The 56,469-nt window shown below is 57.7% G+C and carries 52 protein-coding genes (2 of these 52 running past the window's edge); 20 read left to right on the top strand and 32 right to left on the bottom strand.

The window, feature by feature from the left end; genetic code table 11:
* The 3 genes from metH to L991_RS18080 all read left to right on the top strand — a co-directional run.
* Positions 1–2,032, top strand: partial view of a methionine synthase gene (metH, locus tag L991_RS15420; RefSeq protein ID WP_047396889.1) — the 3' portion only. The gene continues 1,703 nt to the left of window position 1, outside the view; the window shows 2,032 of its 3,735 coding nt (coding positions 1,704–3,735); its start codon lies beyond the left edge, outside the window; its stop codon occupies positions 2,030–2,032.
* Positions 2,033–2,040: 8 nt separating this feature from the next.
* Positions 2,041–2,424: a GIY-YIG nuclease family protein gene (locus L991_RS15415; protein ID WP_197053914.1), complete on the top strand. Its 384-nt coding sequence runs from the start codon at positions 2,041–2,043 to the stop codon at positions 2,422–2,424.
* A 64-nt stretch (positions 2,425–2,488) separates the two neighbouring features.
* Positions 2,489–2,575: a vitamin B12 dependent-methionine synthase activation domain-containing protein gene (locus L991_RS18080; RefSeq protein WP_081986723.1), complete on the top strand. Its 87-nt coding sequence runs from the start codon at positions 2,489–2,491 to the stop codon at positions 2,573–2,575.
* 175 nt (positions 2,576–2,750) lie between these two features.
* Here the strand turns inward: L991_RS18080 and L991_RS15410 are convergent, their stop codons facing one another.
* From L991_RS15410 to L991_RS15400, 3 genes are all read right to left on the bottom strand, one after another.
* Positions 2,751–4,061: a hypothetical protein gene (locus L991_RS15410; RefSeq protein ID WP_047396887.1), complete on the bottom strand. Its 1,311-nt coding sequence runs from the start codon at positions 4,059–4,061 to the stop codon at positions 2,751–2,753.
* Between the two features lie 35 nt (positions 4,062–4,096).
* On the bottom strand, positions 4,097–4,642 hold the full coding sequence (locus L991_RS15405; RefSeq protein ID WP_156129106.1) for a hypothetical protein: 546 nt from the start codon (positions 4,640–4,642) through the stop codon (positions 4,097–4,099).
* Between the two features lie 924 nt (positions 4,643–5,566).
* A complete protein-coding gene (locus L991_RS15400) occupies positions 5,567–6,028 on the bottom strand; it encodes a hypothetical protein (RefSeq protein ID WP_156129105.1) in 462 nt (153 codons plus the stop codon).
* Between the two features lie 222 nt (positions 6,029–6,250).
* On the opposite strand from L991_RS15400, the gene L991_RS15395 reads away from it, so the two are divergent.
* The gene (locus tag L991_RS15395; protein WP_081986722.1) at positions 6,251–7,684 is read left to right on the top strand and encodes an erythromycin esterase family protein; all 1,434 of its coding nucleotides are present in this window, start codon (positions 6,251–6,253) and stop codon (positions 7,682–7,684) included.
* Positions 7,685–7,735: 51 nt separating this feature from the next.
* Here L991_RS15395 and L991_RS15390 read toward each other — a convergent pair whose 3' ends face one another.
* Entirely contained in the window at positions 7,736–7,960 is a 225-nt protein-coding gene (locus L991_RS15390) for a hypothetical protein (protein ID WP_047396883.1), read from the bottom strand.
* 17 nt (positions 7,961–7,977) lie between these two features.
* Positions 7,978–8,802 (bottom strand): MipA/OmpV family protein, encoded by an 825-nt coding sequence (locus tag L991_RS15385; protein WP_047396882.1) that lies wholly within the window; start codon positions 8,800–8,802, stop codon positions 7,978–7,980.
* 137 nt (positions 8,803–8,939) lie between these two features.
* On the opposite strand from L991_RS15385, the gene L991_RS15380 reads away from it, so the two are divergent.
* Positions 8,940–9,596 (top strand): response regulator, encoded by a 657-nt coding sequence (locus tag L991_RS15380; RefSeq protein WP_028450567.1) that lies wholly within the window; start codon positions 8,940–8,942, stop codon positions 9,594–9,596.
* Positions 9,593–10,981 (top strand): HAMP domain-containing sensor histidine kinase, encoded by a 1,389-nt coding sequence (locus L991_RS15375; protein WP_052190979.1) that lies wholly within the window; start codon positions 9,593–9,595, stop codon positions 10,979–10,981. The genes L991_RS15380 and L991_RS15375 overlap by 4 nt, the downstream gene beginning before the upstream one ends.
* 105 nt (positions 10,982–11,086) lie before the next feature.
* On the opposite strand, the gene L991_RS15370 is transcribed toward L991_RS15375, so the two are convergent.
* The 3 genes from L991_RS15370 to L991_RS15360 all read right to left on the bottom strand — a co-directional run bounded on the left by L991_RS15370 (position 11,087) and on the right by L991_RS15360 (position 12,782).
* On the bottom strand, positions 11,087–11,650 hold the full coding sequence (locus L991_RS15370; protein ID WP_052190977.1) for a DUF2799 domain-containing protein: 564 nt from the start codon (positions 11,648–11,650) through the stop codon (positions 11,087–11,089).
* A 103-nt stretch (positions 11,651–11,753) separates the two neighbouring features.
* On the bottom strand, positions 11,754–12,452 hold the full coding sequence (locus L991_RS15365; protein WP_052190974.1) for a BPL-N domain-containing protein: 699 nt from the start codon (positions 12,450–12,452) through the stop codon (positions 11,754–11,756).
* Positions 12,453–12,524: 72 nt separating this feature from the next.
* On the bottom strand, positions 12,525–12,782 hold the full coding sequence (locus L991_RS15360; RefSeq protein ID WP_047396881.1) for a hypothetical protein: 258 nt from the start codon (positions 12,780–12,782) through the stop codon (positions 12,525–12,527).
* A gap of 571 nt (positions 12,783–13,353) precedes the next feature.
* On the opposite strand from L991_RS15360, the gene L991_RS15355 reads away from it, so the two are divergent.
* The gene (locus L991_RS15355; RefSeq protein WP_028450564.1) at positions 13,354–14,988 is read left to right on the top strand and encodes a methyl-accepting chemotaxis protein; all 1,635 of its coding nucleotides are present in this window, start codon (positions 13,354–13,356) and stop codon (positions 14,986–14,988) included.
* A 61-nt stretch (positions 14,989–15,049) separates the two neighbouring features.
* On the opposite strand, the gene L991_RS15350 is transcribed toward L991_RS15355, so the two are convergent.
* Positions 15,050–15,892 carry a helix-turn-helix transcriptional regulator gene (locus L991_RS15350; protein WP_051259050.1) on the bottom strand — a complete coding sequence of 281 codons (843 nt, stop codon included), beginning with the start codon at positions 15,890–15,892 and terminating at the stop codon, positions 15,050–15,052.
* Positions 15,893–16,010: 118 nt separating this feature from the next.
* On the opposite strand from L991_RS15350, the gene L991_RS15345 reads away from it, so the two are divergent.
* Together L991_RS15345 and L991_RS15340 are read left to right on the top strand one after the other, a co-directional pair.
* A complete protein-coding gene (locus L991_RS15345; protein WP_081986719.1) occupies positions 16,011–16,637 on the top strand; it encodes an HAD-IA family hydrolase in 627 nt (208 codons plus the stop codon).
* Positions 16,634–16,915 (top strand): SemiSWEET transporter, encoded by a 282-nt coding sequence (locus tag L991_RS15340; RefSeq protein ID WP_047396879.1) that lies wholly within the window; start codon positions 16,634–16,636, stop codon positions 16,913–16,915. Before L991_RS15345 ends, L991_RS15340 begins: the two co-directional genes overlap by 4 nt.
* A gap of 11 nt (positions 16,916–16,926) precedes the next feature.
* Here L991_RS15340 and L991_RS15335 read toward each other — a convergent pair whose 3' ends face one another.
* Positions 16,927–17,295, bottom strand: coding sequence for a cystatin domain-containing protein (locus L991_RS15335; RefSeq protein WP_052190973.1), 369 nt, complete (start codon positions 17,293–17,295; stop codon positions 16,927–16,929).
* A gap of 114 nt (positions 17,296–17,409) precedes the next feature.
* Between L991_RS15335 and L991_RS15330 the strand changes: the two genes are divergently transcribed.
* From L991_RS15330 to L991_RS15320, 3 genes are all read left to right on the top strand, one after another.
* On the top strand, positions 17,410–18,363 hold the full coding sequence (locus L991_RS15330; protein WP_047396878.1) for an RsmB/NOP family class I SAM-dependent RNA methyltransferase: 954 nt from the start codon (positions 17,410–17,412) through the stop codon (positions 18,361–18,363).
* Between the two features lie 250 nt (positions 18,364–18,613).
* Complete coding sequence (locus L991_RS15325; protein ID WP_047396877.1) at positions 18,614–19,339, top strand: hypothetical protein; 726 nt, start codon at positions 18,614–18,616, stop codon at positions 19,337–19,339.
* Positions 19,340–19,500: 161 nt separating this feature from the next.
* The gene (locus L991_RS15320; RefSeq protein ID WP_034619752.1) at positions 19,501–19,818 is read left to right on the top strand and encodes a multidrug efflux SMR transporter; all 318 of its coding nucleotides are present in this window, start codon (positions 19,501–19,503) and stop codon (positions 19,816–19,818) included.
* Between the two features lie 61 nt (positions 19,819–19,879).
* Here L991_RS15320 and L991_RS15315 read toward each other — a convergent pair whose 3' ends face one another.
* From L991_RS15315 to L991_RS15265, 11 genes are all read right to left on the bottom strand, one after another.
* Positions 19,880–20,224 carry a hypothetical protein gene (locus L991_RS15315; protein ID WP_047396876.1) on the bottom strand — a complete coding sequence of 115 codons (345 nt, stop codon included), beginning with the start codon at positions 20,222–20,224 and terminating at the stop codon, positions 19,880–19,882.
* Positions 20,225–20,226: 2 nt separating this feature from the next.
* Positions 20,227–20,967, bottom strand: coding sequence for a sugar isomerase domain-containing protein (locus tag L991_RS15310; protein ID WP_047396875.1), 741 nt, complete (start codon positions 20,965–20,967; stop codon positions 20,227–20,229).
* 191 nt (positions 20,968–21,158) lie between these two features.
* On the bottom strand, positions 21,159–21,533 hold the full coding sequence (locus tag L991_RS15305) for a cupin domain-containing protein (RefSeq protein WP_081986718.1): 375 nt from the start codon (positions 21,531–21,533) through the stop codon (positions 21,159–21,161).
* A 184-nt stretch (positions 21,534–21,717) separates the two neighbouring features.
* Complete coding sequence (locus L991_RS15300) at positions 21,718–23,148, bottom strand: DUF2252 domain-containing protein (protein WP_047396874.1); 1,431 nt, start codon at positions 23,146–23,148, stop codon at positions 21,718–21,720.
* A 133-nt stretch (positions 23,149–23,281) separates the two neighbouring features.
* On the bottom strand, positions 23,282–24,094 hold the full coding sequence (locus tag L991_RS15295) for a helix-turn-helix transcriptional regulator (RefSeq protein ID WP_047396873.1): 813 nt from the start codon (positions 24,092–24,094) through the stop codon (positions 23,282–23,284).
* Between the two features lie 8 nt (positions 24,095–24,102).
* Positions 24,103–24,492 carry a VOC family protein gene (locus L991_RS15290; RefSeq protein WP_047396872.1) on the bottom strand — a complete coding sequence of 130 codons (390 nt, stop codon included), beginning with the start codon at positions 24,490–24,492 and terminating at the stop codon, positions 24,103–24,105.
* Positions 24,489–25,034 carry a YbhB/YbcL family Raf kinase inhibitor-like protein gene (locus tag L991_RS15285; protein ID WP_047396871.1) on the bottom strand — a complete coding sequence of 182 codons (546 nt, stop codon included), beginning with the start codon at positions 25,032–25,034 and terminating at the stop codon, positions 24,489–24,491. Before L991_RS15285 ends, L991_RS15290 begins: the two co-directional genes overlap by 4 nt.
* A 212-nt stretch (positions 25,035–25,246) precedes the next feature.
* Complete coding sequence (locus L991_RS15280; protein WP_047396870.1) at positions 25,247–26,224, bottom strand: patatin-like phospholipase family protein; 978 nt, start codon at positions 26,222–26,224, stop codon at positions 25,247–25,249.
* A 15-nt stretch (positions 26,225–26,239) separates the two neighbouring features.
* Entirely contained in the window at positions 26,240–27,187 is a 948-nt protein-coding gene (locus L991_RS16730; protein ID WP_052190971.1) for a ChbG/HpnK family deacetylase, read from the bottom strand.
* A 102-nt stretch (positions 27,188–27,289) separates the two neighbouring features.
* A complete protein-coding gene (locus L991_RS16725; protein ID WP_197053913.1) occupies positions 27,290–29,857 on the bottom strand; it encodes an ATP-binding protein in 2,568 nt (855 codons plus the stop codon).
* A gap of 104 nt (positions 29,858–29,961) precedes the next feature.
* Positions 29,962–30,738 (bottom strand): ABC transporter substrate-binding protein, encoded by a 777-nt coding sequence (locus L991_RS15265; RefSeq protein WP_052190968.1) that lies wholly within the window; start codon positions 30,736–30,738, stop codon positions 29,962–29,964.
* A 257-nt stretch (positions 30,739–30,995) separates the two neighbouring features.
* Here L991_RS15265 and L991_RS15260 point away from each other — a divergent pair, with 257 nt between their 5' ends.
* On the top strand, positions 30,996–32,477 hold the full coding sequence (locus tag L991_RS15260; RefSeq protein WP_047396869.1) for an amino acid permease: 1,482 nt from the start codon (positions 30,996–30,998) through the stop codon (positions 32,475–32,477).
* 134 nt (positions 32,478–32,611) lie between these two features.
* On the opposite strand, the gene L991_RS15255 is transcribed toward L991_RS15260, so the two are convergent.
* Positions 32,612–35,104, bottom strand: a complete 2,493-nt coding sequence (locus tag L991_RS15255; protein ID WP_052191008.1) for an esterase-like activity of phytase family protein — start codon at positions 35,102–35,104, stop codon at positions 32,612–32,614.
* A 268-nt stretch (positions 35,105–35,372) separates the two neighbouring features.
* Entirely contained in the window at positions 35,373–35,600 is a 228-nt protein-coding gene (locus L991_RS15250; protein ID WP_156129104.1) for a hypothetical protein, read from the bottom strand.
* A 443-nt stretch (positions 35,601–36,043) separates the two neighbouring features.
* On the opposite strand from L991_RS15250, the gene L991_RS15245 reads away from it, so the two are divergent.
* On the top strand, positions 36,044–37,390 hold the full coding sequence (locus L991_RS15245; protein WP_052190966.1) for an esterase-like activity of phytase family protein: 1,347 nt from the start codon (positions 36,044–36,046) through the stop codon (positions 37,388–37,390).
* A 112-nt stretch (positions 37,391–37,502) separates the two neighbouring features.
* Here the strand turns inward: L991_RS15245 and L991_RS15240 are convergent, their stop codons facing one another.
* On the bottom strand, positions 37,503–38,099 hold the full coding sequence (locus tag L991_RS15240; RefSeq protein ID WP_034619750.1) for a YitT family protein: 597 nt from the start codon (positions 38,097–38,099) through the stop codon (positions 37,503–37,505).
* A 191-nt stretch (positions 38,100–38,290) separates the two neighbouring features.
* On the opposite strand from L991_RS15240, the gene L991_RS15235 reads away from it, so the two are divergent.
* Both L991_RS15235 and L991_RS15230 read left to right on the top strand, forming a co-directional pair.
* Entirely contained in the window at positions 38,291–38,887 is a 597-nt protein-coding gene (locus L991_RS15235; RefSeq protein ID WP_047396867.1) for a TetR/AcrR family transcriptional regulator, read from the top strand.
* 110 nt (positions 38,888–38,997) lie between these two features.
* Positions 38,998–39,738, top strand: a complete 741-nt coding sequence (locus L991_RS15230; protein ID WP_047396866.1) for an NADPH-dependent oxidoreductase — start codon at positions 38,998–39,000, stop codon at positions 39,736–39,738.
* Between the two features lie 77 nt (positions 39,739–39,815).
* Here the strand turns inward: L991_RS15230 and L991_RS15225 are convergent, their stop codons facing one another.
* On the bottom strand, positions 39,816–42,068 hold the full coding sequence (locus tag L991_RS15225; protein WP_197053912.1) for a HAMP domain-containing sensor histidine kinase: 2,253 nt from the start codon (positions 42,066–42,068) through the stop codon (positions 39,816–39,818).
* Positions 42,069–42,420: 352 nt separating this feature from the next.
* Here L991_RS15225 and L991_RS15220 point away from each other — a divergent pair, with 352 nt between their 5' ends.
* Positions 42,421–43,608, top strand: coding sequence for a glycoside hydrolase family 18 protein (locus L991_RS15220; RefSeq protein ID WP_081986717.1), 1,188 nt, complete (start codon positions 42,421–42,423; stop codon positions 43,606–43,608).
* 57 nt (positions 43,609–43,665) lie between these two features.
* Here L991_RS15220 and L991_RS15215 read toward each other — a convergent pair whose 3' ends face one another.
* Together L991_RS15215 and L991_RS15210 are read right to left on the bottom strand one after the other, a co-directional pair.
* Positions 43,666–44,709, bottom strand: coding sequence for a hypothetical protein (locus L991_RS15215; RefSeq protein WP_047396863.1), 1,044 nt, complete (start codon positions 44,707–44,709; stop codon positions 43,666–43,668).
* A gap of 181 nt (positions 44,710–44,890) precedes the next feature.
* Positions 44,891–46,087, bottom strand: a complete 1,197-nt coding sequence (locus L991_RS15210; protein WP_047396862.1) for an MFS transporter — start codon at positions 46,085–46,087, stop codon at positions 44,891–44,893.
* A 73-nt stretch (positions 46,088–46,160) separates the two neighbouring features.
* On the opposite strand from L991_RS15210, the gene L991_RS15205 reads away from it, so the two are divergent.
* The 3 genes from L991_RS15205 to L991_RS15195 all read left to right on the top strand — a co-directional run bounded on the left by L991_RS15205 (position 46,161) and on the right by L991_RS15195 (position 48,751).
* Positions 46,161–46,976: a helix-turn-helix transcriptional regulator gene (locus L991_RS15205; protein ID WP_052190963.1), complete on the top strand. Its 816-nt coding sequence runs from the start codon at positions 46,161–46,163 to the stop codon at positions 46,974–46,976.
* Positions 46,977–47,176: 200 nt separating this feature from the next.
* The gene (locus tag L991_RS15200; protein ID WP_047396861.1) at positions 47,177–47,767 is read left to right on the top strand and encodes an NAD(P)H-dependent oxidoreductase; all 591 of its coding nucleotides are present in this window, start codon (positions 47,177–47,179) and stop codon (positions 47,765–47,767) included.
* 174 nt (positions 47,768–47,941) lie between these two features.
* On the top strand, positions 47,942–48,751 hold the full coding sequence (locus L991_RS15195; protein ID WP_047396860.1) for a transporter substrate-binding domain-containing protein: 810 nt from the start codon (positions 47,942–47,944) through the stop codon (positions 48,749–48,751).
* Between the two features lie 94 nt (positions 48,752–48,845).
* On the opposite strand, the gene L991_RS15190 is transcribed toward L991_RS15195, so the two are convergent.
* From L991_RS15190 to L991_RS16720, 5 genes are all read right to left on the bottom strand, one after another.
* Positions 48,846–51,197 (bottom strand): YgiQ family radical SAM protein, encoded by a 2,352-nt coding sequence (locus L991_RS15190; protein ID WP_047396859.1) that lies wholly within the window; start codon positions 51,195–51,197, stop codon positions 48,846–48,848.
* Positions 51,198–51,374: 177 nt separating this feature from the next.
* Complete coding sequence (locus L991_RS15185; protein ID WP_047396858.1) at positions 51,375–52,886, bottom strand: GAF domain-containing protein; 1,512 nt, start codon at positions 52,884–52,886, stop codon at positions 51,375–51,377.
* 182 nt (positions 52,887–53,068) lie between these two features.
* A complete protein-coding gene (locus L991_RS15180) occupies positions 53,069–53,734 on the bottom strand; it encodes an O-methyltransferase (protein ID WP_047396857.1) in 666 nt (221 codons plus the stop codon).
* Between the two features lie 66 nt (positions 53,735–53,800).
* Positions 53,801–54,889 carry a hypothetical protein gene (locus L991_RS15175; RefSeq protein WP_047396856.1) on the bottom strand — a complete coding sequence of 363 codons (1,089 nt, stop codon included), beginning with the start codon at positions 54,887–54,889 and terminating at the stop codon, positions 53,801–53,803.
* Positions 54,886–56,469, bottom strand: the 3' portion of a protein-coding gene (locus tag L991_RS16720) for a tetratricopeptide repeat-containing diguanylate cyclase (RefSeq protein ID WP_156129103.1). 48 nt of this gene lie beyond the right edge of the window; only the last 1,584 of its 1,632 coding nucleotides appear in the window; the start codon falls outside the window, past its right edge; the stop codon is at positions 54,886–54,888. The genes L991_RS15175 and L991_RS16720 overlap by 4 nt, the downstream gene beginning before the upstream one ends.

Here is a 56,469-nt window from a genome sequence, read left to right as displayed (position 1 = left end):
ATCGTTTAGTTTCCGTGGCAATAACAAGGTGCGCGAAGCGATCCACGCCGTGTTCCTCTACCACGCGATTCAGCGCGGCATGACGATGGGTATTGTGAACGCTGGTGCGCTGGAAAACTACGACGAAGTGCCGCTGGAATTGCGCAACGCCATTGAACGCGTTGTATTGATGGACGGTGCCGACCCAATGGCGGATACCGACGCGCTAATCGCGCTGGCCGAATCATTCCGTGGCGATGCGGCGCAAAAATCGGGCGAAGACCTCAGCTGGCGCACGCTACCGCTGCAAGAGCGGATTACGCATTCGCTGGTGAAGGGCATTACCACCTACATCGTGGAAGACACCGAAGAAGCGCGCCAATCCGTCGAGCGCCCGATCCACGTGATCGAAGGCCACTTGATGAACGGCATGAACGTGGTGGGCGATTTGTTTGGCGCCGGTAAGATGTTCCTGCCGCAGGTGGTGAAATCCGCCCGCGTGATGAAAGCCGCCGTGGCGCACCTCGAGCCATTTATCGAAGCCGAGAAAATCGCCATGGGTCTGGCCGACGCGCCGGCCAAGGGCAAGATCATTATGGCCACGGTGAAGGGTGACGTGCACGACATTGGTAAAAACATCGTTGGCGTCGTGCTGCGCTGTAATAACTATCAGGTGTTTGATCTGGGCGTGATGGTGCCGTGCCAAACGATTCTGGATAAAGCCCGCGAAGTCGGCGCCGACATTATTGGCCTGTCTGGCCTGATCACGCCATCGCTGGAAGAAATGGCGCACGTCGCCAAAGAAATGCAGCGCCAGGGCTTTGATATTCCGCTGCTGATCGGCGGCGCAACGACGTCGAAAGTCCACACCGCGGTGAAGATCGAGCCGCATTACCAAAACGGCCAGGTGATCTACGTGGCCGACGCCAGCCGCGCGGTGGGCGTGTGCTCGAACCTGCTATCAGATGATCTGAAAGCGCCATTCGTGGCCGAGGTGAAAGCCGAATACGCCAAAGCGCGTGAGCTGTTTGAAAACAAAGATCGCACCAAGCTGATCAGCATAGATGAAGCGCGCGAATACAAATTCAAACAAGATTGGGCGTGGTATACGCCGGTAGTGCCTAGCTTTACTGGCGTACGCGAATATACCCAATATGATTTGAACGAGCTGGTGCCCTATATCGACTGGACGCCGTTCTTCCAAAGCTGGGAGCTGTATGGCCGCTATCCGGCGATTTTGAACGACGAAGTCGTCGGCGAAGCGGCGCGCCCGTTGTTTGAAGACGCGCAAAAAATGCTGAAACAAATCGTCGAAGAAAAATGGCTGTCTGCCGCCGGCGTGATCGGCTTCTTCCCCGCCAATGCGGTCAACCACGACGACATCGAAATCCGCGACCCAGCCACGGGCGAAACTGCGATGCTGTGGCACAACCTGCGCCAGCAATTGCCGAAGGCCAAAACCGACGAGCGCAACGCGGCCGATGTGAAGCCCAACTGGTGTCTGGCCGACTTTGTCGCGCCGAAAGAAACCGGCTTGACTGATTATATTGGTGCCTTTGCCGTCACCGCCGGCATCGGCATTGATGAGCATGTCAAACGCTTTGAAGACGCCAATGACGACTACAGCGCGATCTTGCTCAAATCGCTCGCCGATCGTCTGGCCGAAGCCTTCGCCGAGCACATGCACGCCCGCGTGCGCACCGAGCTGTGGGGCTACGCGGCGGATGAGCAGCTGGATAACGAAGCGCTAATCGACGAAAAATACACCGGCATCCGCCCCGCCCCCGGCTACCCCGCCTGCCCGGATCACACGTCAAAAGTTGAGCTATTCAAATTGCTCAACGCGCCAAACATCGGCATGACGCTCACCGAAGGCTACGCCATGCTGCCCACCGCAGCGGTCAGCGGCTTCTACCTCGCGCACCCCGAGTCGCGCTACTTCGGCGTAGGCAAGATCACCAAAGATCAGGTGGAGGATTATGCCCAGCGGCGTGGGGTGAGCGTGGCGCAAGCCGAGCGGGATTTGGCGCCGAACTTGGGGTATGTGGCGTGAGTATGGTGATGCAACTAGATGATTTTCACCAAGTGCTGGCTCACTTTGACACGCAGCATCCACGCCCTCATTTCTCGGTGGCCGAGCTTTTTTTAAGCCTTGAGAATGTTCATCAGGATTGGCCCAAACTATGGCAAGACGAAGGATTGCTGCGTAAGCATGCAGAAGATGCCTGCGTTTATTTTATGTTCGATCACGATTGGACCATCCAGTACATCGGGCAAACCACGTGCTTAGGACGGCGATTTGGCAAACATTTTGCAAAAGATGGGCATGGGCAATCGTGTGTCCATTTGGGCCTGATACCCGTGCCACAAAATTCTTGGTTTGAAATCTTGGCGATTGAAGCTTTTTTAATCAAAGAACTTCGCCCCCTAAAAAACAAAATGTAGTGATATGAGGCTAAGACTGATTGGCTATATCAGCTAATCGGCATGCCTGATCTGCGGTTACGCGATGCTGCCCACCGCAGCGGTCAGCGGCTTCTACCTCGCGCACCCCGAGTCACGCTACTTTGGCGTGGGGAAAGTCACCAAAGATTAGGTGGAGGATTATGCCCAGCGGCGTGGGGTATCGGTGGCGCAAGCCGAGCGCGATTTGGCGCCGAATTTCGGGTATGTAGCGTGAAGCCTTTTTGAGTATTGATTTGGTAGCTATACCTATGAAAAAGCCCCGCGGATGCGGGGCTTTTTTGTCTAACTAAATGATTTAGTTCGTGCTAGGTCTTGTTGTGATAATGATTCCAGAAAGATTCAAATAGCATTCTGTCGTGAGTTTGAAGGCGAACAACCGAACTTGTTTTTTGCTCAATTATTTTTATGTGATTTTTATTGTTAGTTAGTTTGTATTCCATTTTGTTGGTGAATAGTCTTTCAATTATTGATGGTGCTTCGGTCGCGTTGCAAATTATTGCACCAACTGGTGTTCCTGTTGAGAATTGAATAAGTCTAGATAAAGGGTGTACGTCCCTATGGATTTTTTCCCTTTCCTCGTTTGAACAAATAAACAGAACTGGTTTTCCTAGGCTTAAAGCCATTGCGGCTTCTGCATCCTTACCAAAGCTATCTTTTTCCCCGGAAAAATATATAAGAACTTTTGCACATTTTACCATTAAACACTCAATTAATCCTTTGTCCTCGTGCCCATTTGCCGCGCTGAGAGTTGGATCAAAATATTTGAGATTTAATTTCTTTATATTTTCGTAGTTTTCGAATATTAATTCGCATTGTGTTGCTGTGTTGCGAAAATCAGCCCTTGTTCGCATACTTGTTGCGACATAGCAATCTAAGGCATTTGCCATGCTAAGGTAAAATTTCGTATTTTTTATGGCTTTTGATCGTGAGTCGCTGAATTTCTTAATTACCTGTTCGATGTCATCTTCATTCTCTCCAAAAAAGAAATCTAATTCTGCATTTTGCGGTCCTTTTTTTGTTTTTCTTTCCTCAAGTAATTTCCTGAATTTTTCACGAAATTCTTCTTCGTTCGCAATTGTTTTGCAAGCTATTTCTGAAATTAGGTGTCGGTCGTCTTTAGGTATGCGTTCGATATTAAGGTGAGATTCTGATGGCTTGTGATTAATCATTTTCTCTTCAAATTTACTGGCTATCTGAGTATATGAAAGCCCACGTAATTCTCTATATGCAGATCTTATATTTCCCCACCACATCAGCCCGTCGGTATATAGTCGACATAAGCCAAACGCTAGGTGCTCTTTTGATTTGATCGAATCGCAGCTATTGCCTATTGTTAACTCAATAGAGCTAAAATCGAATTTTTCGCATTTAAGTTTTTCAATGGCGTATGGATGGTTTTTTGGCATCTCACACCAATAGTATTTAAAAAAGCCTTCGGATACGGGCGCTTCATGTCCTAGTGCAAGTAATTGGTTTAAAAAATGTCGATCTATATTCTTTAAATGGCTTTCATTGATTGCAGAAATTATTTCATCTGGTGTCGTGGATGTTATCCATGCGCCAATTCCTTCTGTTCCAAAGCGGAAAACAGAAAAGTCATCAATTGTAGTGCTCATCTTTTTTGCCTTTGATATCCTGGTTCTTAATAGCATTATGGATTCTTAAGGTTTGTAGTTGGGTTTGTAGTTGGGTTTGTAGTTGGGTTTGCAGTTGGCTTTATAATCTTACTCGTACTTTGGTTTTCGTTTTTTGGCTTTAATAATTCATGACCTGACTTTATGACTAGCCCTAATCCTGAAATTGCGAAAAAGATAAAAATGCAAAAAAATGCTTGGGAATATTTAAGACGATTCCATTTTACGGTAGCGTCTAAGGCTTTGCGATGAGTAAAGATGTTTGACTTTGTGCAATTTATCTCCGCCTCAACTTCGATTATTCTGTCCTCGCAACTTTTGATAAGGTCAGCAACCCTTTTGTCTAACATCCAGAATATAGTGGAGGCAAACATTATGGCTACCCCTAGGTACATTTCTATAAATAAATGACCATCTTTTATTTCCTTTTCTGTTGTTATTGCGCCTGCAATTATTGCGCCTACTACAAAAATATAGAAATTAAATGTTGATATCCTTTGTGATGCATGATATTGAAAATAAGATACTAAGTGAGATCTGTTTTCGTTAATTGTTGGGCTCATTTATTTTGTTCCATTTAAATTGCTATGCTTTTTCTTGATGCTCTGCATGCAAGTATTCTTATGACGAAATGCTTTGCTATTCTTAATGCCGCTTCGCGTCGAATGCGCCATACCGCTCGTCGGATTTCAACATCTTAACTAATTGAAAAATCAACGTCAGCTACTTGATCGAAAAATGTTAGCTTTGTTGATGAAAAGCGAATCCGGCCCAAGGCCACGGTATGGCGTGCGGTGGTTTTGCGTTTGAGCTGGATTGGCGGCTGTGCGCCGCGGCACTCACTTTTCTTGCTTCGCCAAGAAAAGTAAGCAAAAGAAGGCGACCCGGGCGAAAAGCGCTCCGCGCTGCCCTTGCTTCGTCGTGAGCCAAACGATACTGCAGTTTGTCTCCCTCCTTGCTGCGGTTTTCGCTACACGGGAAACCAAGCCCCAGCTTCACCAGCGCGGAAATACTGGCGGCAGTATGGCGCTGAAGGCATTGTTGATCTTGGCTTTGGTGGATATACCCCCGCCGCCAATTAGCAGGGATTGCCCGTGGAGACGCGCCGTTTGAAAAATGGCCGTCAGGGTTTTAAGCCGCGTAGTGTTTGAGCGTTGCGACGCTAGCGCAACGCGAGTTGTAGCGGCGCCCTGACGGGCTTTTTTCAAGCGGGGTTTCGCGTCGATCGGGCGCGCGGGGGTTGTTAGGGGTTGGGCAAGACCAACCCCTAACTCGACTGGCGGGCGAAACCGCCGGTTTACCGCCTGCGCAGCAGGCCCATCCCACGAATGGCAAAGGCGCAGGTAATGCTTCCTATCTGCCAGCGCCGCCGGCCAGCTAGCGGTCAAAACATATATACATACAGAGGTATAGCCAGCAAAGCTTTAATAGATAATGCCTACTCGGCTATACCCGTGAATATCGCCGCCACTACCTGTATCTACGGGCTAGCAAAATATCCGCCCCATGCCCCGTATCCCATTGAGCACCCCGAGCAGAAACACCACATCCAGCGCGCACGATACGGCGATGCCAATGAGCCGCCAGCGGCGCTCGGTGCGGTGTTGGCCGCGCCAGAGCTGGCCCCAGCTGAGTTTGCCGGCGGGCATCAGCGGCACGATCAGGCCCCATTCAAACCAGCGGATCGGCACATACACCAGTAAATAAGCCAGCGCCTGCACGCCAGTTAGCTCAAGCACCATCGCATGCAGCGCGGCCATCGGTATGCCGCCCCCAAAGCCGATCAGTAGCCGAGTTATACCCAGCTCCCAACTGCGCCGGCGCAGGGCTTCGGCGCCCAGATCAGGCCGCAGCCACCCCAGCCCCACGCTACACCACCAGCAATAGCCCAGCACTTTGGCCGTGCCATACAGCAAAGTACCCAGTATCACCCCGCCTATCCCGTCCATCTTTCCCCCACTCGTCGATGCAGGCCTAGCCTGTGCGCTGCTCAGTATGGTGGGCGGGCGGCAGGGCGACGGTTAGTTTTTGTAAGCGGCGTGGCGGGGTGTGATGTCAGTGATGGTGTAACTGGTCTTGTTGTAGTTTTTAACTGTTACCTGTAACTGGGGTGAGATGTAAAAGAAAATTAAGTAAGCTTTCATTTTTTAGTTAAATTGAAAGGTTTGAAAATGCCTCGCCGCTTGGGATCTGCGTTGTCATTGATGTTGGTATTGGGGCTAAGTGCCTGTGGTGGCGGCGCTGGGGATGGTGGCGCGGGTGGTGGAGCCACGCAGGCCGAGGCGGGTCGCTTGCTGCCTTCGTCAGATGGCATAGCGACCGAGTATTTGCTACCGGATAGTCTATTTAACTGGGTGAAATCGAGTGTCAGCCCTGTTCGAACGATTTATGCCGAGGCCAATGATGATTTTGCTGATTTGGCTGGGTTTGGCGCGGCGGTGGGGGATGCGCGAATTGTCTCGTTAACCGAAGATACCCACGGTGATGCCAATGCTTACGAGTTGATGAACCGTCAGGTGCAATATCTGCATCAGAAAAAAGGTTTCGAAGTCTTGATCATGGAAAGTGCCATGTTTGATACCGAGGCGGTGTGGCGCAGTGCCACCGACAAAGGTGGCAAAGTCATTGATCTGGCGCCGGGGCGATTATTTTTCATGTATTCGAAAGAGCCAAGCGCGCGCAAAGTGCTGAGCTATGTCGATCAGCAGCGTAGCGGGCCTAATCCCCTGCTATTGGCTGGTTTTGACGAGCCGGCAGGCGGGGTATCTTCGATGAATGAGTTGCTGCCCGCTCTAACTCAATTTTTAACTGCACGAGGCTCTGTGTTGCCGGCCGATTCGGGTTGGGCCAATTTTGCCAGTGTGGCCAATATGGCTGCCGCATTGACCATCACTCAGAAAACCAATACCACTAATTTTTTTGCGATGGCGCGCCGGATCCAGGCGGAAATTTGTCCAGCGGTTGCACCCGTGAGTACCAATTTACGTAATGATCCAAGCTGGTGGTGTTTGCAGGTCAATGGCTTGGTTGCTGCTGCCCAGCGCTTGCCTACCATTGCGCTGACCGGTAGGCCGCCAAGCAAAGATCCGCGCGAAGCTCAGATGGGCGCAAATGCGCTGTGGTTGGTTCAACAGCTGTATCCCAATAAGAAGATTATTTTCTGGTCGAATTCAACGCACGGCTTACGGCGATATGCTGACCGCTGTGTTGTAGAGCAAACCCCATGTGGCCCATCTGAAGTGAGTGTGCCAGTGTCGGCCATCAGCATGGCGGCTGAAACATTAGGTAAATCAATCTTTGTGGTGAAAAATACGGCTTTAGCGGGATGGCTAACCGACTATACCGGTGGCGATAACTGGCCAGTATTTAATTTCCCCGATAATGGTTTGCTGACGCTTAGCCAGTTGGGTATTAAGCAGGCGTTTGTGCCAGCGCCAGCTGATCCGATTCTGCGTGCACGTTTTGCTTATATGGCGGTTACCAAACCTTATCCCTCTAAAGCATCGATGCCGGAGACTCTGGCCCGTGAAATGGATGGCATGTTTGTGTATCCGAACTCTAGTCCTGCAGTGAAAACCGACTACCCGGTAGTGCCACTACCCTAAACATGCGGCGCGTTTGCGCCAGGGTGATGCCGCGCGGATCACCCTATGCGCTTAGCCCTGCAAATTCATCGGCGGAATCACGTCGTGGTATTCCGCCGTGCGCCGGCGTGGGGGCGCGCTGGTGGGGGCTTCGATTTCAAAGGCGCGGCTGCGGTGCTCGAATGCCGGCGGGGTGGCCGGGCTGGCAGGGTGAGCGGGGCTGGGGGCCGCGACCCCCGCGGTGGGGGGCTGGGCGGTAAGCAGCCGGCGCAGGGCGTGGCGGATGCTGAAGGGCATGGGGTTCTCCGCGGGGTTTACCAGGTGTATTGCAGGGCGGACATCAGGGCGGCGCTGCCTTTTTCTTTCACCAGCGGGCTATCGGCGGCATCGCCTAAAAGCTGGTTATAGCTCACGGCATTCACCCAGCGCAGGCTATTGCTGAGCGGCACAATGGCGGTGACGCCAACGCTGCCCTGCGTGAGCCCGCTGCCGGCCTGATAGGCTTTAAAGCCGCTCTTTCGGGCTTGCGCGGCGGATACGCCATACCAGCGTTGCTGATAATCGCTGCTGCTGGCGGTGAGCGCGCCATTGATCATCAGCGCAAATTGCGCACTGCTGTAGACGGTGTAATCGGCGCCTAGCGTGATTTGCTGGCCACGGTTTTTGCTATCTAGCCCGGTGGTGGCTTGCAGCGAGAGATTGAGGTCTTGCAGGCTGTAGCTGAGCAGCAGGCCGGCTTGAGCGGCGGCTTTGATTTCGCCCATGCCTTTAAAGGTTTGTTTATCGGTGAGCTTGGTTTTTTCTTTGCGGCCCGGGCTCATGCCGATAAAAATCGCGGCTTGCCAGTCGGGGTTGGCGGCATAGCTCCAGCCCAGCCCTTTGCTGCTGCCCAAAAAGAAACCCGAGCGGTGCGATAAATCAAAACTCGGCAGCGCCGTGGCTTTGTAAACTTCGCCGCCCATAATTTCGGGCGCGTAGCCGATGCCCAGCCCGGCCACGGCTTGCCAGTTGCGGCTATCGCTGGCTTCTTCCCACAGGCTTTGCAGGCGGGGCAGGCCTTGTTCGGTAGCGGAATTCGGGGTTTCGGCCAGTGCGGTGTGGCCAAGCAAAAGCAAAGAAAGTGTCAGTACAGTGCGCATGATTAAATCCTGAATTGTTGGGTTAGACATCAGCCGCAGTGGGCGGGCGCTGGCCGCTCGCCGGCGGGAAGCAACGCTGGCAGTATGTCAAACGCATCCTTAGGAAAAGCTTAAGGTTCTTCAGGTACAGTGTTGGCATGCATATTCTGATTATTGAAGACGACCTCGATCTGGGCTTTGCCCTGCAGCAGGCTTTAAAAGCCGAAGGCATTAGCAGCGATTGGCGGCGTAATTTGGCGACGGCCCCGCACAGCGGGCAAGACATGGACTACGACTGCGTGCTGCTTGATCTCACCCTGCCCGATGGGGTGGGCTTTGATCTGCTGCAGCGCTGGCGCCGGGCGGGTATCGCCACGCCGATTATTGTGATTACCGCGCGCTCGGCGCTGGATGATCGCTTAACCGGACTGGATAGCGGCGCCGATGATTTCATCATCAAGCCCTTTGCCACCGCCGAGCTGATCGCCCGCATGCGGGCGGTGTTACGCCGCTATGCGCAGCAGGCCAGCGAGGTGTGGCAGCTGGGCGAGCTGCAGATCGAGCCGCGCAAACACCTGGCCAGCCTCAATGGCGTGCCGCTGGATTTATCGCCGCGCGAATTTCAATTGCTGCTGGAGCTAGCGCGCGAGCCGGGGCTGGTGGTGCCCAAAAGTGCGCTGGCGCAGCGGCTATCTCCACTGGGCGACGCGCTAGATTTTGGGGCGCTGGAAGTGCATTTATCGCATCTGCGCCGCAAAATCGGCGCGCACCGTATTCGCACTTTGCGCGGTGTTGGGTATTTATTTGAGCTATGAAATTATCCCTGAGCTTATTGGGCCCCAGCCTGATCCGGCGGGTGTTGCTGGCCTTGCTGCTGGCGCTGGTGGCGGTGTGGTTTACGCTGGCGATTTATGGCTATTGGCAGTTCACCCGCACTTCCGAACGCGACCGTAGCTTGCAGCTGTATGGCCAGACGCTGCGGGTGGAGCTGGGCAAGGCCCGCTCCGAGCGCGATGCCATCGGCGTGATGGCAACGGCTTCCGAGATGTTTAATACCGGCCTGCGCGATTCCAAAGTCGAGCAATCAATGCTGCTGCAGCTCAATGACCGGCAAGGCCGCCAGCTGTATTTATCGCCGGAAAGCCGGGGTGTGCCGCTGGCGTTGCAACCGCAGGCTTTTTACGATGTGGTAGTCAATGGCGCCGAATATCGGGTGTGCCTGATGCGCGCCGCGCAGTGGGAAATCCGCCTGGCGGCGCCCAAATTTAGCGCGCAGGTGCTGCTGAAAGTGCTGCTGCCCGAAATGACCATCCAGATGCTGATTGCCCTGCCGGTAATGGCGCTGGTGATCGGGCTGGTGGTGTCGGGCGGCTTGCGGCCTTTGCGCCAGCTCTCGCAGCTGATTGCCAGCAAAGATAAAGATGATCTGTCGCCGCTGAATTTTCATAGCCCCTATGCCGAGCTCAAACCGCTAACCGCGGCGCTAGAGCGGCTATTGCAACAATTACGCAGCAAAATAGCCCGCGAGCATGCCTTTGTGCAAGATGCCGCGCATGAGCTGCGCACGCCAATCGCGGTGATTTCGGCGCAGGCGCATGTGCTGGCGCGGGCCGAGACGCCCGCGGCGCGGCAAGCCGCCGGGCAAGATCTTGAGGCCGCGATTGCCCGTGCTTCGCATCTGATTGCCCAGCTGCTGGAGCTATCGCATATCGATAATGATCGGCTCGAATCACCGCAGCAGATTGATCTGGCCGACTTGCTGCAAACCGAGCTGGCCCGCGTGGCGCCGGCGGCGCTGGCGCGGCAGATCGAGCTGGGGCTGAATGCGCCCGATACCTTGCCTGCCCGGCTAGATGCCCATGCCGTGCAATCGATTGTGCAAAATCTGCTCAATAACGCCGTGGCCTATATTCATGCCGGCGATCAGATCGAAGTGAGCCTCAGCCAGCAGGGCGCGCAGCTGTTGCTGGAAGTGGCCGATAGCGGCCCGGGTATTCCCCCCGCCGAGCAGGGACGGATTTTCGAGCGTTTTGTGCGCGGCACTGGCCACAGCGTGGCTGGCACCGGGCTGGGCCTGGCGATTGTGGCGCAGGCGGTGGCGCGGCTGGGCGGTCAGATTGAATTAGGCACCGGGTTGGCGGGGCGCGGCTGCCGCTTTAGCGTGCGGTTGCCACTGCCGGCCACGCCGGTAGCGCACTAGGCCGGGGTGGGCTGGTGGCTGAGCTTAGATACCGGCTTGGGTATATCTACGAGGCCTAATTAAAATATGGGTTTCTCGGCTATACCCATGCGATTGTGCGGGTGTTTACTGCGGATACAGCAACGGCAGCGCAATGAGCTGCGCGCGCAAAATATCGCGCAGGCGGCGGTCATCGCGGTTTTGCTGGCGCAGATTGTCTAGCTCGCGCTCGTACTTGCGGCGATCTTTATCGGTTTGGGCCGCCCCGAGCTTTTCTTCGAGCTGGCCACGCTGTTTGTTGTAATTATCGATGCGCCATTCCACCTGCTGCAGCTCTTGCTGCACCTTGTAGCGCTGATAGCCCCGCTGGTAGGCGCTTTGAAACGCGGCCTGCGTGGCGGCGGGGCAGACATTTTCAACCTGCGCGCCGCGCAAACCCACCTGATAGCCGTTACTGGCGGTGCAATAACTGCGCAATCCTTCCTCACGGCCGCGATGATAGAGCGCTAAATCCGGGGTGACTTGTTGCTTGCGGCAGGCCTCGGTGTGCTCGGCGATTTGCGAGCTATAGCCATTCTGGCCATCGCGCAGGCCGATGCCATACCAGTCGCCAGAGCGGCATTCACTCTCGCTGAGTGAGGCACAGCCAGTGGTGAGAATCAGCAGAGCAACAGAGAATAAGCGGCGCATGACGAAGGGATATGAGATGGAAAGGGTGCGATTGTAATTGCAATGTCAGCTGCTGGCGCGTAATAGTTGCCACTCTGCCGCGGTAGCATTCACACCGCGCTGCTTACAGGCGATCCAGCAGGCGGGCAAAATCAGCCTCGGCCGTGCCGTATTGCAGGCTGAGGCCATCGGCCTGATACCAGTCGCGGCCAGCTTCCAGATGCGGGCCGACCAGCAGCACTTTGCCGTGGCCAAAGCGGGTGCTCAGCGCGGCGATGCGGCCACTGCGCTGATAGCGGCCTAAAATCTCGGCCCCGGCGGGCGCAGTTTTGCCCAGATGCGGGGCGCTTTGGTGATAAAACCAGCGGGTTTGCCCCTGCCATTGCACTGGCAGCAAGGTGGCGGCGGGGCTGGCGATTTCGGCATCGACTTCATTGATGGGCACAAGGCCAAATGCGGGTTTGCGGCTGGCGGCATCGCTGTAGCGGCCGGCCAGATAAGCGCCGGCACAAATGCCCAGATAGCTGCCGCCCTGCTGCACAAACTGGCGCAAAGCGCGTATCTGCGCCGGGCGAAGGGCATTGAGCGTTTCGTCGATGTCATCCGAGCCACCGGGCTGCACATACACCTGAATCTTGGCCAAGGTGGCGGCGCTGAGGGTTTTCTCATTCAGGTAAATCACCTTGTCCTGCCGCGCCTGAAAAAACGCACCCACCGTTTCGCCGCAGCCTTCGCACGTGCCGGCGCCATTAAAAATCCCGATGGTGCGCGCTTGGGCGAATGGGGTGAGGGCGAGCAGGGCAAGTAGCAGCAGGTGACGCATGGTGGCGATCTTCAGGCGGAAAACCGTAGTATGCCAGCTTTGAATGACAGCGGGCTGACAGTTTTTGCTGGCTTAGCCCAGCTTCACCACGCCGTAAATCACCACCGGAAACGAGGCAAACAGCGTGAGCTCCGACCACAGCGGCAGGTGAAAAGCCGGGTAAATATGCTGGGCACTCACTAGCCCAAAGCCCAGCAATGCAAACGCCAGCCCGGTGAGCAGATAGCCCAGCCAGCGCTGGCGTGGTGGCTGGCTTGGGCGCGGCGGCGGGGCCATGGCGTTGGGGCGGTCTTCAATGATCTTGAGCGGGGGGATGCGTGGGGTTGTCATCGTGGGGTTTCCTGAGTTTGGCGCTGATATTTAGCGTATCGCGCCAACCCCAGTGGGCGCTGTGGAGAAATGCCGATGCCATAAGGGTAAAAATGAACACGCAGGGCGGGAACTCGGCCGGCCGCTATCTATGACAAAGGTGTTGACCTAAACCTGTCTGCGCTGAGCCCCACCCGCCGCAGCGTAGGCGACGACAGGGCTGGTGTGATGTACTTGGTGGGGGTATATCGATGCAGGCATTGATGAATATAATTTATTGGCGGATACCCTTAGTTATTGTTGCTCGAGAACCTGTTGGCCTCTGCCCAGCCTACGCTCAGCCGCAGGCACGGGCGGCCAGCGTAGGCGGCCCGCTGGGGCGGCGCAAGCCCTGCCGCCCGCTGGGGCATGGCTCGCCCAACTTAAAATTAGATAACGCTAATGTTTCAACCGCTGAGGGTGGCTTTTATGCCGCTGACCTAAGTCTTGCAGCCGCTCGCCAGATCCTGCCCCCGCCGGGGGCGGCCACTGGCTAGACTCCGGCCTTGATCAAGGCTGGCGTAGTCCAGCTCTCAGTCTGGGAGGACAAAAAATGAATGCACTATTACAGCGCTGGCGCGTTGGCGCCCGCTTATGGGTCTTGTGTGGCGTGGCTTTATTGATGCTGGCTTTGAGCGGCGCGCTGACCTTGCAGGATTTACGCCGCAGCATGCTCGAAGAGCGGCAGGCCAAGGTGCGGGCGCAGGTCGAATCGGCTGTCGGGGTGGTGAATTACTTTAAAGATCGCGCCGAGCGCGGCGAGCTAAGCCAGGCCGAAGCCCAGCAGCAGGCTGCGGCCGCGCTGCGCGGCGTGCGCTTTGAGCGGACCGAGTATTTTTTCATCATTGATACCGCGATGGTGTATCGCATGCACCCGCTCAAGCCTGAATTTGAAGGCCAGTTTAAAGGCGGCCTGCAGGATGTGAACGGCGTGATGATTTTGCAAGAGCTGGTGAAAGCCGCGCAGCAGGGCGGCGGCTTTGCCTATTTTCATTTTGCCAAGCCGGGCAACCCGCAGCCGCAACCGAAAATTGCCTACGCCCTGCCGGTGCCGGGCTGGAATTGGGTGGTGTGTACCGGCGTGTATGAAGATGATCTGAACGCCGCCTACCTGCATAAACTCTGGCTGGGCGTGGGCCAGCTTTTGCTGTTGGCGGTGTTGCTGGGCGGCGCTTCGTGGCTGATTGCCCGCTCGATTTTGTCGCAACTGGGGGGCGAGCCGCGCGAGGCCATGCAGATTATGCAGGCGATTGCGGCTGGCGATTTGCGCCAGAATATCACCGGCCGCGATCCGGCCAGCTTGCTCGGGGCGCTCAATACCATGGTGGACGGGCTGCGGCAGATGCTGCGTGATGTGCAGCAACATGCCGGCACCTTGGGCACACAATCGGCGCAGATCGCGCTCTCGAGTCGCGAAATTGCCCAAGCTGCCGCGCGGCAGGCCGATGCCACCACCTCGATGGCCGCGGCGATGGAAGAGCTGACCGTGAGCATTACGCATATTTCGGATAATTCGGCGGTGACCGAGCAAGCTTCGCAGGAAGCTACGGCGCTGGCGCATGCCGGTGTGAACCAAGTCGGTGAAGCCAGCGATTCGATGGCGCAAATCGCCAGCAGCGTCAGCACGGCCACCAGCCAGATTCGCGAGCTGGATAGCAAGGCGCGCGAGATTTCCGGCATTGCTGCGGTGATTAAAGATATTGCCGGGCAGACCAATCTGCTGGCGCTGAATGCCGCCATCGAGGCCGCCCGCGCCGGCGAGCAAGGCCGCGGCTTTGCCGTGGTGGCCGACGAAGTACGCAAGCTGGCCGAGCGCACCTCATCGGCCACGGTAGATATCGAGCGCATGCTGGCCACGATTCAGGGTGAAACCACGCAAGTGGTCGAGCTAATGCAAGGTGCCTTGCCAGAGGTGGAGCGCGGCGTGGCGCTGGCTGGCCATGTGTCGGCCTCGCTGGGGCAGATTCACCACGGCGCCGAAGCCACACTGGAGCATCTGCGCGAAGTGGCCGCCGCCACCCGCGAGCAGAGCGTGGCCAGCAATAGCATTGCGGTGCGGGTGGAAGATATCTCGCAAATGGTGGAAGAAACCAGCGTGTCGATCCGCCATACCGCCGATAGCGCCACCGGCGTGGAGCAAGTGGCAGCCGAGCTGCAAAGCTTGGTAGCCCGCTTTAGAATCGAATAGGGGGATTAGGTATTGCCATAGAGGTATTGATAGATATGCATCAGGCGGCAATACCCATGGCTTAGCTGCGCACGGCGCTGCGATATTGCGCTGGTGGCAGCGCCTTGAGCTCGATAAATTTGCGGTAAAACTGGCTCACGCTGGGAAAACCACTGGCGGTGGCAATAAAGGCAATACTGCGCTCGGTGGTCAGCAGCAAATGGCAGGCATGGCCAATGCGCAGGCTGGCCAGCAAGGCGCTAAAGGTGGTTTTCATGCCGTCATGAAATAGCCGCTTCAGGGTTGCCGGGCTGGCCCCGGCCACTGCGGCCAATTCGGCCAGCGCCAGCGGGCGGGTGTAGTGCTGTTGCAGATGCGCCAGCGCCACCTGCAGGCGGCGATCTTCGTGAAACACCAGCCCCGGCCCATCGATCAGTCGCGCGCCCGCATCCTGCATCAGTGCGTGCAAAATATTCAGCAAGCAGGCTAGCCGCGGTACGCCGCGCAAGCTATGCAGCTCGGCAAAAGCGGGCTGCAGCGCCACCGCCAGCGCCTGGCTAAACACCACGCCGGTGCGCACACTGGCCAGCCAGCTGCGCAAGGCGCGCAACTCGGGCAAGCCCCCTTGCGCCAGCCCATCCAGCCATTCGAGGCGAAATAACACCACCTGCACCTGATGCAGCTGGCCCTGTTCAGGCGGATTAGCCTGCCAGGTGTGCGGCTGGCCGGGTGCTACCAGTGCCAGATCGATTTCGCCAAAGGGGTCAATATCGCTGCCGATATAGCGCACCCCGCGGGCACGCAGGGTAAAGGTCAGCTCGAATTCGGGGTGATAGTGCCACTGAAATGGGCACAGGGTTTCTTCCAGACATTGATAAAACCAGCCCTGCCCCTCGGTGGGGGAAATCCATTCCCTGACCAGCATCATCGCAATCCATGGCTAAGTATTGAGCTGATTGTAGAGAAAATCCGGCCAAAACTCGATTTTATCCGGTGCCAGATCGTGAATACTGTGCCATATCACAGGCGAAGGAGTGAGTGGCATGTTATTGAATTCAAACTATTTTCTGTTTGATATGGATGGCACTTTGATTGATTCAACGGCCAATATCGAGCAAATCTGGGCGCGCTGGTGTCAGCGGCATGGCATTGCGCTGGAGCGGGTGCTGGCCGTATGCCATGGTATCCCCGGCAGCAGTACGGTGAAATTAGTCGCCCCCGAGCTGGATGCTGCGGCAGAAAGCGCGTGGCTAGATCAGCTGGAAGCCAGCGATAGCACGGGAGTGGTGGCGATAGCAGGCGCAGCCGAGTGGCTGGCGCAACTGCCGCCCGAGCGCTGGGCGGTAGTGACTTCTGCTTCGCGGGCGGTGATGGAAGCTCGCTTGGCGCATTGCGGCCTGCCGCTGCCCCGCTACAGTATTTGTGCCGATGATATTGAGCACGGCAAGCCGCACCCCGAGCCTTATTTGCGCGGCGCCGCCCTGCTGGGCGTACCGGCCAGCGCCTGCCTGGCGTTTGAAGATGCCAGCGCCGGCATGGCCAGCGCGTTGGCGGCGGGCTGCACGGTGATGCAAGTGGGGCAGCAGGTACCCAGCCCGGCCGGCATCGCTGGGCAGATCAGTGATTGGCGCGAGGTGCGCTGGGCGCCAAATGCGGAGGTGGCCGCATGAATCCGGTTGAGCTATTGGGCCTATTTGCCGCCGCCTGCACCACCAGCTGCTTTGTGCCGCAGGTGGTGCAAGTTTGGCGCACGCACAGTACGCAGGATATTTCGCTGGGGATGTATGCGCTGCTGTGTGTGGGGCTCTTGAGCTGGCTGGTTTATGGTCTGTTGATTCAGTCGGCGCCGATTATTTTATCCAATGCCTTTACGCTGCTTTTGGCCAGCGGGGTGTTGCTGATGAAGCTGCGCTTTGAGCGGGCGGGCCAGCTCCAGCATAAGCCCTAGTGGCGCGGTGCTTATTGTGCTGGGCAGAGTGGTTGCAGCGGGGTTTTATTGAGCGGCTGGGTGACTTCCCAGCTGCCATCCAGCTTGCGCCACACCACGGTTTGATATTCCTCGCCATTGCTCAGCCGCAGGCGCAGCGCGTAATTCAGGCCGGCCACCACCTGGGTGCGTACTTCTAAAATTTGCTCCAGCTTGGCGCTGGTGTTCATTTGTCGCAGCGCCACGGCGGCGGCTTCTTCGGCTTCGGGCGATACGCTGGTTTGCGGGTGGTAGCTGCCGGCCAGATTGGCGGGCAGGCAGTTAGTAGGTGGAGTTGGCGTGCTGGCGGCGCAGGCGCTCAGGGTGGTGATGGCCAGTACGCTTAGTAGGGCGGTGCGCATATTGAAGCTCCGATAGTTGACAAGGTTTGCAAGGATGGGAGCATGCTGCGCCGGGGTGGGCCGCGCGTCAAGCCGGCAGCCTAGCGAGGCCGGATTTACAGTTACAATACCGGCATGACAACGACGACACTTTCTTTGCCAGAGGCTTTTGCGGCCCGTCTGGCCCAAATTGTGCCGGCAGCGCAATTGCCGGCGGTGATGGATAGCTTTGCCTGTGAAAAGCCGGTGGCTTTTCGGGTGAATACGCTCAAAGCCGAGCCGGCGGCAGTGCTAGAGCGTCTGCGCGCGGCGGGCTTTACGCTCACGCCGGTGGATTATTATCCGGCTGCTGCCATTGTGCCGGCAGCACAAAAGCGCGCGCTGACCGAAACCCCCGAGTTTTACGCGGGCGAAATCTATCTGCAAAATCTTTCTAGCCAGCTGGCCGCCTTGCTGGTGGCGCCGCAGGCCGGTGAAGCGGTGCTGGATCTGGCCGCTGCGCCCGGTGGTAAAACCACGCTACTGGCCGCGCTGATGCAAAATGACGGTCGCCTGTCGGCCGTGGAGCCGGTGAAAGATCGCTTTTTCCGCCTGAAACGCAACCTGGACGAGCAAGGCGTAACCATGGCCCGCTGCTATATGCATGATGGCCGTGCGGTCGGCAGCAAAACGCCCGATACCTTCGATCGGGTGTTGCTGGATGCGCCGTGTTCATCCGAGGCGCGCTTTGATCTGAACGACCCGGAAACCCTCACCCACTGGACGCCGGCCAAGGTGAAAGAATGCAGCAAAAAGCAGCAGCGGCTGTTGCTCTCGGCACTGCAGGCGGTGAAGCCGGGCGGGCTGGTGCTGTATTCCACCTGCTCGTTCGCCCCTGAAGAAAACGAAGGCGTGCTGACCTATGTGCTCGACCGCCTCGGCGATGCGGTGACGCTGGAAGCGATTGAATTGCCCATCAGCAATACCCAGCCCGGCATCACGCACTGGCAAGGCAAAGATTGGCCCGCGGCCGTGGCGCTCGCGCGGCGGATTTTGCCCAATGAGGTGTATGACGGCTTTTTTATTGCCAAATTGCGTCGGTTGAAATAAGGCAAGCTATTTGATCTAAATGGGGTATAGCGACAGAAGCTTTGATTTTAGAGCTTCTTGTGGCTATACCCCTTTTGTTTGGATGCGGTGGCCGTGTGCAGCCCGCGCTGCTGGCGCGCAAGTGCCTACCTACTGGTGGTTGTTCAGCGCTCGCTTGGCCAGCATGTCATCGAATTGTTGTCTCCGTCTGCTAGCTTGAATGACATGCACCCGCATGCAAATGACCAACTAGCACCTGGAGAGCACGACAATGGCCACGACCCGCCCAGTATTGATTGGCTTGCTGATTGCAAGTTTGTTAGGCACTGCCAGCCCTGCGCTGGCATACAACGAATCGAGCGCCCGCCGCGATTGCGATGACAAGATTGTGCATTGGGGCAATGAATACAGCGATGCCCGCTATGACGATGTGCAAGATACCGGCTGGGATTCGTATGATTTGAATGGCCGGGTGCGCGCCAATCGCGATGGCAAAGACCATGCCTTTACCTGCAAAGTGCGGTATCGCGAAGTGGTGAGCTGGAATGTGAATCAGGATGCGCTGGGCGGTAAAGATGATTCGCACAAAAAACGGGACCGCGCGCTGGCGATCGGCGCGGGGGTGGTCGGGTTAGTGGCATTGGCCGCGATGATGAGTGGCAATAAAAACGGCGATAAGGCCAACGAAAAGCCCAGCGACAGCGAGCTGGCGCAAAACCAGAAACGCGAGAGCTACGCCGCTGGCACTGGCGGTAATCCGCTGAGCGATACGCAATATCTGCGCCAGGAATGCAGTCAGGTCTTGCAGCGCCATCTGGATGATGATCATGGCGCAGTGAAATCGCTTAGCCTGTTTAGCACCAATCTGAATGGCCGTAATTTAACCGGCGATGGGCAGGTGATTTTTGTGCAGGGTGGGTCACGTAACTTGACCTATAGCTGCAATTTTGACCGCACCGGCCGGATTTATGATGGCTTTTACAACTACCGGCGCTGAAGGCTAAGTGCTTGAATTGATGCGCCGTATGGTATTTTTACCCGCCTGACATGCTTGCCCCGCCCGCAGTGGCCGGCGATAATGCCGGCCGCTGCCTCTTGCGGGTTTCCGGCAGCCTCGACCTTCCGAGCCCGTTGTTCAAGGCCCCGTAGGAGGTTGTGATGTCCGGTTGGCTGATTCTGGCTTTTGCCGTTTTTACTGAAATTATCTGGGCGCTGTCGCTCAAGCTGGTGCAGATTTATCCTAGTCGCTGGCTGATGCTGGGCTCGGTGTTGCTGTCGTTTCTGAATATGGGCCTGCTCTCGTGGGCAATGAAAGATATTCCGGCCGGTACCGCTTACGCGATCTGGACTGGCCTTGGTGCAGTGGGGGTCACGATTGGCGGGATTATCTGGTTTGGCGATCCGCTTAATGCTGCCCGCATTGCTTGCCTAACCTTGATCGTGGCCGGCGTGATGGGCTTGAAGCTCGCCAGCTAAAGCGCCGCAGTACCGTAGGCGAAAGCACACTGAACCCGCTCGGGGCATCGAGCGGGTTTTTTTATTGCTGATTGCCGGGCTGTGCGTGCGATCGGCCGCGTGCCAGCCACCGCGCCACTGCGCGCAAAGCCAGCCACAGCAGCCCCGCCAGCAGCAAAACGCTGGGGATAAAGTACAGCGTATGCGCTAGATAATAGCCGCCGGGCATAAAGGGAAACTGCCCCGGCCACAGCCTATGCCCCAATAGCGCCAGCGGCAGTGTATATAAAAAAACAAACAGATTGCCCAGACCATCGGGCGGGGTACGATAAAATAGCAGCAGCACGATGGCGCCGCCGAGTAGATACAGCAGCGGCAGGATCACCGCCGCACCTTGTAGCCAGCGTAATAGGCGAGGGTTGCGCATGGCTATAGCCGCTTAATTCGGCCCTGATACTGGGCGAGGTGGGCGGCATTTTGGGCCTCGCCACCTTCGGCATTGGCGCTTTGCCAGATCGGGGCTGCGTGGCCAGTTTGCTGTAATTGCGCCACGGTGGCTGCGGCCAGCGCTTGCAACAATGCGCTGCCCACCACGGTAGAGGTGGCGGCCACCGCGCTGGCACAGCCAGGGATCTGCACCACGGCATCGCCATCAACGCCGTAGTTGTCAAATACGATCTCGGCGCAGTCGAGCAGCTTATAGCCGCTGGGGTGGCGCGAGCTGACCCGGCGCGAAAAATCCACCGCCGTGAGCGCAAACACCGTTGCCCCGCGCGCTTTGGCGGCCAGTGCCACTTCGATCGGCACGGCATTGCGGCCCGAGTTGGAAATCACCAGCACCACATCACCGGCGCTGACCGGTTCATCCTGCAGCAATTGCTCGGCATAGCCGGGCACTCGCTCCAGCCACGTGGAGCGGCGCGCGTTCACCATCACCGATAGCGGCAAATCCAGAATCGCATTCACCGGCACGAGGCCGCCCGCACGGTAAAACAGCTCGGCGGCCAGTAGCTGCGAATGGCCGCTACCAAACACATGCCACAGCCCACCGCCGGCAATGCAGGCGGCAATGCGCGCGGCGGCGGCCTCTAGCTGGGGCAGTTGTTCATCCTGTACCCGCTGCAGCAGGGCGGTGACCGTGTTGAGGTATTCTGAGGCGTAGCTAGACATAGCGGCTCCAAGCGTTGATCTCTGCGCATTACGCTACGCCGCTGCGGCTGCTTTGCCTAGCGGGCGCAGGCCTGAGGTGGTGCTGCCGCTGGCTTTGTTAAAATACCTGCTGTGGGTATTTAATTGTGAGTAATTTTAAATAAGACTTCTGGCGGTATACCCGTGAGCTTAGCCGGCTGGCGTGGTGATATTCACGCCGCCCCGCGCGGCCCATGATGAATCGCCAGCCATAGCGCACCCGCGCTGGTTGCGAGCACCTGATGCGGCGTTTGCGCAGGGATAAATAGATAATCGCCGGCCTGCAACTGCACGCGCTCAGCGCCCAACTGCACACTGGCTTCCCCCTGCAGCAGCACCACCCATTCGTCTTGCGTTTGGCAATACAGCGTGGGGCTGAGTTGATCTGAGCTGACGATGCGCTCAATCAATAAATCTGGCCGCTCCAGCAAGACGCTAAATAGCTCGCCACTGGCGGGCGGCGTGGCCGCCGCAAACAGATTGCCACTGGGATTGAGTGGTGATGAATTGGCGGGCTCGGAATGGGGGATCGTGGGGGTGCTGGGCATCGCTGACTCTTGGTTTGAATAGCAGGGCCTACTTGGCTGTGGATGTTTGTTGCTGGGTATGCGGTTAAGGCTTCTGATTTATATGCTCTGTGGCGATATACGTTGCCGGGTATTAGATTTTAGCGCGGGCGACTGCTTGGCCGCGGGCCGAAAATCAAACGACTAGCCTCAAACCGCTACTGGTTTACAGCCGAAAATCGGCCCCAAAGTCGGCTTCGGTTTGCGCCGGCAATTCGCCGCGCTGGCAGGCGCTGCGAAACTGTTGGTAGTCGCGCTCGACTTGCGCGCGATAGCTTTGCGCGTAATCGACCAGTGCGCTGGCAAAGCGGTCATTACGTCCCAGATAGCCGCTGATTTGCGCGCCTTGGCCGCCGGCGCGGGCGTGCGAGCGGGCGTGCGAGCGGGCGAGGGCGCGCCCGCAGAGGCGGGCGTAATGCTGTAATAAATCGCTATCCAGGGTTTCGAGCTCCACTGCGACCTTCATATCGCGTAGCTGGCGGAAGTAAAAATGCCGGCCAAACGGGCCGGTACCCCAGCCGAGGAAATAATCACTCGCGGCCTGCATCACCCGCTGCCCGGTCACCACGCGCTGGCCCTGATGCGTAAAGCTGCAGGCTGGGCTGGGGCTAAATTGCGCCAGCACCGAGGGCACGGCTTCTTTAATCTGTAAAAACAGCGGGTTGTCGCAATCATCGGCCAGCAGCAAGACCAGGCAACGTGTACCCACACTGCCAACCCCAACGACTTTAAAGGCCATATCCTGTGGATAAAAATAGCCCAGCAATTGCTGGTGGCTATAGCTGAGCGTGGTGCGATAGCTTTCGATCAGGCCGTCGGCCAGCGTATGCCAATTGCCCAGTGAGAGCCAGTTATCATCTTCGTCGAATAAGCGGTTATCACCGTGGATATGAAATAAATTGGGTGGATTGTCGTTCATAATCCAGCGGCCTTGCTGCTTCTGGCTCATTTTGGGCAGCAGCAGTTCATTGGTGCGTTTGCCGGCTTTGGCGATCAGGCCGTCCAGTAGGGTGGCGGCATCGGGGTCGGTAGCGTCTTCGCGCAGATCGGCAAAGCTGATTTTCTCATACCACAGCGACAGCGCCGGTAGCTCAGCGTAATCGGCGAGGTGGCTTTGATAGCTGCGAATGCCGGCATAAACAATGTCATCAATCTTGTCCTGATGGCAGCCGATGTGGTCGGCGGCGAGGGCAAAGCTGGCCGCCAGCCGTTTTACATCCCATTCCCATGGGCCGGGATGGGTTTCGTCAAAATCATTCAGATCAAAGATCAGATTGCGCTCGGGGGTGGCAAAGCCGCCGAAATTCATCAGATGGCAATCGCCGCAAATCTGTTGATAAATGCCGCTGTGGGGCGTGCCGGCCAGATCGTGCGCCTGAATGATGGCGCTGCCGCGGTAAAAGGCGAACGGCGAGGTGAGCATCCGTCCATAGCGCAGCGGCACCAAGCGTTGCACTCGCCCCTGGCTGGATTGCTTCAAGAGCTGCACCGGGTCGCGTTCCAGATTGCCGGGGTGATGATGGCTGCCGCGGGCAGTTGTGTCGCGCAGGGCGCGGCCGGCGGCGTATTTGGCATCAAAGGCGGGGTGATTGCTCATGGCAGGCTCCAACGCAAGACAGCAGATCTGCCCAGCATAGCGGGTTTGCCGCAGCCTTGCCGGCTTTCACGGGCTAGATAGGGTATATGGCTGGGGCTTTTTCTGACCTTGGCTTGGATGGATATACCCACGGCTAGTGGTTGGCGGCGGGAATCGATTTACGCAGCTGTTGCGGGCCAATGCCAAAACGCTGACTAAAGCGCTGGCTAAAGCGCGAGGCCGAGGCGTAGCCGCATTGCAGCGCAATCTGGCCGATGGGCTGGCGCGTGGTTTGCAGCAGCCCCAGCGCGGTATTCAGGCGCACTTGATCCAGTAGCTGGCGAAACGAGGTGCCCTCTTGCTGCAATTGCCGGCGCAGGGTGGATTCGCCCACATGCAGCTGGCGCGCCAGGGTTTGCACCGTCCAATCATGGCCAGGGTTCAGCAGCAAGAGCTGCTGCACCCGCTCATCGCTGCGGCTGCTACGATCCAGCAGCAGATGGCCGCCACAGTCGGCCAGCAAAAGGCTGAGCAATAAACCACAGGCGCGGTGTTCCAGCAGCGGCTCCGGTTCATGCGTCGCGAGCGCGGCGAATAATTCATCCCATTGCTGGCCAATCACCGGGCTGGCGGGGCAGCTATAGCGCGGGTTGTGGGTGGCCTGCGGCGCTAGCCACTGCGCATGTTGCTGGCGCGCCAGCTGAACCAGTTGCGAGCCAAGGGTGATAACTTCGCAGCGATAGCCCTGCGGGCCGGGCTCATTACGCACAGTCAGCGTCGCGCCGGCGGGCATCAGCAGCAGCTGGCCCGTGCTGGCCACCCCGCTGTGCTCGCCCAGCCACCAGTGTTTCTGCCCCTGCCGCACCCGCATTAACACCGGTTGCAGGCAATGCACTTCGCGCAGCAGCTGGGTTTCTTGGGCCAGGATCAGCCCATGCTGAATGCTGCGTAGCTGCAAATTAGCCATATTTACCCCTATGTTGCGCTGGCAGCGTCCTGCTCGGCCAGCTCGAGCAGATTGCCATCCGGGTCGCGCAGATAGATTGACCACAGCGGCCCGCACGCGCCTTGCCGGCGCACTGGCCCTTGCTCGATGACGATGCCCAGTGCGTGCAGCCGCGCTTGTACTTGCCCGAGTGGCTCGCTCACGAGCCAGCACCAATCCTGGCTGCCCGGCTGTGGATAGCGGGCATGCGGGCTGATTTCGGCGCCAGCCTCATGCAGATTGATCTTTTGCTGACCAAAGTGCAAGGCCCAGCGGCCGGGGGCAAATTCAACCGCGCGTAAACCCAGCTGCTGGTAAAAGGTCAGGCACCTTGCCAGATCGCCAGTGGTGAGCACCCAGTGATCTAGGCTCGCGATCATGGTTGGGCGCGCCGCTGGTAGGTGGCGGTGAGTTGGGCTTTGCCCAGCGCATGCTGATTGAGCAGGTAGCCGACCAGCGCGCCGCTGGCTTGCGCATCCACGGGTAAACGCTCGATATCCAGCGCCCAGACGGTGTGGATATAGCGATGCGGTGCATCGCCCACCGGCGGACACGCCCCGCCATAGCCGGGCTGGCCGTAATCGGTGCGGGTTTCCAGCGCGCCAGCCGGCAGCGCTTTGGCGCGCAGACCATTGCTGGTGGCGGGGAGATTCACCACCAGCCAATGCCACCAACCACTGCCGGTGGGCGCATCGGGGTCGTACACGGTGACGGCAAAGCTGCGGGTGCCAGCCGGGGCGTGCTGCCAGTTCAGCGTGGGGGCGCGGTTATCACCGCTGCACCCAAAGCCATTGAATTCTTGCTGGCGGCTCATGGCCTGGCCGGTCTGTAGATCAGGGCTGCTGAGGGTGAAGTCGGCCGCCTGCAGCATGCTGCTGGCGACCAAAGCGAGGGTGAATTGGCTAAAACGGCGGATCAACATCATCAAGCTCCAAACGGGGTGAATGTGCTGATCAGCATAAATGGGCGGGGGGACGGCGATGATGCGTAAACGCTCGACTTTGATGCAAAAACGCTCAATCTGGCCCGCTCAGGGCGGCTGATTGAGCGTTGTGGGGATTTGGTGTTGGGGTATGGCTTGTCAGGCTTTAATTCATATTGACTTGCGAGCAATACCCTTAAGAGTGAAAGTGCTTAGAATTGGGCGCAGGCATCGCGGTAGCCAGCGGCGATGCGCGCGGCAATGCTGCGTGGCGAGAAATCCAGCGTGGTGCTCTCGGCCTCTGGCATTTGATTGGTGATCACCGTGGGCGATAGCAGCATGCGCAGGCGGGCGATGTCTTTAAAGCCCTCCAGCTGGCGGATCGGAGAGTCGGCCGGCAGGCTCTGGTTGAGCGCCTGATACAGCTCGGCCAAGCCGTTGTAATCGGCCATGCGCCCCATATCACCCAAGACCTTGTTCGAGAAAATAATCTCCAGCATCCGGTCTTGCGTTTCAACCAGATTGCCCGGCACCTGCCCTTTGAGTGGGAACAGATTCACGATCACAAAATGCGCCTCGCTCTGGGGCGGCAGGGCATTAATCATTGCGCCCAGTGGCGCATTATCAAATAGCCCGCCATCCCAGTAATGTTTGCCCTCGATCACCACCGGCGGGAACATCGGTGGAATCGACAGCGACGCAATCACGTGCTCCATCTCCAGCCGCTGGCCGTCGCGATTGCTAAACGTGGCGATCTCGCCGCTTTCGATCTGCACGGCCGAGAGCTGCACAATCGTTTCGGAGGCATTGAGTTTGTCGAAATCCACCAGCTCGGTTAGCAGCTCGCGCAATGGGTCAGCCGAGTAGACCGAAGTCCAGCGCGGCATATTCCACACATCGGTGCGCAACCGTGACATATGCGGGTTGCCCAGCAGCGATAAATTTTGCTCAACGATTTGCGGCGCAAAGGGGATATTAGGCACGGTGAGCTTTTGCCACAGTGTTTCCAGTGCAGTGAGCGGATTAGCGTGTTTGCTACCCACCAGCACCGCGGTATTGACCGCACCAATCGACACGCCAGCCACCATTTTTACCGGCAGCAGGCCTTGTTCGTGCATGCGGCGCAATACGCCCAATTCATAGGCGCCCAGCGCGCCGCCACCTTGTAAGAGCAATGCGATATTGTTCATGACGGGCTTCTCCGGTTAATGCGCGGCAGCATAGGCGGTGGATGTGACAGTGCTGTGAGTGCGCGGCGCCAGCGCGGCGATTTCGCGCATGCCCACCACCCGGTAGTTTTCGCGCGCAATCAGCTCGCGCAGGCCGGCGCTGGCAAACAGGCGCAGATCGGCGACGCGGGTAGCCCAGTCGGGGGCTAGCGCCCGCAGCTCGGGCGTATCGCTGGCCGGATGGCCAATCAGCGCATACACACCGGGGGCGTGGAAATAATATTTGAGCACATGCTCGGCCCACAGCAGCCGTTCTTCGTCGCGCAAATACTGGCCGAACGGCAGTACCGCCCATGCGTCAATCGGCTTGACCTGCTCGGCGGCACCGCTAATCAGGGCGCTGGTTTGCTGGCACAGCGGCAGCGGCATTTTGCTTTCATCTGCAAATAGCTGTGGGTCGCGATAATGCGGCACCAGCACCGGCAATTGCAGTTCGGCGCTCAGGCGCAAGACATGGCGAAAGAGCTCAGGGTGCAGCGCCGTCATCATATGGGTATCGAGATGGGTAAGCGGCAAGCCCAAGGCTTGGGCGCGCGCTACTTGTGCCGCCAGCTCATCGTAGGCGCGGCTGAGATCGGCAATCTGATAGGTATCGGCCGCCAGCGGATGAAAATAGCCGGCTGCATCGGCTAACCCTGCCGGGGTATGCCCACCGGTAATGGGCCCCCAGCGATAATGCTCGCGCCATTCACAATTGAGCGTGAGATGCAGCCCCATGTCGGCTGTGGCGCCTGCGGCGCGGGCAGCGGCCACGGCGGCGGGAAACCATGGGCATGGCGCCATGGCCGAGGCCGAGCTCATGGCGCTAACCCCGTGCAGGCTGCGCCAGGCGCTCACGGTGGCCTCGCACATGCCAATATCGTCGGCATGCACAATCAAAACACGGTCGGTGGGGGCAAATCCCAGGCGTTCTTGCAGCGTCATGGCGGTTTCCGGGCAGAGGGTCATGCCGGAAATTATGGCACGCGGGCTGCGCTGGGCGGGGGCTGAGGGCGTGTGCCGTTGTGCAAACGCACAAGCTGACCGTTAGGTGGCCGTGCCCCATTGGCGCAAAGCGCCGGCCAGCGCTTCGGGCTGGATCGGTTTGACCAGAAAATCATTCATGCCAACGGCAAAGCAGCGGGCTTTTTCATCGGCCAAGGCATTGGCGGTGAGCGCCACGATGGCAATAGCCGGGTCGCGCACTTCGGCGTCGCCCGCGCGGATGGCGCGAGTGGCCTCTATGCCATCCATTTCTGGCATTTGCAGATCCATAAACACAATGTCGAAATCTTGCCGCGCCAGCGCCGACAGGGCATGCAGGCCATTATTGGCGGTGTGCACACTGCAGCCGAGGTTTTCCAGCATTTTGACCGCCACCCGCTGATTCACTGGATTATCTTCGGCCAGCAAAACTCGGTAATGCTGGCCATTGGCCGCTTGCGGCACTCGTGGGGTTGGCTGCGCGCTGGCGGGGTCGGCCACTTGTAGCGGCAGGGTGAAGCTGAATTCGGCGCCTTGGCCGGGTTGGCTGCTGGCGCGGATTTCACCGCCCATCAGCGTCACCAGCTGCTGGCAAATGGCCAAGCCGAGCCCGGTGCCGCCATAGCGGCGCGAGGTGGATTCATCCAGCTGCGAAAAGCGGTTAAACAGCTGCGGGATTTTCTCGGCCGGTATGCCGATGCCGCTATCACGCACGCTAAATTGTAGCGTGCAGTGGCTGGCACTTTGGCTGGCCACGCTGATGCTGAGCTGTACCCCGCCGGTGTCAGTAAACTTGACTGCATTGCCGACCAGATTGAGCAGCACTTGCCGCAGGCGGCCCGGGTCGCCGCGCAGGCGGGCGGGTACGCCGGGGGCCAGCTCGGCCTGATAGTGCAGGCCTTTTTCGCGGATACGCAGCGCCATCATCGAGCCCAGCTCGTGCAGCACCGTGGCCAGCTCGAAATCGATCTGCTCCAGCGCCAGATGGCCGGCTTCGATTTTAGAAAAATCGAGAATATCGTTGATTACACTCAGCAGCACATCGCCGCTGTAGCGCACGGTATCGGCGTATTCGCGCTGCTGGGGGCTGAGCTCGGTATCGAGCAGCAGCCGGGTCATGCCAAGCACGCCATTAATCGGGGTGCGGATTTCGTGGCTCATATTGGCCAGAAACTGGCTCTTGGCCTGATTGGCGGCCTCGGCCGCTTGCTTGGCGTGTTCAAGTTGCAGCTGCACTTGTTTTTGCGCGGTAACATCGGTGGCGATGCCATACCAGATGGTGTCACCTTCTGGCGTGCGCTCGGGCTTGGCATGGCCCTCAACCCAGATTTCACCCTTCACAGGGTGGTTGACCCGGTAAATGGTATCCCAGTGGCTGAGGGTTTCCAGTGCCTGCATATAGCTGGCCACCACAGCGGGCAGATCATCCGGATGCACGACCGCCAATACCCGTGAGGCATCGTTGGCCACGTCTTCAGGTTGCAGGCCGTAGATATCCTCAATGCCGGCGCTGGCGTACAGATAAGCACTGCTGCCATCGAGATTCATCCGGGTTTGGAAAATCAGACCGGGGACTTCCTGCCCAATTTTCTGAAAGCGTTCGTGCAGGCGTTTGCGCTCGCTGCGCGCTTGCTGGCGCTCGAGTGCGGTTTCTACCCAGCGGGCCACCAGCCGCAAAAAGCCGACGTCGATTTCATCGAAGAGCCGGCTATACACTTGGGGCGAAGAAAAACTCAGCGTGCCATAGCGCTGGCCCGCGACCCGCAGCGGTACGCCGATATAAGCTTCCAGCCCGAAACGCCGGTAGCAGGGCGCTTGTGACCAGCGTGAGCTGCCCATGGCCGAAACGCTAAACACATCGTTGGTTTCTAGCGTGAGCTGGCAGTAAGTTTCGGCCAGCGGATAATGCGTGGCCAGCTGCGGGGTTTGGCCATCCAGATAGGTGGCCACCACGCGGTATTCTTGGGCGGTAATCTGGCCGATGGCGCCAAAGGGAAGGCCAAAATAGTCCACCCCCAGCTGCAAGGCGGCCTGCATCAGTGCCAGATCATCATCGCCGGTGAGTTCGGTAATCCGATAGAGTGTGGTCAAGGCCATTTGCTGCCGGCGCTGGCTGGCCTGTTCGGCGGCGGAAGCGGCCTTTTGGCGCTGAAACACAAGTAATTGCGCCAGCGTGGCTAATAGGGGTGCCAGTTCATCCAGCTGCAGTGGCAGCAAATCTCGCTCTTGCACGGCCAGCAGGGCGATGCCTTCTAAATGGTTTTCGCGGTGCAGGGGCAGTGCCAGCCAGCGGGTGCCGGCTTGCGCCGCTAGCCAAGCCAAGGCCGGCTGATTCAGCGCCTGTAGCTGATCCAGCGAGACCCAGCAAGGTTGGCAGCGATGCAGGCGCTGCCAGTCTTCGCAGGGAAGTTGCAGTGGCGCCAGCGCTGCAGGTTGGCTCAGTTGCGGCCCTTCGCTAATGGCCAGAATGCCCAGTGCCCCATCATCGCGCAAGCTGGCCAGCAGCCCGCCGCGCGCCGGGGCGAGTGGCAGTAGCTGGCGCAAGGCTTGTTGCCACACAGCGGGGGCAACACTGTCGGCCAAAAAGGCGGACTGAGCCTGCAAAATGGCGGTCAGAATGGCGGGATTCACGCGGCTGTTACAGTACATTCAAACGGGATAAGTTTCAGGATAGCGGAATGCAGGCTATCACCCAATCAAAATTGCTGTTTTGCCACGGCGCAAAGCGAGTTGAACTACTGCAGGCTGGCGCGAAATTCGCGCATTAGGCGTTCATATTCGCCATTGGCTTTGATGGTGCGCAGGCCTTCTTCGAATAGCTCGGCCAGCTTTTGCCCATCGGGGTGTTTCTTGCTAAAGCCTATAAAGAAGCTGGCCTGATTCACCAGCCCGACTTCGAGCAGCGCGCCTTTGAAGGCCGAGTTTTTCTTGAATAGCAGTTTGGCCGGGGTGGTGTTGATCAGGGCGTAGTCGATCCGGCCGCCCGCCAGTAGTTTGCGCAGCTGGACTTCATCGCTAGGGGAAATATCTTTGCGGATGCGGCTATCCTGCATGATCACCGGCGGATAGGTGTAGCCATTGGTGGCGCCTACCGCATGCCCGGGTAAGTCGGCCGCGCTTAGGCCAGTGCGATGCGGGGCGCGGGCGAAAATCGACAGGCCTTCCTGAAACAGCGGTGTACGGTGAAAGTAAAAGCGCTTGGCGTTGTCGCTATTGATTTCAATATCAAAACAGCCCAGCGCCTGCCCTTCCTCGGTTTCGCGCAGGCAGCGGCTAAAGGGCACGGCCCGGTAATTGACCTTGATTTGCTGGGTGGCAAAGGCCGCGGTGATGATTTTGGGTGCCAGGCCCTGAATGCCCTCTTTGCCCCGCTCTACATAAGAATACGGCGCCCAATCATCTTCGGCGTTCAGGGTGATGGTGGTTTGGGCCAGTGCTGGCATTGCCAGCAAGAGGGCCAGCAGCAACAAGGGCATGGTGGCGCGCAGCAGAATTATATTTACCGTCAGCATGGCTGCTTACGCTGGTGCTGGGGTAGCAAGACGGGCGCTGAGACGATAAACGGCGGGCGTGCAGGCTTTCCTACATGCTGTGCTGGCGCGGTGAAAAATCCCTGCAAGCTGGCGTCGCTGATTTTAGGTCAAACTGTTTGACTGGCTTTGTGGCTGCACTGTGTTTGACTAGGGATAGCCACAAACGACAGCGCAGGGCTTTTCAGGCATCATCAACTGACCATTTTTTAATCAAAACATAGGATGCAGCCCACGTAATGAGTACCTCTTCCTCCCCACCCACCTTGCGGCGCAATCTGAAAGCGCGCCATTTGTCGATGATTGCCATCGGTGGTTCGATTGGTACCGGGCTGTTTGTGGCCTCGGGCGCCACCATTGCCCAGGCCGGCCCAGGCGGCGCGATTGCGGCCTACCTGCTGATTGGCCTGATGGTGTATTTCCTGATGACGAGTCTGGGTGAGCTGGCGGCCTATATGCCGGTGTCGGGCTCGTTTGCCACCTATGGTGCGCGCTTTGTCGAGCCGGGCTTTGGTTTCGCGCTGGGCTGGAATTACTGGTACAACTGGGCGGTGACCATTGCAGTCGAGCTGGTAGCGGCGCAGCTGATTATGGCGTTCTGGTTTCCCGATGTGCCGGGTATTTACTGGAGTGCCGGCTTTCTGGCGGTGATGTTTGCGCTGAATTACATCTCGGTGCGGGGCTTTGGTGAGGCCGAATACTGGTGCTCGCTAATCAAAGTGGTGACGGTGATTGTGTTTATCGCCACCGGCCTGTTGATGATTTTTGGCGTGATGCACGGCGGTGAGCAGGGTGGCTGGCATAACTTCACCTTGGGTGAGGCGCCTTTTGTCGGTGGCCTGCCCGCGATGATTGGCGTGATGATGGTGGCCGGTTTTTCGTTTCAGGGTACCGAGCTGATCGGCGTGGCCGCTGGCGAGGCCGAAAACCCGCATAAAGCGATTCCACGGGCGATCCGGCAGGTGTTCTGGCGGATTTTGCTGTTTTATGTGATCGCCATTTTCCTGATTGGTTTGCTGATCCCTTATACCGATCCTAAGCTGCTGAAAAACGATATTGCCGACATTGGGATGAGCCCGTTCACACTGGTGTTCCAGAATGCCGGCTTGGCCTTTGCGGCCGCCTTGATGAATACCGTGATTCTCACGGCGATTATTTCGGCCGGTAATTCGGGTATGTATGCCTCAACGCGGATGCTGTTTACCCTGGCTCAGCAGGGCCTGGCGCCAAAGGTTTTTGCCAAGCTGGCGGGCAATGGTGTGCCGCGCAATGCGCTGTATGCCACCACAGCGGTGGGTATGCTGTGTTTCCTGACCGCGCTGGGCGAAGATAAAACCGTGTATCTGTGGCTACTGAATATGTCGGGCATGACCGGTTTTATTGCCTGGCTGGGCATTGCGGTGAGCCACTATCGTTTCCGCCAAGGTTTTCTGGCACAAGGCCATTCGCTGGATGAGCTGCCGTATCGCTCGCCGTTTTTCCCGTATGGGCCGCTGTTTGCGTTTAGTCTGTGTGTCTTGGTGATGTTGGGGCAAAACTATCAGGCCTTTGCCGCCGGCAAGATCGATTGGCTGGGCGTTACCGCGACGTATATCGGGATTCCGCTGTTTCTGGCGATCTGGTGGGGCTATCGCCTCAAGCATAAAACCCGCCTGGTGCGCCCGGAAGAAATGAGCTTTGAAGATGCGCGTGAAGCCTTGCTGCATAGCGAGAAACGCTAGGGTATATCGCTCTAAGCATCATATTGAATGCTTTTTAGGTTAATACAGCCTGGCGGTATACTAGAGCAAACCAATAAAAAAGCCCGCAAGCGCGGGCTTTTTTATTGGGCAGGCCCAAGGCAGGCCGGCGCGGTTTACTTCAGTTTCAGTGGGCTTGGCAGGGTGATCAACATAAATTCGTTGTCATCCGGCAGCTTGGTGCCCATGTGGCGACCCACGCTAAATGGGTAGTTGTTGTCGTTGAGTACGCCGAGGGTGTTTTCATCGATCACCACTACGTCTTCGATGGTGACAAACGGCATCGCAAAGACGCCACCCAGGCCGATATCGCCATTGCTGGCTGTGCCGCTGATACCTTTTGGATCTTTAATGTCCATCAGGTTGACCAGTTCGGTTTTCTCAACGTAATCACCGGCTTTGCCCAGCTTGATCTTGAAGAGCTTTTTAAAGCCCGCCAGATCGCCGGTGCTGTTATCGCGCTCGATAATGATGCCTTCTTCGGCGTTAAACAGGATAAAGTCGCCGATATTGGTGCCTTTGGCATCCAGCTTGTATTTGAAGGTTTTGCCGGTGTATTTACGGCTGGCGATATCAAATTCGCTGATCAGCAGCGTTTTGTCATCGTGGCCAGTCAGCGGCTGTTCCAACAGCGGGTACAGCTTGCTGCCATCGCTTGAGAGCGCCATGCCTTCAAAACCGCCAGATTTTTTCGCGCGGAATGGATTGCTGGTGGCGGTGCTGCGATACGGCCAATACAGGCCGGCCATCCACGGCGTGTTTTTGCCGTTTTCATCCTGCATATTGGTGCCGTCATCGGTATTGGCCGGATCTGGATAGATCGGGAAATCGCCAAACAGATACACGGTACGAATGGCCGGGAATTTCTCTTGTACGCGCAGCAGGGTGCGGAAATCGAAACTCTGGATGTCGGCGCGGGCTTCCATCTTGTTGTCGACAATCACTTTGGCCAGTGTGTCGGCCATTTGCTCAAAGCCCACTGTGCGGTCTTTGTAGACTTTATCGTGGTTGTCTTTATCGCTGCGTGGATTGATCTTGGTTTCGATGTTAAAGCGTACGGTCTTGGCGTTGGCCACGCGTTTGGCCGCATCCGGATGGGTTTTGCCCGCGCCGGTGCTGTAGTAGTCGATATAAGCCGTAACCAGATCGAAGATATCCTGCGTTTTGGGCAAGACATACGGGCTGGTGTAGCCCTTGGTCGTGGCCAGCGCGGCCGAAACTGGCGAGAGTGCCACGTCGTTGCTCTGGTCGGCACCGCGGAAGACTTTATCGCAGATATAGTCGGCCTGGATTTGCGCCAGTGTCAGGTCTTTGATCAGCACTTCTTGCTTGATGTCGTTGTACGGCGTGCCATCGGTGCGGCGGCATTTCTGGGTTTCGATGTAGGGGTCGTGCTTCAGTACGGAGATGCCATCTTTGGTGATGCCCGAATCGGTTTCCAGCGTGGTCATCAGATTATCCAGCGCGGCCTCAAAGGCGGGCAGGGTGTTTTCTGGGCGCAGATTGCGCGCGCCACGGTGGCCTTGGGCGTCAAATTTGGCTGGATCAATCAGGCCGTCTTTGGTCAGGTAGTCGCCCGGCACGCCGTCTTTATTGGCATCAAATTCTTTCACCGCCGCCAGCAGCAGATCAGGGCGATCAGAGATAATGCCGCTCACGCCGGCTTTCAGAAGCTCGGTCATTTTAGCTTTATCGTTCACCGTCCAGGTCACCACCTGATAGCCAGCGCTCTTGAGCGAGGCCACATCAAAGATCTCGCTGGTGGCTGGGGTGAGGCCCGGTTGCGGATTTTTGCCGCGGGCGTAGTGGGCATCCGGGCTGGATTTCACGCCATTGGCGTCGTATTTCAGCTGCACAAAGTACGGAGAGAACACCGGCGCGCGTTTGGCGCCAAAGCTCTGCGCATGGGCACGTACCGCATTCATGATACGCACCGCGCTGCCTTCTTCGCTGTATGGGTTTTGCGGCGAGCGGATTTCCTGGCCGGCATTTTCGCTATCCATCAGCTTGATTGGCGCTTCCAGCAGCACGCCGTTGGCGTCGGTATGCAGCAGGAACGGCCCAAATTCATCGCCAAACCACAGTGTGCCATCGGGGGCGCGCTGCATTGATTCGATGTCAAAGTCGGCGCCGGTGAGTACGCGCTCTTTGCTGAATTGATTGGTGATCGCAAATGGGATCAGTTTATTCGGGTCTTTCAGCTCGATGAATTTCTCGGTCTTGATGCTGCCATCGCCGCCAGTGGCGGTTTTGAAATTCGGGCGGATGGTGTACACGCGCAGATTAAAGTCGGCCGAGTTTTCGATGCTGCCGTAGCCATTGTCGGCCATTACCAGGAAGCTGCCATCAGCATTTTTCAGAATCGCTGAAAAGCCTTGTACCGGCTGTTTGGCAAACGGCGCGCTGTGGCCGTTAAACAAAGTTCCGCCCAGATACTGGCCCGAGATCGGGCCATCGGCGAAGGTGGCGGCGGGCAGGATCGCGCGGCCGCTGAGTGTGGGCGCGGTGACGCTGCTGGTTGGAGTTTGCAGTTCGCCACCGCCGCACGCGGCCAGTAGCAGGGGAAGCAGGGCCAAGCCAAAAAGGCCGGCGCGGGGATGGGCAGACATATGCACCTCGTCATCAAAAAATGCCGCGAGCATAGAGGGCGCAGTTTGCAGGCCGTTTGCAATTACGCGACAAAGCGATGACGTCTAGATGGCGAAACGATGAAAGGTATCTGCTGCAGAGTTATAGCTGGAATAGGCTGTGGTGATATACATCACTGGGGTATTTGATTGGGCGACGAAAGGTAAAAAACCTTGACCTGATACTATGCGGTGCCCACAGCACACCGGCCCGCCGCAGCGAGCCGTTGTTGGGGGTGAAGCGCCAAGCCTAGTGATGGCGATGCGGGCGAAAGCGGATCGGGTCGATACTCATCTGGCTCAGATACATCAGGCCAATATAAATGCCGCCAAAAATCAGCATCCAGCCCAGCGGCAGGAGCAGCAATACGAGGCTGATTTCGCGCAGATCAAAGGCGCTGCTGAGCACGCCATACCCCAGTAAGCAGGCGATCCCGAGCAAAATCGGGACGGCACACATTTTCATTGAGAGCTGCATTTCGGTATCCCTTGTCTTGATTGATCATGCTGTTTGAATTTCAGTAAAGACAAGAAAATCACTTCGGCCTAGTGGCCGCCGCCCGTCGCGGGCTTGGCTTGCTTTTTGCGCGGCAGGGTATCGCCAGCCGCCGCTAAGCCCTGCCGATTTCGCCCACCGATACCGTACCGAGGTATGGCTTATCAAAACTTGAATGTAAGCCGACGAGTGGTGACGCTCAACGGCAAACGCGCGCGTGGCTGAAATTGTAACTATGGGTATGTTAGCAGAGGCTAATTTTTGCAAAGTCTAGGTGTATATACAGGGTATAGGTATTTGATATTTGGGTTTTTGCTTAGCCTGCACGCGGGCGCTTGCTGACTAGCGGCACCTACCCAATTTGTCATCGTTTCGTCATCGCCGCTGCGTAATATTGCAAGCAGATTTCATTTAACGAGGTGGGTATGCAGCAATGGGCATGGATGCTGGCGGCAGTGCTGGCAAGTGGGGCGCAAGCGGGCGAGGCTTTTCGCGCTGAGAGCGTCAATCATCCACAGGTGGCGGCGGTAGAGCGCTATGCGCTGCAAAGCCCGGCCAAGTTCAATCTGCCGTACAACGGTGCTTTTGCCAGCGAATTCCCGCAGGGGCTGCCGTTTGCACCGGGCTCGGGCCTGGCGTTTAAGGGTAAAGATGCGCAGGGTAATTTGCTGTTCTGGGCCACTGGCGATCGCGGCCCGAATGGCGATGCGCCGCGCGTGCAAGAGGGGGGCAAAAAGCTGGAGAGCAAGATTTTCCTCACCCCGGATTACCAGCCCCGTTTTGCCCAGATCAAGCTGGTGCGGGGCAAGAGCGCCAGTGTGATTCAGAGCCGGCCGTTCCAGTTTGCTGAAGGCCCGGCGAGCGGTTTGCCGCTGCCCGCGGGTACGGTGGGGGCGACCGGTGAAGTGGCGCTGAGCGACACGCTGGCGGTGCTGCCGGCGCATCCGCGTGGGGTAGATCCTGAGGGCATCGTGCCTGATGGCAAAGGTCATCTGTGGGTGGTGGATGAATACGGCCCCTTCCTGCTGAAAGTGGAAGCCAAAACCGGCAAAGTACTGCAACAGCTGGCCCCGGGCCGCGGCCTACCCGAGGTACTGCAATACCGCCAGCCGAATCGCGGCTTTGAAGCCGTGGCGCGCACCCCGAATGGCAAGATCTACGCCATGCTGCAATCCACCCTCAATATCAATGGTGAAACCAAACACAGCGCCGGCATTATCCGCTTGCTGGAGCTAGACCCGACCACCGGCGCGACCCGCATGCTGGGCTACCCGCTGGATAGCACCGCCTACAAGAAAAATGGCGATGCCAAAATCGGTGATCTGGTGGCGCTGGATAATCAGCGCTTCGTGCTGGTGGAGCAGGGCAAGGGCAAAGATAAACAGATGCGCAATGTGCTGTATGTGATCGACATTGCCGGCGCCGAAGCGTTGCCGCAGCTGGAGGGCAAAGAGGCCGAATACGCTACCGCCGAGCAATTGGCCGGCCTCAAGCTGATTCGCAAGCAGCGGATGTTTGATCTGCGCGAAATCGGCTGGCAGGCCGAGAAAGCCGAAGGCTTAACGGTGGTGGATGGTCAGCTGGCGCTGATTAACGACAACGATTTCGGCCTGAAAGCCGAGCTGGCCAGTGGCAAAGATCTGGATGATGTACTGATCAAAGATGGCCGTTTGCCCGAAGGCGAAGCGCTGCAGGTCAAAGCCACCAAAGAAGACTCCGAGCTGTGGCTGCTGAAACTGAAACAGCCACTGAGCGCGTATTACCCGCAGTAAAATAGGGCGGCACCGGGCTGAGCTGAAATCAGTCAGGTGCCTTTACCTAGTTATGTTGCATTATGGGTATTGGCTTGAGTGCTAATTAATATAAGGCACACAGCCCAATACCCTACATGCCCATATAGCGGCCAGGGCGGTGATTGATGGCAATGACCAGATTCAGCGCCACTGCGCCCATGATCGACAGCAATAGTTTCTCGCCGCTCACCGTCATGGCGCCCGCGGCCAAAATACACAGATCAAACACCAGCTGGATATGCCCGGCGCGCCAGCCATGGCGCTGCTGCAAAAACAGCGCCATCACGGTTACCCCGCCCAAGCTGGCCTTGTGCCGGATCAGCATTAAAATCCCGATTCCGGCCAAGAGGCCGCCAATAATGCTGGCAAACCAGGGCTGTAGCTGGCCAAATTGAATCCAGTGCGGCAGCCAATCGGCCAGCACCGACAGCATGGCGATGCACAGAAAGGTTTTGAGCGTAAATTCGCGCCCCAGCACACGGTAGGCAAACAGATAAAACGGCAAGCTAATGGCGAAAAAGATCGCGCCATAGGCCCAGTGGGTGGCGTAATACAGCAAAAAGGCCAGGCCAGTAATCCCGCCAGTGAGCAAACCGGCGTGCTTGAAAAACTGGATGGCCAGCGCCATTAACAAGACACCGGTGAGTAAGCCTTGGGCGTCTTCCAGCCAGGTATGGCGTTTGGGCATGGTGATGCTCCACAGCAGCAAAGGTGCGGCACGATAAGGGAAAATCACGCGCGGCGCAGTTGGGTTTTTCCACAGTTAGTAGCACGCTAGCCCGCGCGCAGGCGGCCGTGCGGCAAATTCCCACAGCAACAAGTGACGAGCGGCAGGCGCAGGGGCTTGCTACTAGACCAGTCGTCTAGTAGGATGGCGCCATGATGAAAACCAGCACCGACGATACCCGCAGCCATCTTCTGGCCACCGCTGAGCAAATTATCTTGCATAAAGGCTTTGCCGCCACCGGCTTGGCCGAAATTTTGCAAACAGCGGGCGTGCCCAAAGGCTCGTTCTATCATTATTTCCGCTCGAAAGAAGGCTTTGGGGTGGCGATGCTGGAGCGGTATTTTGCCGATTACCAGGCGCGCTTGGCACAGCAGCTCTCGCCCGCGCAGGGCAATGTCCGCGCGGCTTTGTTGCAGTATTTTGGCGGCTGGATCACCCATCAGCAATGCCAAGCTGGCGGCTGTCTGGCGCTGAAATTGGGCGCGGAAGTGGCCGATTTATCCAGCGCCATGCGCACCACGCTGGCTCAAGGTACGCAAGCCATCGAAGCCTTGCTGAGCGAAGCGATTGCCCGCGGTCAGCACAGCGGCGAGCTGGTGGCCAGCCAGCCGCCCAGCCAGCTGGCCAGCACTTTGTATAGCTTGTGGATGGGCAGCGCCTTGCTGGGCAAGATTCAGCAGAGCAGTGCGCCGCTAGAGCGCGCTTTGCAACAAACCGAATGGTTATTGCCGGCAGGGCCGGCCCAATAAACCGCGCCGGCCTACTGGCCGGCAGATGTTTCGTCGCCTCACGGCGGCTTTTTTTGAGTTTTAAACTAGACGACTGGTCTAATTGATTGACTGTACTTTGGAGATACACCATGAATGCCACGCTGGAAGTGATGCACCAACACCGCAGTGTCCGTAGCTATACCGAGCAAGCCATTGAGCCTGCGGTGCTGGATGCCATTTTGGATGCGGCCTACAAAGGCCCAACCTCGATCAATGGCCAGCAAGTGTCGCTGGTGGTGGTACAAGATGCTGCCCGCCGCGCCAAAATCGCCGAAATCGCCGGTGGCCAGCCTTGGATTGCCCAAGCGCCGGTGTTTGTGACGGTGGTGATCGATTTCCACAAAACCAGCCAAGCTTTGGCCAAGCACGGCATCGAACATGTGATTCAGCAAAGCGTGGAAGGCTTTGGCGTGGGTGCGGTCGATGCCGGCATTGCCCTGGGTAATCTGATGACCGCGGCACGGGCGGCTGGTTTGGGCGTGGTACCCATCGGGGGTATTCGCCGTGATCCACAGGCCATGATTGATTTGCTGCAACTGCCAGCCAATACCTTCCCGATTGCCGGGGTGGTGATCGGCCATGTGGCCACCGATAGCCCGCTGAAACCGCGTCTGCCCCGCGCCAGCTTTGTGCATCACGAAACCTACCAAGCGGCCGAGCTGCCGGCGCACATCGATGCCTACGATCAAACGCTGAGCGAATTCTGGCAAAGCATTGGCCGTGGCGATGGCAAACCATGGTCGGCCAATACCGCACAGTTCTACTCGCAATTCTATTTTCCGCAAGTGGCCCCAGTGGCGCGCAAGCAGGGTTTTGGGTTTGACCAGTAAGACATGAGTGAGCAAATAAATGAGGGGGGTATTTTGCCATAGACCATTGATCTCGATGGTTTATGGGCAATACCCCTTTATGCTTGCCGCCATGGCCAGCGAATCGTGAGCCTCAGGCCCTGGCCAAGATCACTTTCTGCATGCAAGCTGCCGTGGAGCTGCTGTGTGACCAGTTGATAGACACGGGTGAGTCCCAGCCCATTGGTGCCTTGTCCAAATTTAGAAGTAAAAAAGGGATCAAAAATCCGTTTTACCTGTTTGGCCGCTACGCCATGGCCATCATCCTGATACACCAGCTCGATCTCATCCCCTACTTGTGCCCAGCTCAATTGCAAGCAACCCGCTTGGCGGCCACTGAAGGCGTGTTGGGCCGCATTTTCAAACAGCTGCCCCAAAATCTGCGCTAGTACCACCACTGGCACTGCCGTGTGTAGCGTGGCGCCATGTAGTTGCAGCTCGATAGTCGGGGGCAGCATCGTGTATGCGAGTTCGGGGGCTAGGCTGTTGAGTAGTTCGCCTAGATTTACGCTTTGCCATGGGTCACTCGCGGGCTGTTTGCTCAGATTGCGAAAGCGCTCGATCAACGCCACGACTCGGCTCAGATTGCGTTCGAGCGTGTCGCTGGCGCTGCTGTGCTGGGCGAGGAACTCGCTCAGTACCGATTTGGCCAGCTTGCCGCGGCTGAAGTCATCTTGTAAACGCTGCAGGTTGCTGCTGAGGATGCTGGCCGTGGTGACGCACACGCCCACGGGCGTATTCAGCTCATGCGCCACGGCCGCGACCAAAGCGCCCAGCGCATGGACCCGCTCGCCGCGTTCGAGCGCCTGTTGTAGCTGTTGGCGTGCATCTTCGGCCAGCTGGCGCTCGATGAGTTGTTGCAGCAAGCTGGCGCGAAATAGATCATCGCGGCTCCAGTTGTGCGGGAGTGCCGCTGGGCCTTTGCCTTGACTGAGTACCAGTAGCCCGCATTGTTGTCGCTGCCGTACCGGCACAAATAGCAGTGAGGTAATGGGCTGGCCTAGCAGGCGGGCAAATTCAGCCGCAGCTTCATGCAGGGTGGCACGCGAAAGCGGTAATGGGCTACTGAGTTGCGTGAGTAAACGCTGGGTGGCGGGAAATTCATCCGCGCGTACAGTTTTGGCAGCTTGGCCTAAGGTTGGCGCTTCGGCAGCAAGTATTGCTGCCGCTCGCTGGGGATGGTGAAGCCATAGGCCCAGCCATTCCACTTGCAGCAGTGGTTTAGCCTGCACTAATAGGTTGGGCAGTGCGTCTTCAAGGTGGATGTCGCTCAATTCTTGTAGCGACAAGGTCAGCAGTTGTTCGTGCGCATCTTGCTCGCTTAAATCCAGCGCTTTCATGTTGCGATGAACCGGTGCCAAGCTGCGCTTGAAATGCTCGGCATTGAGCTGCCGTTCCAGGTGCACCCAGTGCATCGCCTGCACCAGATTGCCCTGCCGCTCGTAGGCGTTGACCAGGGCGGTGACATAATCCAGCTGGCGCGCTAGGGAGCCGGTTTTCTCGGCTAGGGTGTAGGCACTCAGCAGACAGGTAATTTCGTCGCTTAGCCGCCCGCTATGACGAAAGAGCGTGGCCAGCGAATCGAGGCTGACACTTTCAAGCCACAGGCAATGAATTTGCCGTGAGAGTTCAATGGCCTGCTGCAGATTGGTTTCGGCGCTAGCGAGCTGAGTGAGTTCCATTTGCGCATGGCCAATATGCCAGTAGGCTTCGGCCACGTATTCACGGATGCGCCCCGCCTGCGCATGCGCCAAGCCGGTTGTGAAATGCTGCAATGATTCAGCCCATTGCTGATACTGCACACACATCACCCCGAGATTTAGTGCAAGTTTGGCGGCGAGGTAAACGCTACCGGCGGCAGCCACCGGTGCGCTGGCGGATAGCAAATAGCGACGGCCTTCATCCGGGTTTTGCAGCTCGATATTGGCATGGGCAAGGCCAATGCGGGCTTCAGCCTGTGTTTCGTGATCCTCGACCACGGTGGCGAGTTCGAGTGCCTGCATCCAGGCCTCAATCGCCTGTTGATAGCGGCCCTGAATCTGGGCGATACGTCCCCGCGCCTGCAGTAGCCGCGCGCCTTGGGCGGTAAGCCCTAGGCGGTTGGCGGTCGCGATGCCAGCCTCGATTTCACCTTGGATCAGGTGGATCTCACCTCGTCGTTCATGAATCAGATAGCGCGCATAGCAGGCATCTAGGAGTAAATCATCCCGCCCAGCCGCCTCCGCTTCGGCGGCAAAATGCACTGCCAGCCGGAAAGCCAAAAAAGGATGCTCGCGAGAAACGCGATCAATGCGGGCGAGGGCGGTGTGCACGGCAAGTCCTTGCGCATCAGGGCATTTTAGTATGGTGTGCAGGCAGAGCATTCGCCGCTATCAGTGGCGATAGTCGGCAGAATGAACCGACGAAATGCAATTTGATTGCTGCGAGCCCAGACTTCTCTAGGTGGGCTAACCAAGGTGGTATACGTGCTCATAAAGGGCTATGGGCACGCTCACCATCACTGGCCTCGCTGTGGATAAGGTCTGCACTGAAACTTCTTTGCAACATTCACGTGTGGCTTACTTAGGTGAGCCGGCGTCACCTCTATACTGGTGCAACCTAGGTATCAGGCCATTGGCTTAGTTTATTTAGGAATGACGAATAAAACCAAGAAGGTACGCGCAAATGAAAACAGGAATAGCCCGGTTTGTATTGGCCGGCATGATGATCGGGGCTGTGCAGCTCGCCGGTGCTGCAGAGGCAGATTACAAAGTGGTAGGGTACTCAATCTCTTGGGGAGCCTATACCCGTAATTACATGCCCAGTGACGTAGACCCAACTAAGCTCACGCATCTGAATTTTGCCTTTGCCAATATTGAGGGCGGCAAGGTGGTGATTGGGGATGGCAATGTGGATAGCAGCGGTAAAAATAATTTCCGTCAGCTACGGCAGCTGAAAAAGAAAAATCCAAACCTGAAAACGCTCATCTCGGTAGGGGGCTGGACCTGGTCGAAACATTTCTCCGATGTGGCGCTAACCCCGCAAAGTCGGAAGGTGTTTGCCGATAGTGCGGTTGAATTTATTCGTCAGCATCAGTTCGATGGGGTGGATATTGATTGGGAATTCCCTGTCACTGGCGGGAATGCTGGCAATATCGAGCGCCCTGAAGACAAACAGAACTACACCTTGCTGATGACCGCCCTGCGTGAAGCACTAGATGTCGCTGGCAAGGCAGATAAAAAATCCTATCTGTTGACGACAGCGATTGGGCCGGGTGAGCGCTGGATTAAAAACACCGAGATGGGCAAGGTGGCGCAAGTGGTCGATTTCATGAACTTGATGGCGTACGACTACAATGGTGGCTGGAATAAGCATTCCGGTCATGTTGCGCCGCTATACCATGATCCAGCCTATACCCGCGAGAGTAACAGCCCGAACAATAACATCAGCAAAGTGGTGGAGATGCTATTGGCTGAAGGAGTGCCGAGCCAGAAAATTGTCTTAGGGGTGCCATTTTATGGGTACAGCTGGAAGGGTTGTAAGGCCGAAAATAATGGTGAGTACCAAGATTGCGCGGGCAAAGGTCGTGGGAGCTGGGAAGCAGGCAATCTGGACTATAGCGAGATCGAGAAAAAACTCGTCAATCAAGATGGTTTTACCCGTTATTGGAACGATGTTAGCAAAGTCCCATTTTTGTTTAACCCTAAAAGTGGCGAATTCATTACCTATGAAGACAACCAGTCGCTGGGTTTGAAGCTGGATTATCTAAAGCAGAAAAAACTGGGCGGTGCGATGATTTGGGAGCTATCCGGTGATCGCAAAGAGACCTTGTTAAAACAAATCAACCAAGCGCTGCGGCCCGTGAGCAAGTAAGCTCGCGTGCAGTGAAAAAACGGGCGCTAAGGCGCCCGTTTTTACTTGCTGAGATCACTACACCACCCAGCCCCCCTGCTGGTAGAGGTTGTCTTCCCCCAGCCATACCCCACCGGCAATATCCACGAAGACATCGATGTGAAAGCGGGTGTCTTTGCGCTTGAATTGAGGTTTGTTGTAGCTGCCGTGTTTGGCGCCCAAGGATAGGTGCACGCCGCATAGGCGCTCGTAGGTGCCAATATCGCTCACGGTGTTCTCGCGATCAAAGGCGCGGTTGAGCCCAAGGCCCAGCTCGCGCAGCCATACTTCGCCTTCTACTTCGCGGATCCGTGCCAGCACTGCGTCGAATTCGGGTGTGCTGTCTTCTACGGCCACAATGCGCCCGGCGGCTACCTCGATGGTGATAGGGGTGGCGGGGAAATTGCAGTGGAAGGTGGTATCGCCAAACACATACACCTGCGCGCGGCCATGCACGCTGGTGAGGTCGATGGCTTCGGTAAATACTTCGCCAATCGGAAATTGCCCGCCAATATTGTTCAGCTGCCGGTAGTCGCCGACATTGAGCTTGGCCGGCTCGAGCGGGCCGTAATGCAGTACATCGCCGCGTGCACTGATCAGCCGGGCATGCGGGGCGCTGGCGATGCGCGCCTGCAGCGCCTGGCCGGTGCCCCGATAGTAGTCGGCATCGTAAGCGAGGGCGGCGATATAGCGCGGCGCCTCGGCGTTAATCATGCGGGCAAGGTGTACGTGTTCGATGACCTTCAGCCCTTGCGCAAACAGCTGCACCCGCAGGCGATAGGCATCTAGCCGAAAATGCGTGGATTGAATCAACACCACCAGCGCGCCAGCAGGCAGCGCGGCAAAACGGGCCAGCACTTCTTCGTTACTTACCGTGCTGATTTCCAGCCGCGGCGCTTGCGGCAAGGCGGCCTGATACGCGTCGGCCAGCAGCGGGGCGAGCGGACATTCGGTATCAAACACGATCAGGGCGGGCGCGCCGGGCGGATGTTCAATCGCTTGTTCCACAATTTGCGCCACATGGCGCTGGGCTTGTTGACGATGTTCCGTGCTCAGTTCGCAATAATAAGGTGTGCTGCTCATGGGTATGGCCTGGTTCTTTATTTAAATCATTGTCTCTGGGCTTATACCCTTGTGGGGTATTTTGGCAATGCTAGATCGCTGCAAAAGCCCATTATCGCATGGGCTTGTGCAGCGATGTTTGCCTTGGCGCAGAACGGTCATGCTAGCTTCGCCGCCATAACCGATGCCGGGCAGGCGGTGCTTATTTCAGCTTGGGCAGCAAACCGGCCACAATCCCCAGTAGCGGCAAATAGGCCAGCGCCTGATACACCGCCACAATGCCATAGTGATCGGCCAGCCGCCCCACCACCGCTGCGCCAAGGCCGGCGATGCCAAACGCCAGACCAAAGAATAATCCGGCTACCGTACCCACCTTGCCCGGCATTAATTCTTGCGCGTAGACCAGCATGGCGGAGAACGCCGATGACATAATCAGCCCTACCACGAAGCTCAGCAGCACGGTGGCGACTAGCCCCACCTGCGGCAGCCACAGGGCAAAGGGCGCGGCACCCAGAATCGAAAACCAGATCACCACTTTGCGCCCCAGCCGGTCGCCAATCGGCCCGCCGGCCAAAGTGCCCAGCGCCACGGCAAACAAAAAAACGAACAGCAGCAGCTGCGCCTGTTGCGGTGCGAGGGCAAAGCGCTCGATCAGATAAAAGGTGTAGTAGCTCTGAAAGCTGGCCATATACACAAATTTGGTCATCAGTAGCGTGAGCAACACGCCCATAATCCAGATGGTTTTCCCGCGGCTGAAGGGCATGGCTTTGGCCCTGGCGTGGCGTGTTTGCGCCTGGTGTTGGGCGGCAAACCAGCGGCTAATCCAGTGCAAGACGGCCATGGCCAGCAAGGCGGCGCCAGAAAACCACGCCAAGCTGGGCTGCCCGAGTGGAATCACAATCAATGCCGCCAGCAAAGGGCCGCAGGCACTGCCAGCATTGCCGCCAACCTGAAACAGCGACTGCGCCAAGCCATGCTGCCCGCCCGAGGCCAGGCGGGCGATGCGCGAGGCTTCCGGGTGAAAAATCGACGAGCCGGTGCCCACCAGCGCAGCGGCCAGCAGCAACAGCGCAAAGGTGTGCGCTTGCGACAGCAGCAGCAAGCCCGCCAGCGTAAAGCCCATGCCGACGACCAGGGCGTGTTGCTGAGGACGGCGGTCGGTGATTTGCCCCACCAGCGGTTGCAAAATCGATGCCGCGAGCTGGTAGGTGAGGGTGAGCAGCCCCAGCTGGGTAAAACTGAGGTGGTAAGTGCCTTTAAGCATGGGGTAAAGCGCCAGAATCAGCGATTGCATCATGTCATTTAAAAAATGCGCGCTGCTGATGGCCCCCAGAACGCGGTATTGGGTGCGCTGCGCCGCATCGCTAACGGCGGCACGCACGGTGGCGGCGGTGGTCATGGTTGTACTCCTGCGGGTGAATGAAAACGACAAGCGTCTTGCGCAAGACAAAGCCATCTTAGGGCGCTAAGCTATGTCTGTCTCACGCAAATATGACAAACACCATCGAGAAAACGACATGCTGGTTGAACGAGTTGGCCCCCTGCGGGCGATGCAGGGCGCCTTATTGCATGGCAAGGCCGCCGATCATCCGCCCGGTTCTTCCACCCCGCGGCATTGGCATGAGGTGACCCAGCTGCTGTATGCCATTAGCGGGGTGATGCGGGTGATTACCCCGCACGGGCAATGGATCGTGCCGCCCAACCGCGGGATCTGGGTGCCGCCCGGCGTGTGGCATGAGGTGCTGATGATTGGGCATGTGGAAGTGCGCTCGCTGTATGTGCGGCCGGATGCGGTGCCGGGCTTGCCTGCGGAATGTTGCGTACTGGAAATCACGCCGCTAATGCGCGAGTTGATTCTGGCCGCGATCAGTATTGATTATGAAGTGCAGCCTATGCCGCCGCGGCAGCGGCTGATTGCCGAATTACTGCTGAATGAAGTGAAATCGCTGCCCACCTTGAGTTTGCAGCTGCCAATGCCGGCTGACCCGTTGTTGGCCCCCATTTGCCGTGCGCTGCTGGCCGAGCCGGATGATGCGCGCAGTAGCGAAGATTGGGCGAACCACGCCGGGCTGGAAGTGCGCACTCTGCAGCGGCGGTTTCGCAAAGCCACCGGCATGACGTTGGGCGATTGGCGCCGGCAGGCGCGGCTACTGAATGCGCTGGAGCGGCTGGCGCAAGGCGAGCGGGTGCTGGATGTAGCGCTTGATTGTGGCTACAACAGCCCCAGCGCTTTTAGCGCGATGTTTAAGCGCCAATTTGCCTGCTCGCCCAGCGACTTTTTTGCTTAGGTCCGTCGACTTGACTGGTATGGGTATTGCCTTGTGACCATTACTAGAAAACGCCTGTGGAGATATACCCTGGGTTAAGTATCAGTTTTCGCCGCCTGCATGTATTTTTACCAGCCCTAGCCGGTAAAAGTCGCCTATTGCCCGCACCGGGCGCGCGATATGCTTTTGACATTCTATTTTGTCTGCTCAGGAGGTGCCTTATGGCCCATGTTCTCATCATCAACGCGGCCAAAGCCATGGCGCATTCGGCGGGGGGCCTCAACAATGCGCTGACGGCGCTGGCGCAAGACGAGCTGCGTCAGCTGGGGCATCAGGTCAGCGTGACTGAGCTGGAAGCAGGCTACGAGATCGAGGCCGAAGTCGAGAAAATCTTGGCCGCAGATGTGCTGATTTACCAAATGCCAGCGTGGTGGATGGGTCCACCATGGACGTTGAAAAAATACCTCGATGAAGTCTTCACCGCCGGCCACGGCCGGCTGTATGCCAGCGATGGCCGCAGCCGCCACGATGCGAGCAAAAAATACGGCTCGGGCGGGCTGTTGGCGGGTAAACGCTATTTGCTTTCGGTCACCTGGAATGCCCCTACCGAGGCCTTTAGCGACCCGGCGCAGTTTTTTGAAGGGCGCGGGGTGGATGCGGTATATTTCCCGCTGCATAAAGCCAATCAGTTTCTGGGCCTGCAGCCACTGCCCACCTTTATGTGCAATGACGTGATCAAAGCCCCGCAAATCGAGAATGATTTTGCCCGCTATCGCGACCATCTGCACGCGGCACTGCGCCAGCTCGGCTAATCCTCCGCCCGCACTGTCGGGCTTAGTTGTTTCCCTAACAGGCTGCTGTCATAAATTGGCCTACACTGCGCGACTTGCATCGCCTAGCTTCACCTTCGCAGGATGGAAAAGGCGCTGCAGTTCGCCGCAGAACGGCTACATTAAAAAGACCATCGCACCGCAAGGGGAAGCAGTATGTTTCGTTCCTTATTGGCCATCGTATTGCTGGCCATGACCCAATGGGTTCAGGCTACATCGCTGGAAAGCATCCAGCGCAACGGCACCATCGTGATCGGGGTGCGTGATTCGTCGCCGCCGTTCTCGCAAATGGATCCGCAAACCCGCGCTTTGCGCGGCTATGACATTGATTTCGCCCTGGGCATTGCCAAGCGCCTGAATGTCAAACCGATCTTCAAAACCCTGGAATCCAATGATCGTCTGCCGTGGCTGAAACAAGGCAAAGCTGACATCGTCATCGCCGTGCTGTCGCGCACACCTGAGCGGGAAAAAGAGATTGATTTCAGCGTGGGTTATTTTGTGACCGATACGCGCATTCTGGCCAAAAAAGGCCGTTTCAAGAGCGATAAAGACTTAGCCGGCGCTTATCTGGCGGCGGTAAATGCCTCAACCGGTGCCAAGCTCTTGCGGCAAAACTTCAGCAAAACCAAGCTGGCCGAGTTTGATGATGTGCCGGAAACCATCAAGGCGCTGAATGCCGATATCGTGGAAGGCGTGGTGGATGATGCGCCAGTGCTGGCCATGGCGCTGAACAAACTGCCGGAAGCCCAGCGCAATCGCTATGCGATTACCGATTTCGCCCTCGCACTGGAAGTGTATTCGGTCGGCCTCCCTAAAAACGAGAAAACCCTGCAAACTGCGATTAATAATGCGCTGGTGGATATGGAAAACAGCGGCGAAGCGCTGACGATTTTCAACCGCTGGTTTGGCCCGGCCAGCAGCGCGCCGATTGCGCGGATTTTCAAAATCAACCCAAGCCGCAATTAAGCCTTAGCCAGTACTGATCGCCAGAATAAAAAGCCCCGCAGTGCGGGGCTTTTTTGTGGGCAGGTGTCGCCAGACTTGGTGGTATAGGGCGCGCTCAGCGTGGCTTTTTCGCACCACCGGCGGGCTTGCCCGCGGCTGGGCGTGGGCTGGCAGGTTTAGCGCCGGCCTTGTTGTTGGCCGGTTTGCTGCCGGCGAAGTTGCTGGCGTGAGGGCTGGTGGGGCCACCGGCTTTGCCCAGGGGCTTGCCAGCGACATTGCGAGGTATTGCCCCAGCAGCATTTCTTTGATTGCCACTGCTGGCCTTACCCCGGTTGGGTATCCGGCCCACAGAACCTGGGCCACCGCCACCGCGGGCATTGCCTTTTGGTGCGCTCATGGTTTTCTCGGCGGCGCTTTCCGGCGGGATCAGCTGGTGCTGCCCCGGGCCGATCAAATCGGCACGGCCCATATTGATCAGCGCTTCGCGCAGCAGCGGCCAGTTTTTTGGATCGTGATAACGCAAAAAGGCTTTGTGGACTTTACGGCGTTTTTCATCCCGAATGATGTCCACTTTTTCCGAGCTACGCGCAATGCGTTTGAGTGGATTGCGCTTGGTGTGCCACATGGTGGTGGCCATGGCCATCGGCGTGGGCGTAAAGGCCTGTACCTGATCGGGGCGGAAATTATTTTTCTTCAGCCACAATGCCAGATTCAGCATGTCTTCATCGCTGGTGCCGGGGTGGGCGGCGATGAAATACGGAATCAGATACTGCTTTTTGCCGGCCAGCTTGCTGTAGTGGTCGAACATGTCTTTAAAGCGCTCGAAGGTGCCGATACCCGGCTTCATCATCTTCGATAATGGGCCTTCTTCGGTGTGCTCCGGTGCGATTTTCAGATAGCCCGAGACATGGTGGGTGACCAGCTCTTTCACATATTCGGGCGATTCCACCGCCAGATCGTAGCGCAGGCCCGAGCCGATGGTGATTTTCTTCACGCCCGGAATCTTGCGCGCTTTGCGATAGAGCTGGATCAGGCTGCTGTGGTCGGTATTCAGGTTTTCACAAATACCCGGGTAAACACAGGACAGCCGGCGACAGGAGCGCTCGATGGCCGGGTCTTTACAGGCCAGCCGGTACATATTGGCAGTGGGGCCACCCAAATCACTGATATGGCCGGTAAAACCGGCGGTTTTGTCGCGAATTTCCTCGATCTCCCGCAAGATCGAATCTTCCGAGCGGCTTTGGATCACGCGGCCTTCGTGCTCGGTGATCGAACAGAAGGTACAGCCGCCAAAACAGCCGCGCATGATATTGATCGAGAAGCGGATCATGTCCCAGGCCGGAATCACTTGCTGGCCATAGCTGGGGTGCGGATTACGGGCAAAATACTGGTCAAACACGTAATCCATTTCATCCGTTTTCAGCGGAATCGGGGGCGGGTTAATCCAGACATCGCGCTCGCCATGTTGCTGCACCAGCGCGCGGGCATTGCCGGGGTTGGATTCCAGATGCAGGGTACGGCTGGCGTGGGCGTAGCTGACCGGATCGTAGGTTACCGTTTCGAATGACGGAATCCGGATTACCGTGCGACCGCGGATTTCCCGCCGCGCGGCCAGCCGTGCTTCACGTGAAACAATACGGATTGGCTGTGCGCCATCTTTGGGGGTATCGCTCTGCGAGCTTTGCTGGCGCTCGCTTTCGTCGGCATACGGGTTGATTAATGGATCAATCTTGCCGGGGTTGTCGACCACGGAAGAGTCCATCTCCACCCAGCCTTCGGGGCGCCAGCCCTGCGGCACCAGAAAGGCCGTGCCCCGCACATCGCGGATTTCGCTCATTTTCTCGCCGGCGGCAACCCGCTGAGTTACTTCCACCAGCGCGCGTTCGGCATTGCCATACAGCAGTAGATCCGCCTTGCTGTAAATCAGCGCCGACTGGCGGATTTTGTCGCTCCAGTAATCATATTGGGCAATCCGGCGCAGGCTAGCCTCGATGCCGCCGGCCATAATCTGTACGCCCGGATAGGCCTCACGACAGCGTTGGCAATACACGTTGAGCGCGCGATCGGGGCGTTTGCCGGCCACGCCACCCGCGGTATAGGCGTCGTCCGAGCGCGGCTTTTTGTCGGCCGTGTAGCGATTGATCATCGAATCCATATTGCCGGCGGTGACGCCGAAATACAGCCGCGGTTTGCCCAGCTGTTTGAAGTCTTCGGCGGAAGTCCAATCCGGCTGGCTAATCACCCCCACACGAAAGCCTTGCGCTTCAAGCAAACGGCCCAAGAGCGCCATGCCAAAGCTGGGGTGATCGATATAGGCGTCGCCCGTCACGATGATGATGTCGCACTCATCCCAACCCAGCGCATCCATTTCCTTGCGGCTCATCGGCAAGAATGGGGCGGGCTGGCGGGCTTGCATGCCGGCCGGCAACTGGTAAATCGGGGTGAGGGGGGCTTGAACAGAACTCATGGCGACAACAAAACAGACTAATCGCGTATTGTCGCAGATTTGCGGCGCTTGCGGCAGCTAAATACTTGTTTTTTATCGGAATAGCGCGCTATTTTGGCGCGAAAAGACCGTAAATTTTTTAGGGGTTTCGCCGCTTGGGCGAGTTTTTGCTTGCAGATCAGCCAGTTGCCGGGCTGATCACAACATGCGGGCCGCCAGCAGGGCCAGCCGCTCGGCGCGCAGGACATCCGCACGTTGCCAATTACGTTGCGGGCCGAGATGTTCAAAGCAGATGGCCGCAATTAAGCGCTCATCTTGCCTAATCGGGAAAAATAACAGCGCCCCGATGCCTTGCGCTGCCAGCGCTAGCTCGCTCCATTGCCAGGTATAAAAATGCCGCTCGGCGGCATGCGCAATAATGGTTTCCCCCGCGGCCAGCTGTTCAAGCAGCGGCGTAAACCGCGGGCGGGCTAAATCGGGTCCGCAGGGTAGCGGCAGCCCGGCTTGGTTGTGGCGGAGTTTGCATTGCAATTGCTGCCCATCGGCAGCCAGCTGCCACCAGCTGGTTTGCCCCACTTGTAGCACCTGGCATGCTACTTGGCATAGCCGGCTACGCGCTTCGGCGCTGGCGGGGCCGGCCAGTATGGGGCTGCAAGCCAGATCAAGCAGTAGTTGATCTGGGCTTGGCGTGCTGGCCGTGAGCTCACCTAGCGCGGCTAAGGGGTCGCGCTGGGTGGACTGGCTGATTTGCTGCTCGAGCTGCCAGGCGCTGTGCAGGGTGTAGTAGGCGGTGGCAAATTCATTCAGCTCGGCGTTGATTTCGCCGAGTAGCAATTGGCATTTGAGCTGTAGATGTTTGGCATTGGCCTGTTTGGCGGCTTCGAGCGCTTGAAAACCCATTTGCAGCGCCTCTTTGGGGCGTTGCAGCCGCAACAGACACTCGCTGCGTTGCAGCCGCGCCTGCCCCAACGCCCACCAATAGCTGCTGCGCTCGGCCAGCGTGCAGGCGGCTTCCAGCGCGGTTAAGGCCAGCGAATAGGCTTGTTTATGCAGATACAGCCCGCCTACACGCAGCAGGGCTTCGGCTTCATCGTCGGCATGCTGCAGGCTGCGGGCGAGATCGAGGGCATGATTAAACGCTGCCAGCGCCTCATCCAGCCGCTGCAATTTTTGTAGATTAACGCCCAGATTGATTTTGGCCTGCAATAGCAGCCATGCATCGGCCACGGCCTCGGCACGCTGGATGGCTTCGCTGTGCAGGGCAATGGCGCGGGCCGGATCGCCCAGCGCATCGTAGATTTGCCCCAAGCCCATTTTGGCTTTGATCCACGGCACCACTTCTTGCGCCAGCTCGGCCACCGCCAAACAACGAGCCCAGTGCTGCAGCGCTTCTTGGTAACGGGCGCTGGCGTACAGGGCGCGACCAATCAGGGTAAGTAAGCGCGCCTGTGGCGCCAGCAGATGCTGGCTTTCGGCCATTTGCAGGGCTTCGTATTGCAGATTGAGCAGCTGATCGCCATAGCTAATTTGCGACATCAGCTCCACGGTGGTGATCAGCCCGGCGGCGTCATGCTCTTGCCGGCAGCGCAGCAGCAGGCTGTCGAGCTGGGCCTGCGCTTGGGTGCGGCGATTGTGCAGCTGGCCATTGATCTGGGCGATCAGCTGGCTAAATTCAGGGGTGGCGCTAAAGGGCTGCTGCAGCACTTGCATGACGAACACCGGGGAAGGAATGCTTCCCAGTGTAGCGCCTGAGCGCTAACTTGCCACCGGCATGCGTTGCTTGTTGCATTGCCGCAAAATTGGGGTAAGCTGGGCGCCGAATCAAATACCTATGCGGGTATGGCTCGCCGGGGTATATGTATCAATGGCTGCAGGTCTATACCTATCGATTGTCAGCGCTTAAACAGAATCGTCATGCCATCACCGGTGGGCAGCATGCAATGCTCTACGCGCTGATCATCACGCAGCTGGCGATTGAATTCGTGCAGGATCGCCACGCTGCGCGGATGATGCTCTGCGGGTGTGGCTACGCGGCCATTGAGGAACATATTGTCCAGAATAATCAGCCCGCGTGGGCGCACCAGCTGCAGCGCGTATTCAAAGTAATTAGGGTAGTTGGGCTTGTCGGCATCGATGAGTATGCAATCGTATTGGCCGGCGTGACCCTCGGCCAACAAGCGTTCTAAGGTATCCACCGCACGGCCCAAGTGCAGCGTGGTGCGCTCGGTGATGCCGGCTTTTTGCCACCACTGCTGCGCTTCTTGGGTGAATTCTTCGCACACATCGCAGGCGACGACGTGCCCATCTTCCCCCATCGCCAGCGCGGCGGCAGTTGAGCTGTAGCCCAGAAAAGTGCCGACTTCCAGGTAGCGCTTGGCATTGATCAGCCGCAACAGCCAGATCAACAGGGCGCCTTGCTCGGGTGCGAGTGACATTTTGGCCACCCGATGATTGGCGGTGCTTTCGCGTAATTCGCGCAGAATCGGCGGTTCACGCAGCGCCATATTCAGGAAGTAATCCTGCAGTTCGGCCGACATCGAGGTGGTTTGAATCGTCATGAGGCAAGGGCTGGGGCAAAAAGCGGATTATACCCCAAGCCGCTCAGCCTACCGGCGGGCTGGGGCTTAGTGGCGGGTTGGTGCGGTTTTGCGCAGGCGTAGCCAGCACTTATGGGTTTCCAGCTCGCGTTCGAGTTTGCGCAGCTGGCTGGTGGCTTGCCGGGGTAACTGCAATGGCTGCCCCCGTTCTTGATGCTGTGCAGCGATCAAGGCGTGCAAGGCTTTGCGGTGAACAAGGGCCGGCTGGTAGCGGCCTGCATCGATATATAGCTCGGCCAGCTGGCTATGGGCCTCGATGCTGATTTCCGGCCACTGGCCGGCTGCCCCGAGGCGGGCCGCTTCCTCCAGGCATTCTTCGGCCAGATCTTGTTGTTGTAGTGCGCGAAAACTGCGGGCAAGTGCCAGCATGACTCGCCCTTGCCCGGCAAGCTGTTGTAGCTGGCGATAGCGCTGGTAGGCTTGGCTAAGTAACTCTTGCGCTTCTTCGTATTGGGTTTGGCGCAGTGCTAACAGGCCGCGCACCGTGAGCGCTTCGGCCGCCCAGGCGGGCGGCAGGCTGTGTTTGGCTAGGGCCTGCTCAACCAGCTGTAGCGCACTGGCGGCTAAATGATCATCGCCCAGCCGATAGGCCGAGGTGGCGATATTCAGATTTACTTCGCAATCGAGCTGCGCATCGGCCAGCGGCTGACAAAGTTGCTGGGCGATTTGCTGGCATTCCATCGCCCTTGCATCATCGCCAAACGCCAAGTGCACTTTGCCCACCCCGATATAGGCACGGATGCACCCTTCGGTGGCTTGCAGCTGGGTGGCGATTTCTAGCGCTTTGAGCCATTCATCCAGCGCGCGGAAGTAGTCCAGCTGGCTATATAGCCAGTTGGCCAGTTCATCATGGCACTGCAGCTGTGGATGCAGCTGTTGCTGGCGCTGATAGGCGCGGATGGCTTGCTGCATTTGCTCGCAGGCGAGGGGGACTTCGCCCAGCTGGTAGCTGGCGCGCGCCTGTAGTAGGTGCGTGAGCCCCAGCCATTCGCTTTGCTTGGCGCGGCGGATGGCTTTCAGGAGCTCGGGTGCGGCAGCTCTGACATACGCCGGATCGCTATCCAAGCGTAAATCCAGCTCGGCCAGAGTGTGGAGCAGATCTTGTGCCTCGCTCATGGGCGATCCTCATGCAGACAGACCCGATTGCGACCGCCATTTTTCGCGGCATAGAGGCCCAGATCAGCGTGCTGAATGAGCTCGGCTGGGCGCATGCCCTGATGCCATTGTGCGCAACCCAGACTAATCGTGACCTTAAGCCCAGCGGCCACTTCGTTCCAAGGGTAATCGGCAATTTTCCGCCGCATGCGTTCGGCGATTTGCATGGCCTGGCCCGCATGGATTTTGGGTAGGGCCAGAACAAATTCTTCCCCGCCAAAGCGCGCCAGAATATCGGTATCACGAATCATGGCTTGTAATAGCTGCATGCCGGTTTGCAGCACCACATCGCCAATCTGATGCGAATAGTGGTCGTTCACCTGTTTGAAATGATCAAAGTCGATCATCAACAGACACAAAGGCAGGTTTTGCTCGGCGAGTTGCTGGATCAGTTGCGGTAGCTGTTCATCCAGCGCCCGCCGATTGTAAACACCGGTGAGGGCATCTCGGTAAGCGGCGGTTTCCAGCCGCTCTAGCCGTTCTTGTTCCTGATGTCTTTGCTGACGTAGCTGGCGGATTTCCAGCTCGCTGCGCAGCAGCCGTAGTTTGATTTCGGCTTGCCGCAGGCGACGGCTGGACAGCGCCGCGAGGTTTTGCCGCGTATGTTGCCGAATCTGTTGTTGATAATACTCGTGATAGCCAATGTGATGCATCGTGGCGCGGATAAAGTCGCCGCGCTGCTCGTACAAGGCGGATAGTTCACGGTGGATTTGTAAACGCTGCTGATTACTTTCGTGCGTTTCGGCCAGCGCCAGTGCCTGCGTTAATAGCTGTTCGGCAGCGTCGCTTGCGCCTTGCTGAATTTTCAGACGGCCTAGGCTCAGCAGGCTTTGGGTTTGTCCCCAGTGGTAGGCGGTGTGCTGGTTAATATCATGGGCCGCCTGAAAAAACACCTCGGCGCGTAAATCATCGCCGCGGGCTTGATAGAGTTGCCCCAGATAATGGTTTACTTCTGCTAGCCAGCTTAAGCGCGCAGGTAATTGCAACTGATCTTCGGTGCGAAACAGCAGTTGCTCCGCCAAATCGAATTGCTGGCATTTAATCAGTGTGGCGGCTAGATGCAGCTGGCTTTGGGCTTGTAGGTCGGCATCAGCGCTTAATTCGGCCCAATCGACCGCCTGGCTTTGGTAATACAGCGCTTCATTAAAGTGCTCGTGCTGGAAATACAGATTGCCCACGCCAAGAAAGCACTGCACAAAGCATTCGCGGTCATCAAAGGGCTGCGCCGCCTGCAGCGCCTTGCCCCAAAACTGCATGGCTAAACTGGCGTCTTGCTGATCAGCATGGCAGCGGGCCATTAGCTCAAGGATGTTGCCCAGTGTGTCTGGCGCCGCCAGCTGGCTGGCTTCCTGCAAATGAAGTAGCGCTTCGCTGGTTTGTTGTAATACCTGCTCGCAGCGCCCCAATAGATGCAGGGTCTCGCTCAGTAGCTTGGGCTCGGCATGCTGCCGTGCCTGTGGCAGGATTTGCAGGGCTAGACTCTGGCTATGCTCGCAACAGCTGGTGAAGTCCGCCTTGGCCTGCGCCAGCATATCGTGCAA

The sequence above is a fragment of the Chitinibacter sp. ZOR0017 genome (assembly GCF_000799095.1).
Lineage (GTDB): Bacteria > Pseudomonadota > Gammaproteobacteria > Burkholderiales > Chitinibacteraceae > Chitinibacter > Chitinibacter tainanensis.
This window is presented reverse-complemented; position numbering and strand designations above follow the sequence as displayed.

What these genes read in the sequence shown, in the direction of transcription:
- L991_RS15230 (WP_047396866.1), top strand. Translation starts at nt 38,998, where the DNA reads ATGAATGCCACGCTGGAAGTGATGCACCAACACCGCAGTGTCCGTAGC.
- L991_RS16730 (WP_052190971.1), bottom strand. Translation starts at nt 27,187, where the DNA reads ATGACGCTGCAAGAACGCCTGGGATTTGCCCCCACCGACCGTGTTTTG.
- L991_RS15195 (WP_047396860.1), top strand. Translation starts at nt 47,942, where the DNA reads ATGTTTCGTTCCTTATTGGCCATCGTATTGCTGGCCATGACCCAATGG.
- L991_RS18080 (WP_081986723.1), top strand. Translation starts at nt 2,489, where the DNA reads ATGCTGCCCACCGCAGCGGTCAGCGGCTTCTACCTCGCGCACCCCGAG.
- L991_RS15215 (WP_047396863.1), bottom strand. Translation starts at nt 44,709, where the DNA reads ATGAGCAGCACACCTTATTATTGCGAACTGAGCACGGAACATCGTCAA.
- L991_RS15175 (WP_047396856.1), bottom strand. Translation starts at nt 54,889, where the DNA reads ATGAGCGAGGCACAAGATCTGCTCCACACTCTGGCCGAGCTGGATTTA.
- L991_RS15205 (WP_052190963.1), top strand. Translation starts at nt 46,161, where the DNA reads ATGTCTGTCTCACGCAAATATGACAAACACCATCGAGAAAACGACATG.
- L991_RS15185 (WP_047396858.1), bottom strand. Translation starts at nt 52,886, where the DNA reads ATGCAAGTGCTGCAGCAGCCCTTTAGCGCCACCCCTGAATTTAGCCAG.
- L991_RS15200 (WP_047396861.1), top strand. Translation starts at nt 47,177, where the DNA reads ATGGCCCATGTTCTCATCATCAACGCGGCCAAAGCCATGGCGCATTCG.
- L991_RS15350 (WP_051259050.1), bottom strand. Translation starts at nt 15,892, where the DNA reads ATGCTGGTCAGGGAATGGATTTCCCCCACCGAGGGGCAGGGCTGGTTT.
- L991_RS15325 (WP_047396877.1), top strand. Translation starts at nt 18,614, where the DNA reads ATGGCCACGACCCGCCCAGTATTGATTGGCTTGCTGATTGCAAGTTTG.
- L991_RS15235 (WP_047396867.1), top strand. Translation starts at nt 38,291, where the DNA reads ATGATGAAAACCAGCACCGACGATACCCGCAGCCATCTTCTGGCCACC.
- L991_RS15260 (WP_047396869.1), top strand. Translation starts at nt 30,996, where the DNA reads ATGAGTACCTCTTCCTCCCCACCCACCTTGCGGCGCAATCTGAAAGCG.
- L991_RS15375 (WP_052190979.1), top strand. Translation starts at nt 9,593, where the DNA reads ATGAAATTATCCCTGAGCTTATTGGGCCCCAGCCTGATCCGGCGGGTG.
- L991_RS15265 (WP_052190968.1), bottom strand. Translation starts at nt 30,738, where the DNA reads ATGCTGACGGTAAATATAATTCTGCTGCGCGCCACCATGCCCTTGTTG.
- L991_RS15390 (WP_047396883.1), bottom strand. Translation starts at nt 7,960, where the DNA reads ATGCCCTTCAGCATCCGCCACGCCCTGCGCCGGCTGCTTACCGCCCAG.
- L991_RS15365 (WP_052190974.1), bottom strand. Translation starts at nt 12,452, where the DNA reads ATGCGTCACCTGCTGCTACTTGCCCTGCTCGCCCTCACCCCATTCGCC.
- L991_RS15180 (WP_047396857.1), bottom strand. Translation starts at nt 53,734, where the DNA reads ATGACGATTCAAACCACCTCGATGTCGGCCGAACTGCAGGATTACTTC.
- L991_RS15395 (WP_081986722.1), top strand. Translation starts at nt 6,251, where the DNA reads ATGCCTCGCCGCTTGGGATCTGCGTTGTCATTGATGTTGGTATTGGGG.
- L991_RS15240 (WP_034619750.1), bottom strand. Translation starts at nt 38,099, where the DNA reads ATGCCCAAACGCCATACCTGGCTGGAAGACGCCCAAGGCTTACTCACC.
- L991_RS15405 (WP_156129106.1), bottom strand. Translation starts at nt 4,642, where the DNA reads ATGAGCCCAACAATTAACGAAAACAGATCTCACTTAGTATCTTATTTT.
- L991_RS15255 (WP_052191008.1), bottom strand. Translation starts at nt 35,104, where the DNA reads ATGTCTGCCCATCCCCGCGCCGGCCTTTTTGGCTTGGCCCTGCTTCCC.
- L991_RS15400 (WP_156129105.1), bottom strand. Translation starts at nt 6,028, where the DNA reads ATGGACGGGATAGGCGGGGTGATACTGGGTACTTTGCTGTATGGCACG.
- L991_RS15310 (WP_047396875.1), bottom strand. Translation starts at nt 20,967, where the DNA reads ATGTCTAGCTACGCCTCAGAATACCTCAACACGGTCACCGCCCTGCTG.
- L991_RS15220 (WP_081986717.1), top strand. Translation starts at nt 42,421, where the DNA reads ATGAAAACAGGAATAGCCCGGTTTGTATTGGCCGGCATGATGATCGGG.
- L991_RS15410 (WP_047396887.1), bottom strand. Translation starts at nt 4,061, where the DNA reads ATGAGCACTACAATTGATGACTTTTCTGTTTTCCGCTTTGGAACAGAA.
- L991_RS15320 (WP_034619752.1), top strand. Translation starts at nt 19,501, where the DNA reads ATGTCCGGTTGGCTGATTCTGGCTTTTGCCGTTTTTACTGAAATTATC.
- L991_RS15415 (WP_197053914.1), top strand. Translation starts at nt 2,041, where the DNA reads ATGCAACTAGATGATTTTCACCAAGTGCTGGCTCACTTTGACACGCAG.
- L991_RS15360 (WP_047396881.1), bottom strand. Translation starts at nt 12,782, where the DNA reads ATGACAACCCCACGCATCCCCCCGCTCAAGATCATTGAAGACCGCCCC.
- L991_RS15280 (WP_047396870.1), bottom strand. Translation starts at nt 26,224, where the DNA reads ATGAACAATATCGCATTGCTCTTACAAGGTGGCGGCGCGCTGGGCGCC.
- L991_RS15300 (WP_047396874.1), bottom strand. Translation starts at nt 23,148, where the DNA reads ATGAGCAATCACCCCGCCTTTGATGCCAAATACGCCGCCGGCCGCGCC.
- L991_RS15385 (WP_047396882.1), bottom strand. Translation starts at nt 8,802, where the DNA reads ATGCGCACTGTACTGACACTTTCTTTGCTTTTGCTTGGCCACACCGCA.
- L991_RS15250 (WP_156129104.1), bottom strand. Translation starts at nt 35,600, where the DNA reads ATGCAGCTCTCAATGAAAATGTGTGCCGTCCCGATTTTGCTCGGGATC.
- L991_RS15210 (WP_047396862.1), bottom strand. Translation starts at nt 46,087, where the DNA reads ATGACCACCGCCGCCACCGTGCGTGCCGCCGTTAGCGATGCGGCGCAG.
- L991_RS15190 (WP_047396859.1), bottom strand. Translation starts at nt 51,197, where the DNA reads ATGAGTTCTGTTCAAGCCCCCCTCACCCCGATTTACCAGTTGCCGGCC.
- L991_RS15380 (WP_028450567.1), top strand. Translation starts at nt 8,940, where the DNA reads ATGCATATTCTGATTATTGAAGACGACCTCGATCTGGGCTTTGCCCTG.
- L991_RS15245 (WP_052190966.1), top strand. Translation starts at nt 36,044, where the DNA reads ATGCAGCAATGGGCATGGATGCTGGCGGCAGTGCTGGCAAGTGGGGCG.
- L991_RS15290 (WP_047396872.1), bottom strand. Translation starts at nt 24,492, where the DNA reads ATGATCGCGAGCCTAGATCACTGGGTGCTCACCACTGGCGATCTGGCA.
- L991_RS15340 (WP_047396879.1), top strand. Translation starts at nt 16,634, where the DNA reads ATGAATCCGGTTGAGCTATTGGGCCTATTTGCCGCCGCCTGCACCACC.
- L991_RS15295 (WP_047396873.1), bottom strand. Translation starts at nt 24,094, where the DNA reads ATGGCTAATTTGCAGCTACGCAGCATTCAGCATGGGCTGATCCTGGCC.
- L991_RS15345 (WP_081986719.1), top strand. Translation starts at nt 16,011, where the DNA reads ATGTTATTGAATTCAAACTATTTTCTGTTTGATATGGATGGCACTTTG.
- L991_RS15305 (WP_081986718.1), bottom strand. Translation starts at nt 21,533, where the DNA reads ATGCCCAGCACCCCCACGATCCCCCATTCCGAGCCCGCCAATTCATCA.
- L991_RS15315 (WP_047396876.1), bottom strand. Translation starts at nt 20,224, where the DNA reads ATGCGCAACCCTCGCCTATTACGCTGGCTACAAGGTGCGGCGGTGATC.
- L991_RS15330 (WP_047396878.1), top strand. Translation starts at nt 17,410, where the DNA reads ATGACAACGACGACACTTTCTTTGCCAGAGGCTTTTGCGGCCCGTCTG.
- L991_RS15355 (WP_028450564.1), top strand. Translation starts at nt 13,354, where the DNA reads ATGAATGCACTATTACAGCGCTGGCGCGTTGGCGCCCGCTTATGGGTC.
- L991_RS15335 (WP_052190973.1), bottom strand. Translation starts at nt 17,295, where the DNA reads ATGCGCACCGCCCTACTAAGCGTACTGGCCATCACCACCCTGAGCGCC.
- L991_RS15370 (WP_052190977.1), bottom strand. Translation starts at nt 11,650, where the DNA reads ATGCGCCGCTTATTCTCTGTTGCTCTGCTGATTCTCACCACTGGCTGT.
- L991_RS15285 (WP_047396871.1), bottom strand. Translation starts at nt 25,034, where the DNA reads ATGTTGATCCGCCGTTTTAGCCAATTCACCCTCGCTTTGGTCGCCAGC.